44 protein-coding genes, 2 tRNA genes and 1 pseudogene (1 of these 47 running past the window's edge) are annotated in these 57,671 nt (G+C 71.8%); 12 read left to right on the top strand and 35 right to left on the bottom strand.

What is annotated here, in order from left to right; all coding sequences use genetic code 11:
* Positions 1–781, bottom strand: the 5' portion of a protein-coding gene (locus tag ACIRG9_RS28910; RefSeq protein ID WP_402862704.1) for a TIR domain-containing protein. Its footprint begins 1,895 nt before the window's first position; 781 of the gene's 2,676 nt are visible here — the first part of the coding sequence; it begins with the start codon at positions 779–781; its stop codon lies beyond the left edge, outside the window.
* A gap of 418 nt (positions 782–1,199) precedes the next feature.
* Between ACIRG9_RS28910 and ACIRG9_RS28905 the strand changes: the two genes are divergently transcribed.
* Entirely contained in the window at positions 1,200–1,580 is a 381-nt protein-coding gene (locus ACIRG9_RS28905) for a hypothetical protein (RefSeq protein ID WP_402862701.1), read from the top strand.
* A gap of 31 nt (positions 1,581–1,611) precedes the next feature.
* Here ACIRG9_RS28905 and ACIRG9_RS28900 read toward each other — a convergent pair.
* The 6 genes and pseudogenes from ACIRG9_RS28900 to ACIRG9_RS28875 all read right to left on the bottom strand — a co-directional run bounded on the left by ACIRG9_RS28900 (position 1,612) and on the right by ACIRG9_RS28875 (position 8,192).
* Positions 1,612–2,876: pseudogene (locus tag ACIRG9_RS28900) on the bottom strand (tyrosine-type recombinase/integrase).
* Between the two features lie 67 nt (positions 2,877–2,943).
* Positions 2,944–3,020 (bottom strand) — tRNA-Ile (locus ACIRG9_RS28895).
* Positions 3,021–3,182: 162 nt separating this feature from the next.
* Positions 3,183–4,727, bottom strand: coding sequence for an insulinase family protein (locus tag ACIRG9_RS28890; RefSeq protein WP_402862698.1), 1,545 nt, complete (start codon positions 4,725–4,727; stop codon positions 3,183–3,185).
* On the bottom strand, positions 4,724–5,683 hold the full coding sequence (locus ACIRG9_RS28885; RefSeq protein WP_402862695.1) for a hypothetical protein: 960 nt from the start codon (positions 5,681–5,683) through the stop codon (positions 4,724–4,726). The genes ACIRG9_RS28890 and ACIRG9_RS28885 overlap by 4 nt, the downstream gene beginning before the upstream one ends.
* A gap of 118 nt (positions 5,684–5,801) precedes the next feature.
* A complete protein-coding gene (locus ACIRG9_RS28880) occupies positions 5,802–7,940 on the bottom strand; it encodes an MMPL family transporter (protein WP_402862692.1) in 2,139 nt (712 codons plus the stop codon).
* Positions 7,941–8,119: 179 nt separating this feature from the next.
* Positions 8,120–8,192 (bottom strand) — tRNA-Asn (locus ACIRG9_RS28875).
* Between the two features lie 295 nt (positions 8,193–8,487).
* On the opposite strand from ACIRG9_RS28875, the gene ACIRG9_RS28870 reads away from it, so the two are divergent.
* From ACIRG9_RS28870 to ACIRG9_RS28850, 5 genes are all read left to right on the top strand, one after another.
* Complete coding sequence (locus ACIRG9_RS28870) at positions 8,488–8,874, top strand: hypothetical protein (protein ID WP_402862689.1); 387 nt, start codon at positions 8,488–8,490, stop codon at positions 8,872–8,874.
* Positions 8,875–9,133: 259 nt separating this feature from the next.
* On the top strand, positions 9,134–12,469 hold the full coding sequence (locus ACIRG9_RS28865; RefSeq protein ID WP_402862687.1) for a ThuA domain-containing protein: 3,336 nt from the start codon (positions 9,134–9,136) through the stop codon (positions 12,467–12,469).
* A gap of 92 nt (positions 12,470–12,561) precedes the next feature.
* On the top strand, positions 12,562–13,635 hold the full coding sequence (locus ACIRG9_RS28860; protein ID WP_402862684.1) for a sugar phosphate isomerase/epimerase family protein: 1,074 nt from the start codon (positions 12,562–12,564) through the stop codon (positions 13,633–13,635).
* 104 nt (positions 13,636–13,739) lie between these two features.
* Positions 13,740–14,924 carry an ROK family transcriptional regulator gene (locus ACIRG9_RS28855; RefSeq protein WP_402862681.1) on the top strand — a complete coding sequence of 395 codons (1,185 nt, stop codon included), beginning with the start codon at positions 13,740–13,742 and terminating at the stop codon, positions 14,922–14,924.
* Between the two features lie 153 nt (positions 14,925–15,077).
* Positions 15,078–16,601, top strand: a complete 1,524-nt coding sequence (locus ACIRG9_RS28850; protein ID WP_402862678.1) for a M28 family metallopeptidase — start codon at positions 15,078–15,080, stop codon at positions 16,599–16,601.
* Between the two features lie 76 nt (positions 16,602–16,677).
* Here the strand turns inward: ACIRG9_RS28850 and ACIRG9_RS28845 are convergent, their stop codons facing one another.
* The 19 genes from ACIRG9_RS28845 to ACIRG9_RS28755 all read right to left on the bottom strand — a co-directional run bounded on the left by ACIRG9_RS28845 (position 16,678) and on the right by ACIRG9_RS28755 (position 38,410).
* On the bottom strand, positions 16,678–17,688 hold the full coding sequence (locus ACIRG9_RS28845; RefSeq protein ID WP_402862675.1) for a sugar phosphate isomerase/epimerase family protein: 1,011 nt from the start codon (positions 17,686–17,688) through the stop codon (positions 16,678–16,680).
* Between the two features lie 300 nt (positions 17,689–17,988).
* Complete coding sequence (locus tag ACIRG9_RS28840; RefSeq protein WP_402862672.1) at positions 17,989–19,053, bottom strand: polyprenyl synthetase family protein; 1,065 nt, start codon at positions 19,051–19,053, stop codon at positions 17,989–17,991.
* Positions 19,050–20,444: an alkaline phosphatase family protein gene (locus tag ACIRG9_RS28835; RefSeq protein ID WP_402862669.1), complete on the bottom strand. Its 1,395-nt coding sequence runs from the start codon at positions 20,442–20,444 to the stop codon at positions 19,050–19,052. Before ACIRG9_RS28835 ends, ACIRG9_RS28840 begins: the two co-directional genes overlap by 4 nt.
* Before the next feature lie 76 nt (positions 20,445–20,520).
* On the bottom strand, positions 20,521–21,708 hold the full coding sequence (eboE, locus tag ACIRG9_RS28830; protein WP_402862665.1) for a metabolite traffic protein EboE: 1,188 nt from the start codon (positions 21,706–21,708) through the stop codon (positions 20,521–20,523).
* Positions 21,708–22,559: a TatD family hydrolase gene (locus ACIRG9_RS28825; protein WP_402862662.1), complete on the bottom strand. Its 852-nt coding sequence runs from the start codon at positions 22,557–22,559 to the stop codon at positions 21,708–21,710. The genes eboE and ACIRG9_RS28825 overlap by 1 nt, the downstream gene beginning before the upstream one ends.
* Positions 22,559–23,179 (bottom strand): EboA domain-containing protein, encoded by a 621-nt coding sequence (locus ACIRG9_RS28820; RefSeq protein WP_402862659.1) that lies wholly within the window; start codon positions 23,177–23,179, stop codon positions 22,559–22,561. The genes ACIRG9_RS28825 and ACIRG9_RS28820 overlap by 1 nt, the downstream gene beginning before the upstream one ends.
* A 24-nt stretch (positions 23,180–23,203) precedes the next feature.
* On the bottom strand, positions 23,204–24,202 hold the full coding sequence (locus ACIRG9_RS28815; protein WP_402862656.1) for a sugar phosphate isomerase/epimerase family protein: 999 nt from the start codon (positions 24,200–24,202) through the stop codon (positions 23,204–23,206).
* On the bottom strand, positions 24,199–25,104 hold the full coding sequence (locus ACIRG9_RS28810) for an SCO3242 family prenyltransferase (RefSeq protein ID WP_402862653.1): 906 nt from the start codon (positions 25,102–25,104) through the stop codon (positions 24,199–24,201). The genes ACIRG9_RS28815 and ACIRG9_RS28810 overlap by 4 nt, the downstream gene beginning before the upstream one ends.
* On the bottom strand, positions 25,101–26,249 hold the full coding sequence (locus tag ACIRG9_RS28805; RefSeq protein ID WP_402862650.1) for an inositol-3-phosphate synthase: 1,149 nt from the start codon (positions 26,247–26,249) through the stop codon (positions 25,101–25,103). Before ACIRG9_RS28805 ends, ACIRG9_RS28810 begins: the two co-directional genes overlap by 4 nt.
* A 232-nt stretch (positions 26,250–26,481) precedes the next feature.
* A complete protein-coding gene (locus tag ACIRG9_RS28800; RefSeq protein WP_402862816.1) occupies positions 26,482–27,654 on the bottom strand; it encodes a Gfo/Idh/MocA family protein in 1,173 nt (390 codons plus the stop codon).
* A 55-nt stretch (positions 27,655–27,709) separates the two neighbouring features.
* Positions 27,710–28,762: a substrate-binding domain-containing protein gene (locus tag ACIRG9_RS28795; RefSeq protein ID WP_402862647.1), complete on the bottom strand. Its 1,053-nt coding sequence runs from the start codon at positions 28,760–28,762 to the stop codon at positions 27,710–27,712.
* 90 nt (positions 28,763–28,852) lie between these two features.
* Positions 28,853–29,938, bottom strand: a complete 1,086-nt coding sequence (locus tag ACIRG9_RS28790; protein WP_402862644.1) for an ABC transporter permease — start codon at positions 29,936–29,938, stop codon at positions 28,853–28,855.
* Positions 29,939–30,085: 147 nt separating this feature from the next.
* Positions 30,086–31,648 carry a sugar ABC transporter ATP-binding protein gene (locus tag ACIRG9_RS28785; RefSeq protein ID WP_402862641.1) on the bottom strand — a complete coding sequence of 521 codons (1,563 nt, stop codon included), beginning with the start codon at positions 31,646–31,648 and terminating at the stop codon, positions 30,086–30,088.
* Positions 31,645–32,823, bottom strand: coding sequence for an ROK family transcriptional regulator (locus tag ACIRG9_RS28780; protein WP_402862639.1), 1,179 nt, complete (start codon positions 32,821–32,823; stop codon positions 31,645–31,647). The genes ACIRG9_RS28785 and ACIRG9_RS28780 overlap by 4 nt, the downstream gene beginning before the upstream one ends.
* A 275-nt stretch (positions 32,824–33,098) precedes the next feature.
* Positions 33,099–34,106: a YihY/virulence factor BrkB family protein gene (locus ACIRG9_RS28775; protein WP_402862636.1), complete on the bottom strand. Its 1,008-nt coding sequence runs from the start codon at positions 34,104–34,106 to the stop codon at positions 33,099–33,101.
* Between the two features lie 59 nt (positions 34,107–34,165).
* Complete coding sequence (locus tag ACIRG9_RS28770; protein ID WP_402862633.1) at positions 34,166–34,975, bottom strand: ABC transporter permease; 810 nt, start codon at positions 34,973–34,975, stop codon at positions 34,166–34,168.
* Between the two features lie 11 nt (positions 34,976–34,986).
* Positions 34,987–35,781, bottom strand: a complete 795-nt coding sequence (locus ACIRG9_RS28765; RefSeq protein WP_402862813.1) for an ABC transporter permease — start codon at positions 35,779–35,781, stop codon at positions 34,987–34,989.
* A gap of 661 nt (positions 35,782–36,442) precedes the next feature.
* Entirely contained in the window at positions 36,443–37,246 is an 804-nt protein-coding gene (locus ACIRG9_RS28760) for a DUF6528 family protein (protein WP_402862630.1), read from the bottom strand.
* A gap of 231 nt (positions 37,247–37,477) precedes the next feature.
* On the bottom strand, positions 37,478–38,410 hold the full coding sequence (locus ACIRG9_RS28755) for an ABC transporter ATP-binding protein (protein WP_402862627.1): 933 nt from the start codon (positions 38,408–38,410) through the stop codon (positions 37,478–37,480).
* A 496-nt stretch (positions 38,411–38,906) separates the two neighbouring features.
* On the opposite strand from ACIRG9_RS28755, the gene ACIRG9_RS28750 reads away from it, so the two are divergent.
* Genes ACIRG9_RS28750 through ACIRG9_RS28740 form a run of 3 tightly spaced genes read left to right on the top strand, consistent with a single transcriptional unit; the run spans position 38,907 to position 42,753 of the window.
* Complete coding sequence (locus ACIRG9_RS28750; protein ID WP_402862624.1) at positions 38,907–41,399, top strand: nitrate- and nitrite sensing domain-containing protein; 2,493 nt, start codon at positions 38,907–38,909, stop codon at positions 41,397–41,399.
* A complete protein-coding gene (locus ACIRG9_RS28745; RefSeq protein WP_402862621.1) occupies positions 41,396–41,788 on the top strand; it encodes a roadblock/LC7 domain-containing protein in 393 nt (130 codons plus the stop codon). Before ACIRG9_RS28750 ends, ACIRG9_RS28745 begins: the two co-directional genes overlap by 4 nt.
* Positions 41,785–42,753 (top strand): TAXI family TRAP transporter solute-binding subunit, encoded by a 969-nt coding sequence (locus tag ACIRG9_RS28740; protein WP_402862618.1) that lies wholly within the window; start codon positions 41,785–41,787, stop codon positions 42,751–42,753. The genes ACIRG9_RS28745 and ACIRG9_RS28740 overlap by 4 nt, the downstream gene beginning before the upstream one ends.
* A gap of 3 nt (positions 42,754–42,756) precedes the next feature.
* Here ACIRG9_RS28740 and ACIRG9_RS28735 read toward each other — a convergent pair whose 3' ends face one another.
* Entirely contained in the window at positions 42,757–43,293 is a 537-nt protein-coding gene (locus ACIRG9_RS28735) for a hypothetical protein (RefSeq protein ID WP_402862615.1), read from the bottom strand.
* Positions 43,293–45,185, bottom strand: a complete 1,893-nt coding sequence (gene dnaG, locus ACIRG9_RS28730) for a DNA primase (RefSeq protein WP_402862612.1) — start codon at positions 45,183–45,185, stop codon at positions 43,293–43,295. The genes ACIRG9_RS28735 and dnaG overlap by 1 nt, the downstream gene beginning before the upstream one ends.
* A 114-nt stretch (positions 45,186–45,299) precedes the next feature.
* Here dnaG and ACIRG9_RS28725 point away from each other — a divergent pair, with 114 nt between their 5' ends.
* The gene (locus tag ACIRG9_RS28725; protein ID WP_402862609.1) at positions 45,300–46,496 is read left to right on the top strand and encodes a low temperature requirement protein A; all 1,197 of its coding nucleotides are present in this window, start codon (positions 45,300–45,302) and stop codon (positions 46,494–46,496) included.
* A gap of 15 nt (positions 46,497–46,511) precedes the next feature.
* Here ACIRG9_RS28725 and ACIRG9_RS28720 read toward each other — a convergent pair whose 3' ends face one another.
* Genes ACIRG9_RS28720 through ACIRG9_RS28710 form a run of 3 tightly spaced genes read right to left on the bottom strand, consistent with a single transcriptional unit; the run spans position 46,512 to position 48,635 of the window.
* A complete protein-coding gene (locus ACIRG9_RS28720; RefSeq protein WP_402862607.1) occupies positions 46,512–46,760 on the bottom strand; it encodes a helix-turn-helix transcriptional regulator in 249 nt (82 codons plus the stop codon).
* Between the two features lie 10 nt (positions 46,761–46,770).
* A complete protein-coding gene (locus ACIRG9_RS28715) occupies positions 46,771–47,622 on the bottom strand; it encodes an ABC transporter permease (RefSeq protein ID WP_402862605.1) in 852 nt (283 codons plus the stop codon).
* A 38-nt stretch (positions 47,623–47,660) separates the two neighbouring features.
* Positions 47,661–48,635 (bottom strand): ABC transporter ATP-binding protein, encoded by a 975-nt coding sequence (locus tag ACIRG9_RS28710; RefSeq protein WP_402862602.1) that lies wholly within the window; start codon positions 48,633–48,635, stop codon positions 47,661–47,663.
* 125 nt (positions 48,636–48,760) lie between these two features.
* On the opposite strand from ACIRG9_RS28710, the gene ACIRG9_RS28705 reads away from it, so the two are divergent.
* On the top strand, positions 48,761–49,438 hold the full coding sequence (locus ACIRG9_RS28705) for a hypothetical protein (protein WP_402862599.1): 678 nt from the start codon (positions 48,761–48,763) through the stop codon (positions 49,436–49,438).
* Positions 49,439–49,514: 76 nt separating this feature from the next.
* Here the strand turns inward: ACIRG9_RS28705 and ACIRG9_RS28700 are convergent, their stop codons facing one another.
* The 4 genes from ACIRG9_RS28700 to ppdK all read right to left on the bottom strand — a co-directional run bounded on the left by ACIRG9_RS28700 (position 49,515) and on the right by ppdK (position 54,879).
* Complete coding sequence (locus tag ACIRG9_RS28700) at positions 49,515–50,351, bottom strand: siderophore-interacting protein (RefSeq protein ID WP_402862597.1); 837 nt, start codon at positions 50,349–50,351, stop codon at positions 49,515–49,517.
* Positions 50,352–50,410: 59 nt separating this feature from the next.
* Positions 50,411–51,649, bottom strand: coding sequence for a deoxyguanosinetriphosphate triphosphohydrolase (locus tag ACIRG9_RS28695; protein ID WP_402862810.1), 1,239 nt, complete (start codon positions 51,647–51,649; stop codon positions 50,411–50,413).
* A 10-nt stretch (positions 51,650–51,659) separates the two neighbouring features.
* Entirely contained in the window at positions 51,660–52,010 is a 351-nt protein-coding gene (locus ACIRG9_RS28690; protein WP_402862595.1) for a VOC family protein, read from the bottom strand.
* A 160-nt stretch (positions 52,011–52,170) separates the two neighbouring features.
* On the bottom strand, positions 52,171–54,879 hold the full coding sequence (ppdK, locus tag ACIRG9_RS28685; protein ID WP_402862592.1) for a pyruvate, phosphate dikinase: 2,709 nt from the start codon (positions 54,877–54,879) through the stop codon (positions 52,171–52,173).
* Between the two features lie 311 nt (positions 54,880–55,190).
* Between ppdK and ACIRG9_RS28680 the strand changes: the two genes are divergently transcribed.
* Positions 55,191–56,933, top strand: a complete 1,743-nt coding sequence (locus ACIRG9_RS28680; protein ID WP_402862589.1) for a beta-N-acetylhexosaminidase — start codon at positions 55,191–55,193, stop codon at positions 56,931–56,933.
* The last annotated feature ends 738 nt before the right edge of the window (positions 56,934–57,671 follow it).

Genomic DNA, 57,671 nt, shown 5'->3' with positions numbered 1-57,671 from the left:
CATGCGTCGATTCTGTCGGCTCAAACTCTCTGCCCGACAGAGGAAAGGCCAACCCGGATTTTCCGACTCCGCTATCACCGACGAGGACCACCTTGGCGTTTCGGTACTGCGAGCTAGACGAATTCGTCGCACCAGCCACGAGCTGCTCGGCAGTCCACGTTAGGGCCCGCTTCCGATTAGAAGAGATCGTAGCAAATCTCGTCATATCGGGCGAAAAACCGGCTAAGTTGGATCCACAGCTTGCGTCAATGTCCACTATGAGACTCCTGGCAAGCCTCATTTCATTCTGAGAGAAGACGTGCAAGCTTTCAATCTCATCCGGCGCAACTAGGTATTGTTGCCCCTTATGGATGTATGCGGATACCGACTCGAATCCGAAACCCTTAGGAGATTCGAAGACATTTAACGACTCTAGCTTGGAACCCCATATTTGCAGCGTTCCATCTGAGCCGCTGGTGACAAATCCCTCACTGAGCAGATCTATTCCAGTAACCCGGCCACCTTTATGCCCAATAGCGGAGTGAGCAACCCTTTCTAGATATGAATCAGATACGTCCCAGGCTGCAACGCCACCCTCGTGATATGAGGTTAGCAGCGTCTCCTTGTCGAGCCAGGCGATGACAATTTCCTCATTCGACTCAATTACCGCCGAGCTGAGGGGAGACAGGGACTCGCCGTCCAATATTTCAAGCCCGCCGTCAGAAAGCGAGACAGCGATCCGGTCTCCGTCGGGGCACCACTCTGCAAAAACGATCCTATCGGGAAAATCGGTCTCATTCACGAGAGAATATGTTAAGCCGGACCAAACCCAGAGGCGATAATAGTCGTACGTGAAGAGCTTGTTCGACTTCGTGGAGAACCGGACTGAATGACCAGATAGCTGTTCGACGCGGCGTCCGGAAGGACGCACCATCACTAGCGAACCGTGCATGTTCATCGCCGCGAGGGTCTTCGATCCGAAACCCCAGGTCAGAGACGTTATGTTGCCGTCAACTAGCCGCTGCGAGGTCACCGTCGTCTTGCTACCGCCGGCTCTCGCCGAGAAGGAGCTACCCATTTAGACCGCCCGTCTGTCCTATGTCGCCCGGCCAGCAGCAGACTACTAGTTGCCGATGCGGGTGTGGTGCATGGCCCGCGTCGATATCGAATCAGGGTGGCCCCGACGGTCCCCGCTTGAACCGGCATGCCATCATCACGCCATGCCTTCCGACCAGCATCTTCAGATGATTCAGTCCGTTATCACGAGGATGGCCAATCAGTCAAGCACCATCAAGGGGTGGATGATTACCATCGTCGCTGCACTACTGAGTTTCGGAGCAGCCTCCAAGCGCGCTGGAGTAATCGCTCTTGCATTCTACGTCGTGGCTGCCATGGGCCTCCTAGACTCGTATTACCTCGCTATCGAGCGGAAGTACAGGGCGCTCTACCGTCGGGCGGCAACTGGCCAGACAGAACACTGGATTATGGACATCGAGAATCCCGGACTAAAAGATATAGCGTCGGCCATTAAAAGTCCGGCGACTTGCATCCTTTATAGCGCAACCTTTATTCTCATATTTGGCGCCCTCTACCTAGTCTAGGTAAAATCGGTGTGCGATTTCCTCAATTGCATTAACGGTGCGGCCGAGGAGGCATGCGGGCACTAAGAGCGCTAGCGGCCCGCTGATCCGACTCTGACAACCACGCGGCATAAACGCGCAAGGTCGTCGCTCCGCCCCCACCGTGTCCAAGCCGGCCGGCGACGGTCCGGACATCCACGCCGGCAGCAATCAGTTCGGTTGCCGAATAGTGTCGTAATGCATGCAGGTTCGTGGCAATGCCAATTCGGGCGGCCATCCGGCTGAATCGTTGGGTGGCCGTGTCCGGCACGAGCGGCGTACCGCCGTCCGGGTCCGGCGAGAACACGTAGCCGTCAGAGGCCAGCGCCCACCCCAGGACCGACGCGCGCTCCTTGCAGCGCGCCAGCTGGTCGCGCAACACCTCGACCGTCTCCGCGTCCAGGGCCACACGCCGTTGCTGGTGTGTCTTGGTGTCCTTCTCCCCCGTAGCTCCCCCGCGTCGTCTACGTACAGGGCACTCCTCACGGTCAGCGAGGCGGTGTCCAGGTCGACGGCGGACCAGCGCAGGGCGCACAGTTCGCTCCGACGGGCGCCGGTCGTCATAGCCACCCACACGAACGCTCCCCAGTCAGGGTCCTGCCACGCCTGGGTGACCAGTCGGGCCGCTTCCAACGCCGTTGGTGGGTGCGGATTGGGCTGAGGCATCCCGGGCTTCTCTGCCTGATCTGCCGGGTTGACCGCGATCCAACGCCACCGGACGGCACGGTTCAGCGCGCCGGACAGAATCCAGTGGATCTGGCGGATCGAGGCGGGGGCGAGCGGCTTGCACTCGTGCGGTCGGCACTTGTCGGTGCAGTCGTGCGGCCCGGCCTTCCGGTGCTCGATGGCCTTGCGACTGCCCCCACAGTGGTCGCGGCACTTTCGCAATACGGCGTAGAACGACTCCAGCGTTTCGGCGTCCAGCCGCCCCACCGGGAGCTTCCCCAGCAACGGCCGTACGTGCTTGTTGAGCTTCTTGACGTAGCCCTGTCGGGTCGATGTCTCGACGTCGAGCACTTCGAGCCACCGATCTAGCAGCTGGTCGACCGTGGCGCGGGTACGCGGGTTGCGCCGGTCGTCCACCTGAGCTAGGAACCGCGTACGGGCCTTCTCGGCATCCTTCCGCGCCGTCGGGCCGGCCGGGATCGTCTCCGTCAGGTAGTGCCGCTTCTTCGTGATGGGGTCGACGCCCGCGTAGACCTTCACCCTGAGTGAACCGCTGGGCAGTTCCTCGATCTCGCCGCGCTGGCGCTTCGCGCGCCCGTTCGCTGTCGCCATGGGGCGACCGTAGCGCGCTCGCACCACGAGTAGCACCACGGAAAGATCCATGATCTAGCATTTGCGCTGGTGGGGCGGGCGGGACTCGAACCCGCGACCGAGGGATTATGAGTCCCCTGCTCTAACCTGCTGAGCTACCGCCCCGCTGCCGCGCCGGATCCTATCCCGCCCGACCGATCACCGACCACCACCTGAACGGGGTTGGGCCCAAGATCCACCCTGCACGATGGGCAACGCGAGAATAACAGCGCGCAGCCGAGCGTCGCTGCCCCGGCCGCCCACCGCGCCGACCACCGACAGACACCCTCAGCGCACCGGATCGAAGAGCCTGGTGGACAACCAGGCGGTGGCGGTGTTCGTGGCCTCCCGGATCGAGCGGACCAGCCGCGTGAAGCGCCCGACCACCGGTGGCGGGGATGGGATCAGCTCGCTGTGCCGGGCCGGCATGGTGACGTGCCGGTCCCGGGGCACCGCGTCGTCGACGGCGGCGAGGTCCGGCACCGGCTCGAACAGGTTCGGTTCGACGTGCACGCTGATGCCGTCGTCGCCGATGAGCCGGCGGGCGCCGTCGGGCCAGGCGAGCAGGGCGGCGCACCGGTCGTAGGAGACGGTGGCCACCGTCTCGCCGTAGATCCCGGTGACCCCGTCCGTCCCCACGGTCAATTCGGCCTCGCCGTCGCTGGCCCGGTGGACAGCCCCCTCGACCACCTCGTCGGATGTCGTGGGCGCCGCGTCGAAGCCGGCCCAGTCGGCGCGTAGCCCCTCCGGCACCAGCAGCAGCGCGGAGGCGGCCGCCTCGCGGGCCACCTTCCGCAGGTCGTCCACGGTGACGGCGTCGAGGTCAGCGTGCAGCTCGTCGAGGTCGGGCACGGGTTCTCCGGTCAGCAGGTCCCGCGCGCATCCCGGCAGCCGGCTCGCGTCCGCCTCCGGGAAGGACAGCAGCTCACGGCAGTTGGCCACCACCGCGTCCCGGTCGGCCGGCAGGATCCGGCCCACCCGAAGGGTGGCCAACACGTCGATGACACCGCCGAGCATCGCGTCCTGCTTGTCGGGCAGCGAGTCGGCCACGGCCCGCAGTTTCGCGTAGCCGTCGTAGCGGGGCGCACAGCCGGCGGCGACCTGGTAGGACAGCCCGTCCTCCTGCCGCACGGACCGGTACAGCTCCCGCTCCAGCACCCCGGCGAAGACGTTCGCGGCGGCCTGTCGCCGGACCACCGCGTCGACGGCGACCAGCCCGGCGCCCGCCGCGAAGTACGCCGGCGTGTGCGGCAGCGCCGACGACGGGGTGGGCACCGGCTGCCGCGCCCCGTCGGGCAGGGGCAGTCGCAGTCCGGCGGGCACCTCGGCTCCGGCGATGAAGAGAACCGCGTTCTGCCGGGTGAACCAGTGCGCGGCCCACTCTCGCAGGTCGTCCTCCGTGAGGCCGGCCAGGCCGTACTCAGGAAAGCTGACCAGCCCGTGGTCGCGGGCACCGTATCGCCAGAGGGCTATCTGGTCCATCCCGCCGCCGCCCCGGCCGTTCTCCTCCACGCGCAGGATCTCCCGCTCCAGGGCGAGCCGGCCGGCGGGCGGCTCGCGCAGGTGACGGCAGACCGTCGTCAGGAAGGTGCTGACCTCTGCCGGGTCACCCTGTACGACGAAGCTGGTGAACAGCGCCTCGGTCGTGCCGTTGGCACCATGGTCGAGGGGCCCGAACGGGGCGAGCACCAGGTGCTCCAGCAGGTGGGTGACGCCACGCCGCGGCAGGGTCTCGTCGGCCATGCCGACCCGGAACACCAGCCCGGCTCGCACCGGCCCGGCGGCGGGCGCCAGCAGGGTGGGCACCCCGTCGACCTCCAGCCGCCGGATCACCGGGCCCTGCCCTTCGCGTACGCCTCGTCACGGGCCTGCACGAAGCGGTCCGCCGGGTGGCCGAGGTAGCCGAAGAAGAAGGGATCCCCGTGCGGGCCGAGCGCGTCGAACTGCTCCCGGGCCGCAGTGTGCTCTCCCATCACGTGGAAGACCAGGGCGAAGGTGCTCCGCACGCTCACCCAGCCGATGGTGTGCTGGAAGTCGGGGTGCCGCACGGACCGGTCGGCTGCGGCCTGGATCTCCTGGGCGACGTCGGGTGATCGCAGGTAGACGCGGAAGGCGCGCCGGTCGGCGTACTCGATGATCCGCTCGATGTGGGCCTGCGCCACGAGCACTCCGTGCGGGGCGCCGGGCGGCGTCGCCTCGACGCAGCTGCGGGCGAATGCGTCCACCTCCGCCCAGTCGCCGCCCCATTTCGGGCAGAGCTGCTGCAGCAGTCCCAGCTGCGCGGGGAGATGGTGCGGCCGGTGCCGGGCGAGTCGGTCGTACCGCCGGCGGGTCTCCGCCTGCCCGAGTTGGAGCCCCCGGGCGGTGGTGATCCGCTGGGTCCGGGCCGCCACATCGTCCGGCCATCGGGCCGTCACGTCGATCAGGAGCTGTTCGGCGCGGCGCAGGTGGTCGTGGAACCGCGCGAACCGGTCCGCGCTAACCTGGTCGGCCATCGCCCCGGTCCGGATGCGCCAGCCGATGCGCAGGTGGGTCGCGCCGAGCAGGGTCTGGGCGAGCTGGTCCTGCGGCTCGTCCCGCAGCCGAAGCCGCAGGAAGCTGTCCAATCCGCCCCACTGCGCGGCGGCCTCGACCAGGTGGGTGGCGGTCGCGGCATCCGCGTCCGCGAAGACCGCCCGCAGCCCCCGGCCAGTCGTGGTCGCGCAGCGCCAGGCGCAGCACCGCGACCTCGGGGTACGCGGCGTGCGCGTCGATGCTGGCGGGTCGGGTGAGAGCCACGGCGGGATCATAGATGATCACCATCCTGCGGATCGGTCCGCTCAGTCCTCGCCGTGCAGCGCCGCCTCGCTGGTGGTCTCCGGCGGGGCCGGTCCGGCCAGGCCGCGGCCGTCGATGACGACGTCGGTGTCACCGGGCACGATGTCGCCCGGTGCCGGTCCGGTCACCGTCGCGGACGACGCGGGACAGCCGGCTCGGCCACCACAGGGGCGGCCCGAGGTCGTACGCGAACGCGGGCACCAGCAGCGACCGGACGACGATGGTGTCGAGCAGCACCCCGATGGCGACCGCCACGCCCAGCTCGACCAGCGGCACCAGCGGCAGCACGGAGAGCGAGGAGAAGGTGGCGGCGAGGACGATGCCGGCAGAGGTGATCACGCCGCCGGTGACGGCGAGGCCGGCGAGTACCCCGGCCCGGGTGCCACGCCGGACCGATTCTTCCCGGACCCGGCTCATCAGGAAGATGTTGTAGTCGATGCCGAGGGCGACCAGGAAGACGAACGCGAAGAGCGGGAACGACTGGTCGACGCCGGGGTAGTCGAGGAGATACCGGAAGATCAGCGCACAGAGGCCGAGCGTGGCCAGGAACGACAGCACCACGGTGGCGATCAGCAGGATCGGGGCGACCAGGGCGCGCAGCAGCAGCGCCAGGACGATCGCGATGACCAGCAGCACCACCGGGATGATGACGTTGCGGTCCCGGGCGGAGGCGTCGGCGGTGTCCACATCGACCGCGGTGAAGCCACCCACCACGGCGCCGGCGCCGGGTACCTTGTGCACCGCCTCGCGCAGGTTGCGGATGGTCTGTTCGGCGGCGTGGCTGTCGGGCGGGTCGGCGAGGGTGGCGTCGAGCTGCACGCGCCCGTCGACCACCTTGGGTGGCGCGTTCGGCTCGGACGGCTCGCCCGATCCGGTCCCGGTGACCGGGCGGACGGACGACACCCCCGGAACGCCCTGGGCCACCTGAGCGACCTGCCCGGCCGTGTCCTGGCTGGTGAAGATCATGGCGGGGCTGCCGGTGCCGGCCGGGAAGTGCCGGTCGATCATCTCCTGCCCGGCGACCGAGTCGGTGCTCTTGGTGAACAGCTGTGACTGGCCGAGGGTGGTGACACCGAGCTGGGTGAGCCCCACCGTCAGTACGGCCAGCACCACGGCGGTGACCAGCCAGACGGCACGGGCCCGCCGGGCGACGAAGCCGGCGACCCGGCTCCAGATGCCGCCCTCGGGATGTGGATCGGCGTGGTCGAACCGGGGCCGCCGGGGCCAGAACGCCCACCGTCCGCCGAGCAGCAGCAGCGCGGGGAGGAAGGTGAGCATCACCAGCAGGGTGGCGGCGATACCGACGGCGGCGACCGGGCCGAGTGCCCGGTTGGAGTTGAGGCTGGACAGCAGCAGGCAGAGCAGGCTGACGATGACGGTGACGCCGGAGGCGATGATCGCCGGGGCGGCTCCCTTCCAGGCCGCCTTCATCGCGTCCCAGCTGCGTTCGTGCCGGTGCAGTTCCTCGCGGTAGCGGGCGATCAGCAGCAGCGCGTAGTCGGTGCCGGCGCCGAAGACGAGCACGGTGAGGATGCCCTGCGCCTGCCCGTTCAGCTTGATGATGTCGTTGCTGGCCAGGTGGTAGACGAAGATCGAGGCCAGCAGGTAGGACATGCCCGCGGCGAGCAGCGGAAAGACCCAGAGCACCGGGCTGCGGTAGACGATCAGCAGGATCACCAGCACCACGACCAGGGTGACCAGCAGCAGTGGCCCGTCGATGGCGGTGAAGATCTCGATCAGGTCGCCGAGCAGGCCCGCCGGGCCGGCCACGGCCACGGTGAGGCCGTCCCGGTCCCCGCCGGCGATGTCGCGTAGCTGGGTGACGACATGCCGGATCTGTTCGCCCTCGGTGCTGGCGACCGGGACGATCACCTGCACGGCCTGACCGTCCTGGCTGACCATCGGCGGCGGGAGCGGACTGACCACGCCGGACACCTGGGCGAACCTGGCGGCGTCGGCCTGGACGCGCTGCTGGTCGGCCGGGGTGATGCCGGAGGCGCGCTGGTAGACGACGAGGGCCGGGGTGGTCTGCGTCGGCACGAAGCCGGCGGCGAGATCCTGCGCCCGGGTCGACTCGGCGTTCGGGGGGAGGAAGGCGGAGTTGTCGTTGGTGGCGACGTCTCCGAGTTTGCCCGCGTACGGGCCGGCGACCGCGCCGACGATCAGCCAGCCCAACGCGACCGCCACCGCGACCAGCGTCGCCGTCCGGCGGCTCGCTCCCCCGGCCATCTCCACCCATCCTTGGACCCGACGCACCCTCTCGACTCAGCGGGAGTTTCGAGTCGACACCACCATCCTGCCGGGCGAAACGGCATCAGGTGGAAGAAACCGGGCGCTAGGCCAGGAACGGGGGCGAAAGACGAGAAACGCCCGCCGGCCTGGGCCGACGGGCGCGCTGTGGAGTGGAGCTCCCCCGTTTGGACTCGAACCAAAAACCTGCCGGTTAACAGCCGGCTGCTCTGCCAATTGAGCTACGGGGGACCGTAGATCACCCGGCTGCGGATCTCTCCGCGCCGTGCGAACGGCACAAGAGTACAGGACATCGGGGGGTGGCGCGCCAGGGGGTTACCCAACGATCGGGGCGTCGCCGCCCGTCGGGCCGGGCGCCGTGACCGACCAGGCAATTCCGACAAATCGTCATCCCGGCCCAAGGAGGCATGAGCGGAGAGCAAGATGGGTAGTTAGCCGCGACAGAGGACGCAGGCGCGAGACGGTCGATCCCGCCGGGCAACTCCCGGCCGGGGACGGCGGCGCGTCAGGTACGGAAGGAGCCGCCATGCGCGGAAAGATCATGTTTCTTGGCGGGCTGGCTGCGGGATTCGTCCTGGGCGCCCGTGCCGGCCGGGAGAAGTACGAGGAGCTGATGGTCCGGGGCCGCAAGATGCTCGACCATCCGACCGTCCAGGAGGCGGCGGGGGTCGCGCAGGCCCAGGCGAACCGGCTCTACGCCGAGGGCAAGGACCGGCTGGGGCAGACCAAGTTCGGCGAGAAGCTCACCAGCGGCAACGGCCGGCACGGGCTGACCGAGGCCGACAAGCCGTTCGCCGGCGCGCCGGCCACCGCCGGCACCAGGTCCGGCTCGGGCTCGACCGGCGGTTCGGCCTCGTCGGCCGGCGGATCGAGCAGCAAGTCGTCCGGCACGGGCGGCAGCGGCAAGGCCTGACACACCCGAGCAGCGGGCCGGTCCCCCAATGGGGGACCGGCCCGCTGCCGTCTGTCCGAACAGCACCGGTCACCCCTTTTGCTGATTCTGAACGAAAGTGCAGGCGATTCGTCGAAAACTTTTGGTGTCAACCTCTTCTCTTTAGTCACGCACACAAATATCGTCACGCATAGACCTGGCCAGGCTCTCGTCCAACCCAGCGACCTCCTCAGCCTCGTCCCGGCGCTGAGGCGGACCCGCCCGACCAGAGCGAGGTTCGATGCGCAGACCGTTCGGCCGCAGGGCCGTCACCCATCTCAGCCTGCTCACCCTCGTCGGCGCGACGCTCGTCGCGACGGCGCAGCAGACTCCGACTCCGGCGCAGGCCGCGCCGGCGCTCACCGCACCCGCACCCAACAGCAACGGCATCCAGTACAAGGTGCTCGTCTTCACCCGCTCGGCCGGCGGCGACACCGCCGCCACCGCCGCCGGTGTGCAGGCCATCCAGCAACTCGGGCGGGACCGGCGCTTCACCGTCGAGGTCACCGACGACGCCCGCAAGTTCGACGCACCGCACCTGAAGCAGTTCCGCGTCGTGGTGTTCCTCAACACCGCCGGCAACGTGCTCAACGACGCCCAGCGGACGGCCTTCGAGAAGTACTACCGCGACGGTGGCGGCTTTGTCGGCGTCCACTCGGCCATCGAGGCCGAACCCGACTGGTCCTTCCTCACCGACGTGCTCGGCACCCGGGCCACCGGCGCACCCTCGGCCACCAGCAAGGCGACGGTCACCGTCGCCGACCGGGTCCACCCGGCGTCCGAGACGCTGCCGCAGCGCTGGAGCACCACCGACCGGTGGTACAACTTCAAGGCCAACGTCCGGGGCGTCTCGCACGTGCTGGCCACGGTGGACGAGAAGAGCTACTCCGGTGGCGCCATGGGCCACGACCACCCGATCACCTGGTGCAAGGACTACCAGGGCGGCCGGTCGTTCTACACCGGACTCGGCGCCACCCCGGAGAGCTACGGCAGCCGGGACCTGCGCGCCCACCTTGGCGGCGCGATCCAGTGGGCGGCCGGCGTGACCGACGGCGACTGCGGCGCGACGGTGCTGGCCAACTACCAGATGACCGTCGTCGGGGCGCAGCCCAACGTCAGCGAGCCGATCGGCTTCGACGTGCTCCCCGACGGCCGGGTGATCCAGACCGACCGGCGCGGCGGCGTACGCCTGCACAACCCGGAGACGAACCAGACCACCGTCCTCGCCCAGATCCCGGTCTACACCAACAGCGAGGACGGGATGTACGGGCCGGCGATCGACCGCGACTTCGCCACCAACAAGTGGGTCTACCTGTACTACGCGCCGCCGCTGGACACCCCCGCCGGCAGCGCGCCGACCACCAGCACCGACCCGCACGCCTGGGACGTGTGGAAGGGCTACTTCCAGCTCTCCCGGTTCAAGTTCGTCGACGGGGAGAACCCGTCGCTGGACCTGGGCACCGAGCAGAAGATCCTCCAGGTGCCGGTGGACCGGGGCGCCTGCTGCCACGTGGCCGGCGACATCGCGTTCGACTCGAAGAACAACCTCTGGCTGGTCACCGGGGACGACACCCCGGCCGGTGGCGGCGGCTCGGGCGGTTTCTCGCCGCACAACGACTCGGTCAGCGCCAGCGGCGTCTACCAGGCGCCCTTCGTGGACGCCCGGCGCAGTTCGGCCAACACCGACGACCTGCGCGGCAAGATCCTGCGGATCACCGTCCAGGCCGACGGCTCGTACACGGTGCCGCCGGGCAACCTGTACCCCGACGGCACCGCGAAGACCCGGCCGGAGGTCTACGCGATGGGCTTCCGGAACCCGTTCCGGATCACCCTCGACAAGGACGACGTCGCCTACATCACCGACTACTCCCCCGACTCCTCGGTCCCGCAGGTCGGGCGGGGGCCGGCCGGCACCGGCCGGATGATGGTGGTCGACAAGCCGGCGAACTACGGCTGGCCGATGTGCGTGCAGCCGAACCTGCCGTACATCGAGATGGACTGGACCACCAACCCGATCTCGCCGGTCACGCCCTTCGACTGCGCCGCGCCGAAGAACACCTCGCGGCACAACACCGGCCTGACCGACCTGCTCCCGGTGCAGAAGTCGGAGCTGTGGTACTCGTTCCAGGCGCCGACGCCGTGCCCGGAGTCCTACCTGTCCACGCCCACCCAGACCTGCCCGGTGCTCTTCCCCGAGCTGGGCACGGGCGGCGTCGGCCCGCACGGCGCGGCGAAGTACGACTACGACCCGGAGCTGAGGTCGGAGACGAAGTTCCCCGCGTACTACGACGGCGCCATCTTCTTCGGGGAGTTCACCCGGGACTACCTCAAGGAGATCCGGCTGGACGACCAGGGCGAGATCCTGAAGATCAACGACCTGCTCAACTGCGGCGAAGCGCCGACCACCCCCGCCAAGCCGTTCCTGTGCGACAACCCGATGGACATGAAGTTCGGTCCGGACGGCAACTTCTACCTGCTGACGTACGGCGACGGGTTCTTCAACATCAACCCCGACGCCGCGATGCTGAAGTTCAGCTACGTCAAGGGGCTACGGGCACCGACCGCCACGCTGTCGGCCACCCCGACCAACGGCCGGGCGCCGCTGACCGTCAAGTTCTCCAGCGAGGGCTCCAAGGACCCCGATCCCGGTGACTCCATCACGTTCGCCTGGGACTTCGACGGCAACGGCACGGTCGACTCGATCGACCCGAACCCGACGTACACCTACACCACCAACGGGGTCTACACCGCAAGGCTGACGGTGACCGACTCCAGCGGCAAGACCGCGTCGGCGAACACCACCATCACGGTGGGCAACACCGCGCCGACGGTCACCGTGAACACCCCGGTGGAAGGCGGCTTCTTCACCTGGGGCGACGACATCCCCTGGTCGGTGACGGTCACCGACCCCGAGGACGGGCCGATCGACTGCAGCCGGGTCGAGGTGACCTTCGTCCTCGGGCATGACGAGCACGGCCACGGCGAGGCCAACCAGTTCGGCTGCTCGGGCGTGCTGCCCACCGAGGCCGACGACGCCTCGCACGGCGGCTACATCTACGGAGTCGTCAGCGCGTCCTACACGGACAAGGGCGCGAACGGGCAACCGCCGCTGACCACCGTGGCCCAGCAGATCGTGCAGGACAAGCGGCAACAGGTGGAGTTCGCCCGGGAGGAGTCCGGCACGACCGTCGGCACCACCGCCGACACCGGTGGCGGCCAGCAGCGTGGCGGCCTGGATCGGGGCGACTGGATCGCCGTCAACAACAAGGTCAACCTGGTCAACATGTCGTCGGTGACGTTCCGTACCTCGGGTGGGAGCGCCGCCACGGCCGGGCAGCCCCGGTTCGCGATCGAGTTGCGGCTCGACCGGCCCGACGGACCGCTGCTGACCACCGCGACCATCGCGGCGACCACCGGCAACAACGACTTCACCAGCACCACCGTGCCGATCACCGACCCTGGCGGCACGCACAAGCTCTACCTGGTCTTCACCACCGTCGCCGGTGGCCCGGCCAGCGGCTTCGGCAACCTCAACTGGGTCGACTTCAACGGCCAGGGCATCGGCGTCACCCCGTGACGCCCGGTCGGGGCCGCCCTCCGGGGTGGCCCCGACCGGCCCGCGCCCGCCCTCCCACACCACCTGTCACCGGAGAGAAAGGCAACACCGCGATGAACGACAGCACACCTGGAATGAGCCGCCGCCGGATGCTCGGCACCATCGCCGGGGCGGCGGGCGCCGTCGCCGCCGGCGCCGCCGGACTCGCGCCGTCGGCCGCCTTCGCGGGCAACGGCGTACTCGTCCCCACCGGCAAGCGGGGCATCATCCTCTACAGCGTCCGCGACCGGATCAGCGCCGCCCCGGACGCCACCGGCGTGCCGTACGGGTTCGAGCGGGTGCTGGCCCGGCTCGCCGAGATCGGCTACAAGGAGGTCGAGTTCGCCGGCTACACCCAGCACACCTCGATCCTCGGCCGGCAGATCAGCCCGGCGGAGATCCGCAAGGTCCTCGACGACAACGGGCTGCGCGCCAACGGCTCGCACGCCTCTGTCCCGAGCACGGTGAACCCGACCACCATCGCCGAGTTCGAGCAGACGCTGGACACCGCCGAGATCCTCGGCATGACCCACATCGGCACCGGCAACGACCCGACCGGCAGCAACTACAAGGCCGACTGGGACGCCGCGGCGGACCGGTGGAACACCTTCGGCGAGATGGCCGCCGCCCGCGGCCTGAAGCTCTACACCCACAACCACGACGCGGCGTACAGCTTCCTGCTCGACAGCGGGCCGTTGGACGGGCAGGGCCGGCCGACCCGATCGTCCGGCGTCCGGAAGCTGGAGTACTTCTTCGGGCTGACCAACCCCGAGTGGGTCTGGTTCGAGATGGACATCTACTGGGCGCACGTGGCGCAGCACCGGTACCGCAGCTACACCGACCCGGACGGCGTGGCGCAGACCAACATCTTCGACCCGCTGGCCACGGTCGCGGTCCGGACCAAGCGCTTCCCGCTGTTCCACGCCAAGGACGGCACGTACAACCCGGCCACCACGAACGGGTACGACATGGTGCCGCTCGGCGAGGGCGTCATCGACTACGGCAACTTCTTCGCCAACATGGGCGCGAAGGGCTACCACAACCCGATGTGGGAGCAGGACAACGCCCCGGGCGGCGCCACCGACCCGGGCCGGTCGCTGCGCTACGCGGAGATCAGCTACCGGCACATGTCGGGTCTGCGGGGCTGACAGACCCGAACGACCGCAGGGGCCGCTCCCGGTTGCCGGGGGCGGCCCCTCGCGTCACATGCTTGTGACGGCCGTATGGCACATTTCGAAGGGAGGTGATCGCGATGACGATGATCGGACCGGAGAACGCGGACCAGGCGCGGCTGCTGCGCCTGCTGCGCGACGACGGCCCCCGTTCGCGGGTGGAACTGACCGACGCCCTGGGCCTGCCGCGGGCCCGGTTCGGCGCGGAGGTGGACCGGCTCGCCGCGCAGGGCCTGGTGGAGACGGCGGGGCCCGCCGCGTCCCGGGGCGGCCGCCGCTCCTCGCTGCTCCGGATCGCCGACCAGGTCCGGTTCGGCGCGGTGACCGTCGGCGATGGGCGGCTCGACGTCGCGCTCACCGACGGGGAGCTGACCGTCCTCGCCCGGCAGGGGGAGCCGGTCGACGTACGCCTCGGGCCGGAGGCGGTGGTCGACCGCGTGGTCGAACTGCTCGCCAAGCTCCGGGCCGAGGCCGGGCTGACCCGGTTGACCGGGGTCGGCGTGGCCCTGCCCGCGCCGGTCGCGGTCCGCGAGGGTGCCCCGATCTCCCCGCCCGCGCTGCCCGGCTGGCACCAGTTCCCGCTCCGCGACGCGATCGCCGCCGAGCTCGGCTGCCCGGTGCAGGTCGACAACGACGCCAACGTGATGGCTCTCGGCGAGCAACACGCCGGCACCGGCCGGGCGTTCGACGACTTCCTCTACGTCAAGTTGGGCAACGCGGTCAGCTGCGGGCTGATGCTCGGCGGGGCGCTGTACCGGGGTGCGACCAGCGGGGCCGGCGACATCGGGCACCTCCAGCTGGCCGAGGACGGGCCGCTGTGCGCCTGCGGCAACATCGGCTGTGTCGAGGCGTACTGCGGGGATTCCGCCCTGGTGCGGCAGGCGGTGGCCGCCGCGCGGGCCGGGCGCTCGGCGGCGCTGGTCGACCGGCTGGCCACGGCCGGCACCCTGACCATCGCCGACGTGGCCGGGGCCGCGACCGCCGGCGACCCGACCGCGCAGACGCTGGTCCGCGACGCCGCCCGCCGGCTCGGCCAGGTGCTGGTCGACCTGGTCAGCTTCGTCAACCCGGCCATCGTGATCATCGGCGGTGCGGCGCCCGGCATCGGCCCGGTCCTGCTCGCCGAGATCCGCGGCCTGGTCTACCGGCGCTCGACGCCGCTGGCCACCGGAAGCATGCCCATCGTCCTGTCCGACCTGGACGACCGGGCCGCCCTGATCGGCGGTGCCCGGCTGGTCAGCGACCAGGTCTTCGCGGCCTGCTGAGCACCGCCCAGACGGTCGACCACCTGGGCGGCGGGCACATTCACACGCCCCAGGGGGTGCGGAAGATCACGTCCGTGACTATGCTCACCGGACTTCCCAGGACTCGCCGGGTCGATCCATCCGGTGAGCCTGATCGGCCGATAGGAGGACATTGTGGTCTCCCGCAAATCCTGGCAGCGCGGCGCGGTGGCAACCGCAACCGCGGCGCTGGTCGGCGTCGCCGCCGCGGCACCCGCAGCGCACGCCGAACCCAACAACAACAACTCACGGAAGTTGCGGGCGGCGGTCACCGCCGACGGCATCATCAAACACCTCACCGCCCTGCAGCGGATCGCCGACCAGAACGGTGGCACGCGGGTGGCCGGCTCGGCCGGCTACGACCGCTCGGTCGACTACGCCGAGGGTGTGCTCCGCGCGGCCGGCTTCCACGTGAGCCGGCAGCCGTTCCAGTACCAGACGTTCATCTCGCACGGTCCCGGCCTGCTCCAGCGGGTGTCCCCGGCACCGGCCGCCGACCTGCCGAACGTGCTGATGAGCTACTCGGGCAGCGCCGACGTGACCGCGCGGGCATCCGTGCCGACCGGCTCCGCCTTCGGCTGCACGCCGGCGGACTTCGGCCCCGCCAACGTCGGCACCATCGTCGTCATCAGCCGGGGCGACTGCCCCTTCGGGGACAAGGCGACCAACGCCCACCACGCGGGGGCGGCAGCCGTGGTCATCTACAACAACACCACCGGTGACCTGAACGGGACGCTGGGCGACACGTTCGCGCTGGACTTCGCGGCCGCGGGGGTCACCCAGGCGCTCGGCCAGCAACTGGTGGGGCAGGTCCCCAGTGGCCTGACGCTGCGGATCAAGGCCGACACCTACCGGGGTACGGCCACCGCCGAGAACATCATCGCCGAGTCGGACTCGGGTGACCCGAACAACGTGGTGATGGCCGGTGCCCACCTGGACTCGGTCTCCGCCGGCCCGGGCATCAACGACAACGGCTCGGGCAGTGGCGCCCTGCTGGAGATCGCCACGCAGATGCGCAAGGTCAAGCCGAAGAACAAGGTCCGCTTCGCCCTGTGGGCCGCCGAGGAGTCCGGCCTGATCGGGTCGGAGTACTACGTCGACAACCTGTCGGCGGCAGAGCGTAAGAAGATCGCGCTCTACCTGAACTTCGACATGGTCGCCTCGCCCAACTACGTGCGGTTCGTCTACGACGGCGACAACTCGGCGTTCCCGGTCGGCACCGGGTCCGCTCCGGGGCCGGTCGGCTCGGGCGCCATCGAGCAGCTCTTCCACGACTACTTCGCCTCGCAGGGGCTGGCGTCGCGGGAGACGCCGTTCTCCGGGCGTAGCGACTACGGGCCGTTCATCGCCGAGGGCGTGGGCATCCCCTCCGGTGGCCTGTTCACCGGTGCCGAGGGGATCAAGACCGCGGACGAGGCGGCGGTCTTCGGTGGCACCGCGGATGCGCCGTACGACTCGTGCTACCACCAGGCCTGCGACACGATCAACAACATCAACAAGCAGGCGCTCGAGGAGATGTCGGACGCGATCGCGCACGCCGTGATCACGTACGCCTTCGACACCAGCAGCCTGGGCGCGCCGGTCCACGGCAAGGGACCGGGTGCCGGCGACGGCGGGGGCGGCGGCCTGCACGACCACGACCACGAGGTCACGCAGTAACCGTCCGGTCAACCAACACCTGAACAGGCGGGAGGCGACCCAGGTCGCCTCCCGCCTGTTCGTGACGGCCGGCGGGTCAGTCCCGGCTGCTGCTGAAGGCCGCGTCGAAGGCGGCGGCCGGAGCGTCGAAGGCGAGCCGACGCACGAACCGCACCGCCTCGGGCGCGCCGACCAGGCGGTCCATGCCGGCGTCCTCCCACTCGATCGAGATCGGGCCGTCGTAGCCGATCGCGTTCAACGCGCGGAAGCAGTCCTCCCACGGCACGTCGCCGTGCCCGGTGGAGACGAAGTCCCAGCCGCGACGCAGGTCCGCCCAGGGCAGGTGGGAGGAGAGCCGGCCGCGCCGGCCGTCGCCGGTACGCACCTTCGCGTCCTTGCAGTCGACGTGGTAGATCCGGTCGGCGAAGTCGAAGATGAAGTTCACCGGGTCCAGGTCCTGCCAGACGAAGTGCGACGGGTCCCAGTTCAGCCCGAACGCCGGCCGGTGCCCGATCGCCTCCAGCGCCCGCTTGGTGGTCCAGTAGTCGTACGCGATCTCGCTGGGGTGCACCTCGTGGGCGAAGCGCACGCCCACCTCGTCGAACACGTCGAGGATCGGGTTCCACCGGTCGGCGAAGTCCTGGTAGCCGCGTTCGATCATGGCCGGCGGGACGGGCGGGAACATCGCCAGGGTGTGCCAGATCGACGAGCCGGTGAAGCCGACCACCGTCTTCACCCCGAGCTTCGCCGCCGCCCGCGCGGTGTCCTTCATCTCCTCGGCGGCCCGCCGGCGTACGCCCTCCGGCTCGCCGTCGCCCCAGATCCGCGCGGGCAGGATGTCCTGGTGCCGCTCGTCGATCGGGTGGTCGCAGACCGCCTGCCCGACCAGGTGGTTGGAGATGGCGAAGACCTGGAGGTTGTGCTTGGCGAGGGTGGCCCGCTTCCGGTCCACGTACGACTCGTCCGCGAGCGCCTTGTCGACCTCGAAGTGGTCACCCCAGCAGGCGATCTCGAGGCCGTCGTACCCCCACTCGGCGGCGAGCCGGCAGACCTCGTCGAACGGAAGATCGGCCCACTGGCCGGTGAAGAGCGTGATGGGTCGCGCCATTGTCCTTCTCCCCTGTCGTGATGGGGGGATTCCGTAGCGGACCGGGGCGAGGGCGACCGGGTGCGGGGCGACCCCGACGGGCACCGGTGGGCGCGGTCGCGCCTGGGCCCGACGGGTTGCGCCTCCCGTCGGGTCACCGGCCACCTTGCGGTCGCCGCCCCCACTCTATTTCCGCCGCGCCGCTCGCGGAAGGCCCCGACAGCGCGCGCCCGCACCCACCCCGCCTCCACCCGCGCTGTCGGTGTCAAGAAGGGGCCCTTTCACCACGCCAGGCGTCAAGAAGGTGCCCTTCCTTGCGCTTCAGCGGTGCCGGTGTGCCGCGCGGGTGGTGAGGTCGGCCAGCGCCGACCGGGCGGCCTCGGCCACCGAGATCCGGTCCAGCGCGGCGCGGGCCTGGTCGACGCCGGCCCGGATCATCCGTTCGACCCGTTCCCGCGCGCCGGTGGCCTCGATGATCGCCCGCACCTCGGCCGCGCCGCCCTGGTCCAGCCGGGGGTCGCCGACCAGCGTACGCAGCCGCGCCGCCTGGGTCGGGACGGCCGCCTCCCGGGTCAGTGCCAGCAGCACCGTCGGCTTGCCCTCGCGCAGGTCGTCCAGGTTGGACTTGCCGGTCACCGCCGGGTCGCCGAAGACGCCGAGCAGGTCGTCGCGGAGTTGGAAGGCGTCCCCGAGCGGGTCGCCGAAATCGGCCAGCGCCGCCACCGTGTCGGGGTCGGCCCCGGCCAGGGCGGCGCCGATCTGCACCGGTCGGGTCACCGTGTAGCGGGCGGTCTTCATCCGGACCACCGTGAGCGCGCTCGCCAGCGAGCCGTCGCCTGCGGCGGCGACCACGTCCAGGTACTCCCCCGCGATCACCTCGGCCCGCATCCGGGCGAAGACGGCCAGACCGCGCCGGATCCGGGCCGGCTCCAGCCCGCAACCGTGGAACATCTCCGCCGACCAGGCAGCGCAGAGGTCGCCGCAGAGCAGGGCGGCGTCCCGGCCGTACGCGTCCGGGTCGCCGCGCCAGGCGGAGCGGGCGTGCAGATCGGCGAAGATGCGGTGCATCGACGGCTGGCCGCGCCGGCGGTCGCTGCCGTCGATGATGTCGTCGTGGATCAGGGTGAAGGCGTGGAACAGCTCCAGCGCCGCCGCGGCGACCACGATCGGGCCGCCGTCGGGGCCACCGAACCCCCGCCAGCCCCAGTAACAGAAGAGCGGCCGCAGCCGCTTGCCATCGGCGAGGACGAACCGGTGCAGCACGGGGTGAACCACCCGCATACCGTCGTCCGAACGACCCGGCCGGTTCCGCAGGAAGGCGGCGAGCGCGGCATCGAAGCGGTCCCGCAGCAGGGCCGGGTCGATCGGAGCGACGGTTACGGTCATGGTCCCTCCCGGGCCAGTCCGGCGAGCTGGAGCAGCAGGGCCTTCACGTCGGTGGCGGCGACCCGGTCCCGGGCCGCCGACGGGTCGGAGCAGAGCAGGACCGGCCCGTCGGCCGGATCGGCGGGCAGCCGGCCGTGCGAGCCGCGGACCGCCCGCGCCCCGGCGTCCAGCCCCACCACGCTCATCAGGTAGCGCAGGCCGAGCTTCTTGCGGGCCAGCGCCACCGCCGCCCGCCGCTTCGCGCCACCCGGCGACACCGGGTCGAAGAACAACTCGGCCGGGTCGTAACCCGGCTTCCGATGAATTTCCACCAGGCGGGCGAAGTCGGGCGCGCGGGCGTCGTCGAGCCAGTAGTAGTAGGTGAACCAGGCATCCGGCTCGGCCACCAGCACCAGTTCGCCGGAGCGTTCGTGCTCCAGCCCGTAGCCGGCCTGCCCGGCGGCGTCCAGCACCTCGGCCACCCCGGGCAGCCCGGCGCAGAGTTTGGCCACCGCCGGCACGTCGGCCGGATCCTTCACGTACACGTGCGCGACCTGGTGGTCGGCGACCGCGAAGGCCCGCGACGTCCACGGATCCAGGTACTCCATCCCGGCCTGCGTATAGACCCGGAGCAGCCCCTCCGCGCGCAGCAGCCGGTTGACGTCCACCGGGCGGGAGACGTCGGTGATGCCGTACTCGGAGAGCACGACAACGGTGGCGTCCCGCTCCCCGGCGGCGTCGAGCAGCGGGGCGAGCACGGCGTCCAGCTCCGCCGCCGCGGCGGCGGCCCGCGGCGAGGACGGGCCGAAGCGTTGCAGGTCGTAGTCGAGGTGCGGGACGTAGACCAGGGTCAGGTCCGGCGCGTGGTCGGCGAGGATCCGCTCGGCCGCCCGGCAGATCCACCGGGACGACGGCAGGCCGGCCCCCGGCCCCCAGTAGGTGAACAGCGGGAAGGTGCCGAGCGCCTCGGTGAGCACGTCGTGCAGCTCGGGCGGGTCGGTCCAGCAGTCCGGCTCCTTGCGCCCGTCGGCGTGGTAGACCGGGCGCGGGGTGACCGTCCAGTTCACGTCGGCGCCCATCGCGTACCACCAGCAGACGTTGGCGACCCGGTAGCCGGGCTCCACCCGGCGGGCCGCCTGCCACAGCTTCTCCCCGCCGACCAGGGCGTTGTGCTGCCGCCAGAGCAGCACCTCGCCGAGGTCCCGGAAGTACCAGCCGTTGCCGACGATCCCGTGGCCGGCGGGCGGCTGGCCGGTGAGGAACGTGGACTGCACCGAGCAGGTGACCGCCGGCAGTACCGTGCCCAGCTCGGCGGAGAAGCCGGCCTCGGCGACCGCGCGCAGCCGGGGCATGTGCGCCAGCAGGCGAGGGGTCAACCCCACCACGTCCAGCACCACCAACCGCTTGCTCATGCCGGCACCTCGCTTCGCTCGGCGCCGTCACGAGACACCACGGCACTGCGCCAATGATTCGCTCGCGGACACTCGCTCATCGACTCACCCCCGCGAGGGTGGTCAGGCCGAGGCCGAGCAGCTCGTCGCGGGCGAAGGCCAGCTCGGCGGCGATCCCGCCGGCCAGCTCCGCGTCGGTGCGCGGCCGCCGTGCCGCCGGCAACACCCCCCAGGTGTACGTCTCGACGTCGAGGTGGTCGCAGCCGGCGGCCGGACCGGCGTACAGCGCGGCGAGGGCGGCCCGCAGGACCGGCACGGTGGACCGCAACGGCGGCTCGGGTGGCGCGTGCAGCGGCACGTGGTAGTGCACCCGCCACGGCCCCGGCAGGCGCGCGTCGAGGGCGGCGTCCAGGTCGTCGGCGGCGTACGCCGGGTCGGCCGGGTCGGTGGCGTCGGCGCAGCCGCCAGCCCGCGTCTGGTGTAGGAAACGCGGCTCGACCCAGCGGCGCAGCGCCTCGGCCGAGCCGTCCGGATCGCCCGCCTCGACGGCCGCGGAGACCTGCACCTTGACCACCGGCAGCCCGGCGGACCGTAGCCGCCCCAGCGCCGCGACCGGCTCTTCCCAGGCGCACGCGAGGTGGGCCAGGTCGAGGCAGATCCCGATCCGGTCCATATCCACGCCTAAAAATATCTTACTGGCCTGCCCGGTGGACTCCACCAGACAGCCGGGTTCCGGCTCGAAGCCGACCCGGACGGTCCGGCCGGTCGTCCGCTCCACCTCGGCCAGCCCGGCGGCCAGCTCGTCGAGGCGGCGCCGGGCGACGTCGGCCCGGTCGGCGTCCCACGGCGTACGCCAGGCCAGCGGCAGGGTGGAGATCGAGCCCCGGGCCGCGTCCTCGGGCAGCAGGTCGGCCAGCACCCGGGCCAGGTCCAGGGTGTACCCGAGCCGCTCCGGGGTGGTCCAGTCCGGGTGGTACACCGCGCCCTTGACCACCGGCGCCTGGAAGGCCGCGTACGGGAAGCCGTTGAGCGTGACCACCTCCAGCCCGCGTACGGCCAGCTCGTGCCGGAGCCGGCGGCGGGCGGCCGGGTCGGCGGCGAGTGCGGCGGCCACCGGGGCGGCCAGCCACAGTCCCAGCCCCAGCAGGTCCGCGTCGAGCGCCCGCCGGACCGGCACCGCGTACGTGTCGAGCTGGGCGAGGATCCCGGCCAGGTCCTCGGCCGGATGCACGTTGGTGCAGTAGCCGAGGTGGACGATGCTGCCGTCGGCGTGCCGCAGGCGCATCACTCACCCCCACGCAGGATGGAGTTGCCGGCGAAGGTCGGCTCCGGCGCGTCCAGGTCGGTCAGGTCCAGCCGTCCGGACTGTCCGTAGAACTCCACCGGGTTGCGCCACAGCACGCGGTCCACGTCGTCCTCGTCGAATCCGGCGAGCAGCATCGCCTCGCCGGTGGCCCGGGTGAGGAGCGGGTCGGAGTGCCCCCAGTCGGCGGCCGAGTTGACCAGCATCCGCTCCGTCCCGTACGTCTTCAACAGCTCGACCATCCGCGGCGGTGACATCTTGGTCTCGGGATAGATGGAGAAGCCCAGCCAGCAACCGGTGTCCCGGACCAGCCCTACGGTGATCTCGTTGAGGTGGTCGACCAGCACGCGTCCCGGCTCGATGCCGGACTCGGCGACCACCGCGAGGGTACGTTCGACGCCGCGCGCCTTGTCCCGGTGCGGCGTGTGCACCAGCGCGGGCAGGTCGTGCCCGACGGCCAGGGCGAGCTGCCCGGCGAGGGCGGCGTCCTCGGCCGGGGTCATCGAGTCGTAGCCGATCTCGCCGACCGCCACCACACCGTCCTTGTCGAGATAGCGCGGAAGCAGGTCGAGCACCGGGCGGCAGCGCGGGTCGTTGGCCTCCTTCGGGTTCAGCGCGACGGTGGCGTGGTGCCGGACGCCGAACTGCCCGGCCCGGAACGGCTCCCAGCCGATCAGGGAGTCGAAGTAGTCGACGAACGAGGCGACGCTGGTGCGCGGCTGGCCGAGCCAGAACGCCGGCTCGACCACCGCCCGGATCCCCGCGGCGGCCATTCGCTCGTAGTCGTCGGTGGTGCGTGAGGTCATGTGGATGTGCGGGTCGAAGATGCGCATCACGCCTCCCGGGCGGTGGTCGGGTGGGAGCCGGCGCCGAGCCGGCGCAGCAGGTCGGTGGCGTCGGCGGGCATGGTCCGGCCGGCCGCGTGCCGTTCGGCGGCGAGCGCGGCGAGCATCCCGCCCAGCTCGCCGTCGGCCCGGCCGGGCAGGTCGTCGACGACCGCCAGCGGTACGCCGGTGAAGACGCACTTGAGCACGGCCTGCCGCCAGGCCGGCTGTTCCAGGTGCCGGGCGTACGGGCCGAGCGCGGCGGCGATCAGCCGGGTGTCGTTGGTGCGGATCGCGTCGTGCAGCAGCGGGACGCAGGCCGCCCCGATCGGCAGCAGCGGCAGGGCGCGCAGCACGGCTCGCTTCTCGGCGGCGTCGCCCTGCCGGTAGAGGGAGTCGGCCGCCACCGCGTGGTCGGCGGGCAGCGCGGTGAGCAGCAGCGCCCGGGCGGCCTCGTCGACCGTCCAGCCGGACGGATCGGCCAGCGGCTCCCGACCGCACCGCCGGGCGGCGGTGGCGAAGAGGCGTGGGATCGCCGCGGGCTCGGTCGCCACGCGGCGCAGGGCCGCGTCCAGCCACTGCGGATCGGGTGCGCCCCGCAGCGCGGCGCGCAGTCGGTCGGGTGTCATGCGGTCCCCTCTCGTGGACGTTGCTCAGCCACCGCCTTCGGGTCGCCGTGGGGGTGGCGGCAGCGGTGCCCGGGCCGGCGTGGTGGCCGCCCGGACGGCGGTGCGCAGGAAGTCGAGCGAGTGGGTGGCGACGGCGGGCGCGGCGTGCGAGTGCCGGGGCAGTTCCACGGCCACCAGGCCGCGGTAGCCGGCGTCGGCGAGGGCGCGCAGCACCGGCGGGAAGTCGATCTCGCCGGTGCCGAACTCCAGGTGCTCGTGCACGCCCTGGCGCATGTCGTCGATCTGCACGTTGACCAGGTGCTCGGCGACCGCCGTCACGCATTCGGGCACCGGCCGGGGCTCCAGGCAGCGACAGTGTCCGATGTCGAGGGTGATGCCGAACACGGGCGGCCCGCCGAGCGCGTCCCGCAGCCGGTGCCAGCCGGCGATGTCCTCGACCAGCATGCCCGGCTCGGGTTCGAACCCGAGCGGCACGCCGGCCGCCGCGGCCTCGGCGCAGACGGTGGCGCAGCCGGCGACGAGCCGGTCCCAGGCGACGGCCTCGGGCACCCCCGGCGGGCGTACGCCGGCCCAGCAGGAGACCGCCTCCGCGCCCAGGTCCGCGCCGATCCGCACGGCCCGGCGGAGGAACTCGATCCGCGGCGCCGGCTCGTCGTGCAGCAGCGTCGGGGCGTGCTTGTGCCACGGGTCGAGCAGGTAGCGGGCGCCGGTCTCGACCACCACGGCGAGGCCGAGCGCGTCGAGCCGGCGGTGCACCGCGGCCACCCGGCGGGCCAGCCCCGGCCCGAACGGGTCCAGGTGGTCGTGGTCCAGGGTGAGCGCCACCCCCTGGTAGCCGAGGTCGGCGAGCACGCCGAGCGCGTCGTCGAGGCGGTGGTTGGCGAAGCCGTTGGTCCCGTACCCGAAGCGGAGTCCGGCCGGGTCCAGCGGGCCGGCCGGCGCGGCCCCGGCGTCCGCCGCCGTCCGCGGGCTGCCGTGCGGTACGGACGGGGGTGGGGGGCTGGGCGCCGGCCGGCCGGTCATGTCGGCGAGATGAGTCGGGCCAGGCGGCGGCCGAGCGGGGCGGCGGCCGCGACGGCGAGACCGAGTATCCGGGCACCGGCCCGGGCGGTGAGCGCGCCCTGCAGGGCGGGCAGACCGGTGATGCCCGCCCCGACGGCGGCGCGTACCCGGGCCGGCGACGGGTCGCCGAGCACCCGGGCCTGCGCCGACCCGTAGCGGGTGGCGTAGCCGGCGGCAAGCGCGGCGGGCACCGGGTCGGTACGGCTCAGCGCGCTGGCGGCGACCAGGGCGGTGCCGGCGAGGGTGGCCCGGGGCAGCCGCCGGTCGGCTCCGGAGACCTCGCGCCGGGACAGGGCGGTGACGGTCCAGGTGTGCGCGGCCACGGTCAGCGCCGCCGGCAACGCCCGCACCAGCCCACGCCCGGCCGAGGGGCCCCGGACGGCACCGCGGCCGGCATCGCGCGTCCCGCGCCGGCCGGCGCCGGGGCTCGCGCCGAGCAGCACGTCCAGGCCCCGGCAGGCGGCCATCACGGCGGGGCCGGCGGCGGTGTTCTTGGCGAGCAGGTCGTATCCCCAGATCGCGGCGGCGAGCGGGACCGCGACGGCGGTGGCCCGGCGGCCCCCGGCGGCGCCGGCGACGGCGAGCCCGGCGGCGGTCAGCCCGGCGGCGGCGCCGAACGCGGCGACCGGGTGGATCCGGCCGGACGGGATCGGCCGCTCGGGCCGTTCGACGGCGTCGAGCCGGCGGTCGGCCCAGTCGTTGGCGGCCATGCCGGCCCAGTAGAGCAGCACCGACGCCCCGGCCAGCGCGGGCGTACGCCGGTCCAGCGCGCCGGCCGCCGCCGCGCCGGCCAGCACGTCTCCCGGTACGGAGAGCGCGGCGGGCGCCCGGACCAGCTCGGCGAGGTCGGCCAGCCGGCTCATCGCCCGGCTCCGGCGTGCAGCCCGGTGACGAAGTCCCGCAGCAGCGCCCACTGCTCGGCCAGCGCGTGGGTGGGCGCGTCGAGCGGGTCCTTGAAGAAGAAGGCCAGTTCGGCGAGGGGGCCGCGGCGGCCGGCGGCGTGCGCGGCGGCGGTCAGCCGGGCCAGGTCGAGCACGAGCGGGGCGGCCAGCGCGGAGTCGCAGCCGTGCCAGGTGAACTCCAACCGCATCCCGGTGCCGAGGAAACCGGCGAAGGTGACCAGGTCCCAGGCGGTCTTGAAGTCGCCGAGCTCCGCCACGTACTCGATCCGGGTGCCGCCCTGCGGCAGGTAGCCGAGGGTCTCGCCGAGCACCCGCTGCTTGCTGCTCACCTTGGCGGCGTTGGCGGCCGGCTCGGCGAGCGTGGCGCCGTCCCCGCCACCGAGCAGGTTCACCCCGGACCAGGAGCGCACCGCCAGGTTCCGCATCGCGAACATCGGCGCGAGCACCGACTTGACCAGGGTCTCCCCGGTCTTGCCGTCGTGCCCGGCGTACGGCAGGCCCCGCTCCTGGGCCAGCTCCGCCAGGGCCGGCAGCCGGGCCCCGGTCGACGGCGTGAAGTCCACGTACGGGCAGCCCGCGGTGAACGCCGCGTACGCGTACAGCGAGCTGGTCGGCAGCACTTCGCCGGGGCCGGCCAGCGCGTCCCGCAGCAGGGCGAGTTCGTGGTGGGCCGGATGCGCGGCGGCAGCCGGTTCGGTGGCCGAGACGTTGACCACCACCACCCGGTCCAGCGCGTGCCGGCTGCGGAAGTCGGTCAGGTCGTGGGCCACGGCGGCGGCGCGCTCGGCCTGGGTGCCGCCGGTCGGGGCGACCCGCAGCGCCGCCTCGACGTCGACAAGTTCGCCGGCCAGGGCGTCCACCAGCGGCCCCGGCAGCACCCCGGCGGCGGCGAGCGCCTCGGCCCGTTTGGTGAGCGGGGTGGTCACCACGTCGTGGCCACCGAGGATGAGATCGGCGAAGGCCGGCAGGGCGGGCCCGCGCAGGTCAGGCAGTTCGGTGACGCAGCCGGTCGGCCCGGCGAGCCCGGCCCGCAGGGCCAGCGCCCCGACGATGCTGGTGGTCGCGACCGAGCCACGCGCTCCCACCAGCCAGACACCCGTACGCATCGTGCCCCCTCCCCGTTCGTTGTCGGGTCGGCTGTCCGGTGCGGCCGGGGAATCCCGGTCCGGCCGCACCGGACAGCCGTGCTGGTCGTGCCACCCGGAAGGCTCGGACGGCACACTCCACGGATTCGACCTCATCTATGCCACGGGGCGCAACCGTGGCGGATCCTCGCCGATCGAATTCCGGGAAGCCTTGTCAGGCCGGCGCCCGGCGGGCGCCGCGCCACGGTCAGGGTCAGGCGGCCAGTTCGGCCAGCACGGGCTCCACCTCCGTCCAGGCGGCCAGCTCGGCCGAGCGGGTCACCGCGTCGAGCACGAGCTGGACCTGCAACGCGTCGGTGAACGACGGCGCCGGGTCGGTGCCGGTGGCGACCGCCTCGACGAAGTCGCGCATCTGGTGGGTGAAGGAATGCTCGTAGCCGATGATGTGGCCGGGCGGCCACCAGGCCGACATGTACGGGTGCTCCCCCTCGGTCACCAGGATCCGGGTGAAACCCTGCTCGGCGGTGGGCCGTGCCGCGTCGTAGAACTCCAGCTCGTTGAGACGTTCCAGGTCGAAGACCAGGGTGCCGAGCGAGCCGTTGATCTCCACCCGGAGGGCGTTCTTGCGGCCGGTGGCGAACCGGCTCGCCTCGTACGTGGCCAGCGCCCCGCCGTCGAGCCGGGCCACGAAGACCGCCGCGTCGTCGACGGTGACCGGGCCCGTCTTCCGGCCGTTGCCGTCGGCCTGTGCGGCCAGGCCGCTCGACTCGGCCGGCAACGGCCGTTCCTTGACGAAGGTCTCGGTCAGCGCGCTGACCCCGGTGATCCGCTGCCCGGTGACGTACTGGGTGAGATCGATGATGTGCGCGCCGATGTCGCCGAGCGCACCGGAGCCCGCCTTGTCCTTCTGCAACCGCCAGACCAGCGGGAACTGCGGGTCGATGATCCAGTCCTGGAGATAGACCGCGCGCACGTGGCGGATCTCGCCGAGCCGCCCGTCGGCGACGAACTGCCGCATCATGGTCACCGCGGGCACCCGGCGGTAGTTGAACCCGCACATGGCGCGTGTCCCGTCGGCGCGGGCCCGGGCGGCGGCGGTCGCCATCAGCCGGGCCTCCTCGACGGTGTTGGCCAGCGGCTTCTCGCACAACACGTGCTTGCCGGCGGCCAGTGCGGCGACCGCGATCTCACAGTGGCTGTCTCCCGGTGTGCAGATATCGACCACGTCGATCTCGTCGGACTCGACGAGTCGCCGCCAGTCTGTGGTGTGCCCGTCCCAGCCGAGCCGGTCGGCGGCGGCGGCCACCTTCGGCTCGTCCCGGCCGCAGATGAGCGCCATCCGCACCCGCGCCGGCAGGTCGTACACCCGATTCACGGTGCGCCACGCCTGAGAGTGCGCGGCGCCCATGAACGCGTAGCCGACCATGCCGACCCGCAGGACGCTGTCGTGATTGGACAAGGTGGGTCTCCCCCCGTGTGTGTCAGAACCCGAGCTTCAGGTAGTCGCTCGCGTTCTCCTTGGTGATCGTCTCGGAGGCGAGCACAATCTCCTTCGGAACCTGGAGCTCCACCAGGTCGGACATGCCCCGGCTCTGGCCGATCAGGCGGGCCAGCGAGATGGCCGAGGAGGCCATCGACGGGCTGTAGGTGACGGTGGCCTTCAGGACGGTGTTGTCGGCCTTGATGTCCTCCATGGCCTTCTTCGATCCGGCGCCACCGACCATGAAGAACTCCTTGCGGTTGGCCTGGTTGACGGCGGCGAGGACACCGATGCCCTGGTCGTCGTCGTGGTTCCAGACCGCATCGATCTTCGGCAGGGCCTGGAAGAGGCCGGTGGCGGCCTGCTGCCCGGAGTCGGCGGTGAACTCGGCCGGGCGGCGGTTGGCCACCTTCAGGCCGTACGACGCCAGGGTGTCGGCGAAGCCCTTGGAGCGTTCCTGGGTCAGCTCCAGCGAGTCGATGCCGGGGATCTCGCCGATGACCGGGTTGCTGGCGCCCTTGGCCTTGAGCTGCTCGGCGATGTAGGTGGCGGCGGCCACCCCCATGCCGTAGTTGTCGCCCTTGATCTGCAGCCGGTAGGCCCGCGCGTCGGGGAACGCCCGGTCAAGGTTGACCACCGGGATGCCGGCCTTCATCGCCTCCAGGCCGAACGCGTTGAGCTCCTTGCCGTCGTGCGGCAGCAGGACGATGACGTCCGGCTTCTGCGAGATCAGCGTGGACAGCGCGGCCCGCTGGGCGGCCGCGTCCGCGCCGGCCTCCACGCTCTTGAACTCCACGTCGGCGTACGCCCCGGCCTGGGCCTTGGCGTTGTTGGTGATCGCGGCGATCCAGCCATGGTCGGCGGCCGGCGCGGAGAAGCCGATGGTCACCTTCTTGCCGGGCTCGCTGTTGCCGCCGGTCTCGGCGCCCTTGGTCTGGGCGGCGGTGGGCGCGGTCTCGTTGCTGGTGCAGCCGGCGAGCACGACGCCGGCGGAGAGCGCGGCTCCACCGAAGAGCAGCCGGCGGCGCGACAGGTCGCGTCCCTGCGTTGTCATGACGGCCTCCTGGATGTGGTGGTGGGTGGAAGAGGGTGTGCTGAGCCCGGCCACCGTCGCTGTCGAGGTGGCCGCCGGTGTCGCGTGGGATCAGGTGGTGGTGGCCCGGTTACGCCGGAGGAACTGGGTGACGCTGCCGAACTGGACCTGCTGGACCAGGACGGCGGCGACGATGATGCCGCCCTTGACCATGTTCTGCGCCTCGGTGGAGAGGCCGTTGATGGCGAAGAGGTTGGTGATGGTGGAGAAGATGATCACGCCGAGCAGGGAGCCCACGATGGTGCCCCGCCCGCCGCTGAGCAGCGTGCCGCCGATGATCGCGGCGGCGATGGCGTCCAGCTCGTAGAGGTTGGCCATCGCCGCCTGGGCGGAGGTGGCCTGCGAGGTGAGCATGACCGCGGCGATGCCGCAGCAGAGGCCGGAGAGCGCGTAGAGCAGCAGGGTGTGCCGGCGGACGTTGATGCCGGCGAGCCGGGCCGCCTCCGGGTTGCCGCCGACGGCCACCGTACGGCGGCCGAAGGTGGTGCGGTTCAGCAGCACCCAGCCGGCCACCACCACCGCGGCGAGGATGTAGACCAGCAGCGGGATGCCGAGCACCTTCGTGCTGGCGATGCCGTTGATGAAGGTGTTGTTGGAGACCTGGGTCTGCTTGCCGGAGATCTCGGCGGCCAGCCCTCGGGCGGCGACCATCATCGCGAGGGTGGCGATGAACGGCACCAGCCGCCCGTACGAGATGAGCAGCCCGTTGACCAGGCCGACGCCCAACCCGACGGTGAGCGCAGTGAAGATCATCCCGCCGGCGCCGTAGCTCTGGGTGGCGACCGTGGTGGACCAGACCCCGGCGACCGCGACGATCGCGCCGACCGACAGGTCGATGCCGCCGCCGATGATCACGAAGGTCATCCCGACGGTGACCACGCCGACCACCGAGGCCAACTTGAGGATGGTGAGGGTGTTGCCCCACACCCAGCTCGCGTCGCCGTAGAGGTCTGGCCGGGTGAGGATGCCGATGACCACCAGCACCAGCAGGGTGGCCAGCAGGCCGAGATTGCGCCGGGCACCCTCGCCCCCGTCACCGCGCCACCAGGAGAGGCGCGGCGCGTCGGACTTCGTGGACCCCGCCGGCTCGACCGGCGGCGACTGGGCCGGCGCCGCACTGGTTGTCGCCTCGCTCATGCCGCCACCTCACTTCGCTCGGCACCGGCACGGGCGCTGCTCTGATGATCCGCTCGCTGACATTCGCTCATGCCGTCACCTCCCTGCAGTCGGCGACGCCATGAGGCACCGACGCACTGAACTGGCCGATTCGCTCGCTCCGCTCGCTCATGCCGCCGGACCTTCCATGAGGGACCCCGCCATGACGAGGTCGAGCACGGTGTTCTCGTCGATTTCGGCGGCCGGCGCCTCGCGGACCACCCGGCCCTCCCGCATCACCAGCACCCGGTCGGCCAGGCCGAGCACCTCGGGCACCTCGCTGGAGACCAGCAGCACCCCGACGCCGCGCGCGGCGAGGGCGCGGATGACCTGGTACAGCTCGGCCCGCGCGCCCACGTCCACGCCCCGGGTCGGCTCGTCGAGCAGCAGCAGCCGGGTGTCCCCGAGCAGCCAGCGGCCGACCACCACCTTCTGCTGGTTGCCGCCGGAGAGGGTGCGCACCGGCCGGCGTACGTCGCGGGGCCGCAGCTCCAGGGACTCGGCGATCCGGTCCGCCTCGGCCCGTTCCCGCCCGGCATCGGTGAAGCCGAGGCGGGCGTACCGGCCGAAGGTCGCCAGGGTGACATTGCGATAGATCGGCTCGCCGAGCAGCAGCGCCTGGCTCTTGCGCTCCTCCGGGGCCATGCCCAGGCCGGCCCGTACCGCCGCGCCGACACTGCCCGGCCGCAGCGCGCGACCGCCCACCCGCACCGATCCGGCGTGCCCGCGCCGGGCCCCGTAGATCGTCTCCAGCAGCTCTGAGCGGCCGGAGCCGACCAGCCCGGCGATCCCGACGATCTCGCCGGCCCGCACGGTCAACGACACGTCCGCGAACTCGCCGGTCCGGGTCAGCCCGTCGACCCGCAGCAGTTCCGCGCCGGCGGTCTCGCCGGACGGGCGCTCCGGGAAGACGTACTCGATGGTCCGCCCGGTCATCCGGGCGACCAGGTCGCGGGTCGGGGTGTCGCGGGCCGGCAGGTTCGCCGCGGTGGTCCGCCCGTCCTTGAGTACGGTGACCCGGTCGCCGATCTCGCGGATCTCCTCCAGCCGGTGCGAGATGTAGATGACCGCGATGCCCTGCGCGGTGAGTTCCCGGATGATCCGGAACAGGTTGCCCACCTCGTCGTGGGCGAGCACGGCGCTCGGCTCGTCCATGATGATCAGTCGGGCCTCGTGGGAGAGCGCGCGGGCCATGCTGACGATCTGCTTGCCGGCGGCGGGCAGCTGCCGGACCAGCCGACCGGGCGGGATCTCCGGGTGGCCGAGCCGGGCCAGGATCTGGCGGGTACGCCGGGCCATCTGGCCGCGGCGGACGAAGCCGAGCCGGCGCGGCTCGTGGCCGAGGAAGGCGTTCTCCGCCACCGACAGGTCCTCGACCAGATCGAGTTCCTGGTAGATGGTGGCGATCCCGGCCCGCATCGCGCTCTGCGGGCTGGCGAAGCTCGCCGGCTCGCCGCGCCACTCGACCTCGCCGGAGTCCGGCCGGTGCACCCCGGCGAGCACCTTGATCAGCGTCGACTTGCCGGCGCCGTTCTGCCCGAGCAGGCAGTGCACCTCACCGGCGCGGACCTCCAACTGCACACCGTCGAGCGCGCGTACCCCGGGGAAGGTCTTGACCACATCGGTGAGGCGCAGGACCACCTCGCCCGCGACGGCGTCGGCGGGGGCTTCCACCAGCGGCCCGGACGTCATGACGCCTCCCCGAAGGCGAGGTCGCTGGCGAGCACCGCCGCCCCGGCCACCCCGGCGCGGGGACCGAGCTCGGAGAGGACGACCGGCAGGTTGCCGGTGGCCAGCGGCAGTGAGCGGCGGTAGACCACGCTGCGGATCTCGGCGAGCAGGATGTGGCCGAGCTGGGCGAGCCCGCCGCCGATCACGATCATCGACGGGTTGGTGAAGCTCACCAGCCCGGCCAACACGCTGCCGACCCGCCGGCCACCGTCGCGAATGAGCTGGATGCAGGTGACGTCCCCCTCGGCCGCCCCCTGCGCCACGTCCAGCGCGGTCACCGCCCCTCGGGCGGCCAGTCGCTCGGCGAGTGCCGGCGAGACCATCGCCCGGGCCGCCGTGGTGGCCTCCCGGGCCAGCGCCGCGCCGCTGAAGACGGCCTCCAGGCAGCCCAGGTTGCCGCACGAGCACATCGGACCGTTCGGGTCGACCTGGATGTGGCCGATGTCGCCGGCACACCCGTCGGTGCCCCGGTAGACCTCGCCGTTGAGGTAGATGCCGCAGCCGATGCCGGTGCCGATCTTGATGAGCAGGAAGTTGTCCACCGAGTGCGCGACGCCGCCGTGCCGCTCGCCGATCGCCATGATGTTGACGTCGTTGTCGACCACGGCCGGGCAGCCGTGTTCCCGGGTCAGCAGCTCACGCACCGGAAAGCGGTCCCAGCCCGGCATGATCGGCGGCGAGACGGGCACCCCGTCCCGGAAACTCACCGGCCCGGGCACACCGACGCCGACCGCGTCCAGCCGCTCGTACGCCCCGTCCACCTTGGCCTTCTGCAGCAGCTCGTTGACCCGCTGGAGGGTCACCTTCGGTCCGGTACGGATGTCGGCGGACTCGGCGTACGCGGCCACCGGTTCGAGCCGGCCGTTGACCACCTCGACGTCGATCGAGCTGGCACCCAGGTCGACGGCGGCGAAGCGCAGGTGCGGGCTCAGCTCGACCAGCGTGGAGCGGCGACCACCCCGGGAGGCGGCCAGCCCCGCCTCGGCCACGTAGCCGAGGCCGACCAGCCGCTCCAGTTCGGCGAGGAGGCGCGGACGGGGCATCTGCAATCGGTCGCCGAGTTCGGCCCGGGACACCGCCCCCTCGTCCCGGAGCAGTCGTAGGAGCTGTACGTGCAGGGGGTCCACCGTCCGCACCGGGACTCACCTCCGCATCGGAGTCGTTCGCATCGACACGACAGCAATGTGTCGTGTCCGACACAGTAGGAGCCTTCCGGGTCACGTGTCCATAGCTTCAAGCGGTCTGATCAAAACTTTTGTCAATCCGAACAAAAGACCGGCGACGGCCCGCTGAAAGCGATCTTGCCGCTTAGGTGATCCACTCCAGATGCGGCAAGTGGGTGCATCCAGCCTCCAGGAGGCCACAACCTGCCGCGTCCCGCGCCGCACCTACCGGCCGGGCCAAGCTCAGCTCAGCCGTCGTCGCGCTTCTTCCGGAGCTTGCGGTCATCGCGCAGCGCCACATACGGCTCCGTCTCGGGCGGGTGCCCGGCAGCGATGGCGCGGCCGCGCTCCAACTCGGCGTTGAACTCCGCGCCGAACAGGACGGCCATGTTGGTCAGCCAGAGCCAGACCAGGAAGATGATCACGCCGGCCAGCGCCCCGTACGTCTTGTTGTACGAGCCGAAGTTGCCGACGTAGACCGCGAAGAGCACCGATCCGACCAGCCAGATCACCACCGCCAGCAGCCCACCCGGGCTGACCCAGCGGAAGCCGCCGTGCCGGGCGTTCGGCGCGGCCCAGTAGAGGATCGCGAGAATCAGGCTGACCAGCACCAGCAGCACCGGCCACTTGACGACGTTCCACACCGTCACGCCGGTCGAGCCGAGCCCGAGCGCGCGGCCCGTCTGCTCGGCCAGGGCGCCGGTGAAGACCACGATCACGGCGCCGGCCAGCAGCATCGCGCCGATCACGGCGGTGAGGCCGAGGCGAATCGGCAGCGTCTTCCAGATCGGCCGCCCCTCCGGCACGTCATAGATCCGGTTGGCGGCACGCATGAACGCCGAGATGTATCTGGAGGCTGCCCAGAAGGCGCCGACCAGACTGAGGATCGCGGCGAGGCTGACCAGGCCGCTGGAGCGGTGCGCCTCGTCGATCGCGGTGTCGATGATCTGCTGGGTGTTCTGCTCCGGCACCGCCTGGTCGACGGTGGTCCTGACCCGCTGGACGGCCCCGGCGCCGAGCAGGCCGAGCACCGAGACGAGCAACAGGACGCCAGGGAAGATCGACAGTACGGCGTAGTAGGTCAGCGCCGCGGCCTCGTCGGTCAGGTCGTCCCGCTCGAACTCCCGGACCGTACGCTTCAACGTCGCCACCCAGTCGCGGCGCGGCAGCGCCCTCGGGCTCGCCGGCCGCTCGCCCGGCGCGACCGGCCGGCTCCGCTCGCGCCCGTCTCGGGCGGAAGACTCGTCGCCGGCCATCGCCCCTCCCTGTCGTCGGCGTGGTTCCCGACATGCCCGTGGAGGAGCCGGCTAACCACCTACTTGTAGAGCAACCTGCCCATCCGCCGGGACGCCAGCGTGAGCATGACGGCGGCCAGCAACACCAGGTACGCCAGGTCCAGCAGCCACGACCAGCCGGCGGAACCGAGGCAGATCGCCCGGATCAGGTGCACGGACCGGTAGAGCGGGGTCAACTCGACCACCCAGCGCAGTACGACCGGATACGCCTCGGCCGGCACGAACGTGCCGGAGAAGAGGAAAAGGGTGAACTGGGCCGATCCCATCAGGTCGAAATCCTGCCAGCTGCGGATGAGCGTGGCGACGACCATGCCGAGCGCGCCGAACACGATGCCGACCAGCATCGCGGCCGGGAAGGCGGCGACCGCCCGGACCGCCGTGGTCAGGTCCAGCACCACCATGATCAGCAGAAACGCGGCGGAGTAGAGGCTGCCCCGGATCATCGCCCAGCCCAACTCGCCGAGGGCGATCTCGAACGGCTGCACCGGAGTCGCGATGACCCCGTCGTACAGCTTCATGAACTTCATCTTCCCGAAGAAGTTGAAGGTGGTCTCGGCGAGCGCGCCGTTCATCGCCGACGAGGCCAGCATCGCCGGGGCCACGAACGCCGCGTACGACACCACCTGCCCGCCGGGCAGGGTCAGGTCCCCGACCAGCGCACCCACCCCGACGCCGATCGAGAAGAGGTAGAGCACCGGCTCCAGGAAGCCGGAGAGCAGCACCAGCCAGTACGCACTCCGCAGCGCGGTGAGGTTACGCTCGGCGACCGAGGCGGACCGGCGGGACGCTCCCTCGAAGCTGACCAGCCGGGGCAGGACGAGACCGACCACGACACCCTCCCCTAGACGACCAGCGAACGGCGGAACGCGCCCCGGGCCAGCAGCCAGCCGGCGGCAGCCCAGGCGGCGAGGTAGAGCAGGTGACCGGCGACCGACCACTGCGGGGCGACGCCGAGGGTGGCGGCCCGGCACAGATCCACGCCGTGCCACAGCGGAGTCGCGTACGCCAGCCAGCGCAGCCCCTCCGGCAGCGACTCGACGGGGAAGAACACCCCGGCGAAGAGGGTCATCGGGATCACCGCGAACCGGAACAGCAGGGCCAGGTAGCTGTCGCTCGGCACCACCGCGCTGAACGCGAACGTCGGCGCGGCCACCGCCAGCCCGAGGAGCAGGACCACCGGCACCACGGCCACCGCCCATGGCGAGTGCAGCGCCCCGAACAGCGCCGTGACCAGCAGAAACGCGGCGGCACTGGTGACCACCCGGAACAGCACGAAGGCGAGGTGCCCGGCGAGGATGTCCCCGATCCGCAGCGGCGCCGCGACCTGGGCGTGGTAGGTCCGGATCCAGCGGAAGTTGCTGTGCACCGGCCAGGTCGACTCCGCCATGGCGACCTGGAGGGCGGTGGAGGCGATCAGGCCGGGCACCAGCCAGTCCAGGTAGGGCACCCCACCCACGCCCCGGTCCACGTACGCCCCGACGCCGATGCCGAAGCCGAGCACGGTGAGCACCGGCAGCAGGAACGACGAGAAGACGCCCGCCCGCCAGGTGCGCCGGTAGCCGACCAGGTGGTGTTCAAAGACAGTCAGCGCCGGCACCCGCGCCACGCCCGGCCCGGCCCACTCGGCCACACTCACCTCGACCACCCCCGCTCCAGGCCTTCCTACCCCTGGGGTGCGACAGGCCGTCGGCCACCCTACGACGGGCCGCGGAGGCTGTCGCGGGATTTGTCCCGCTGCCCGGGAACGCAGGGCGCATCGGCCTGCATACGATCAAGCTCCAGCGCGGGTGCCGGCATCAAACCGCAGCTCGCCGACTGCTCTTCGTCCCAGGTCTCAGCCACGTGGGCAGGCTACCGACGGTCAGCTTTCGCACCTGCCGCGAACCAGATCGACGCGGTTCCGAGCCAGGTGAAGACGACCTTCAAGCGTGCTCGGCCGAGCCGGTAGCGGACGCGCGCGAAGCGTCGGCCGGGCAATCGTTTCAGTCGCTCCAGAGTTGCCTCTTCGAGGCGATACCGCTCGGCGAGCAAGGTGGACGGGTCTGACAGAGGTGTCATGCGGGGCTCCCCGGTCGCGGCGTGTCACGCGCTCGGCAGTCCGCGTGTCGCGGCTACTCGGCCAATCAGTTCACCTGGATATGTCTCTCAGACATAAACATGCCTCAGAGACATATCCAAACTAAGGACATTGCCTTCCCGCCGGCCGGGCGGTAGCCCGCACGACGAACGCCCGCCAGGCATCCCGGGCCGAACGCCAACACCGCCCACCCGGGTCCCCGGCACATAGCGCGGCTCGGTTACCGGTAGCTCCACACCACCGGACGGGCCTTGTAGATGGCCGCACCGGGACGGTTGCGACTGCCGACGTACGAGCCGTTCAGCTTGTAGAGCCACACGTTGCCGTTGCCCCAGGTGCCGTCCGAGTTCTTGCCCGTCACCTTGGTGGTGACGACCAGGCCACCCGAATGGTTACCGACGCTCTTGATGTGCGCGTTGTCGATGGAACCGCTGGCCCGGCTCAGCGTCCCGCGGTTGATGTTGTAGGTGTAGACGTGACTGGTCGTGCTGAGCCACAGCTGCGCCGACGCGCCGTAGACCGGCGAGAGGTCGTGGCCGCCGGAGGGCGTGGTCCGGCAGGCCTTGCCGGTCAGGGTGGGGCTGGTGGCCGTGCCGCCGACCTTGAAGCTGCACAACTTGGTGCCACCGAGCACCCACAGTCGAGCCGTGCCCGGCTCCCAGAGCACGGCGTGCGCGCTCGGGAACGAGTAGGTGCGGCCGCTGGTCTTCCCCTTGCCGTACGCCGTGAGTTTGCCGGAGGAGGAGGCGACCACGACCGCGCCGTTGGGCAGCAGTTCAATCGCGTGCGGGTTGCCGCCGGGGCTCGCCGACCACGTCACCTTCTTCTTCGAGTAGTCGATGATCCCGGCCCGGCCGCCGGACGCGGTGACCAGGACGACCTTGCGGCCGCCGTACGTCCGGAACTTAACGTCCGACAGGTTCGACCAGGCGGAAGTCCGTGCCGGGCTCCAGGACCAGGCTGGGCTGCCCTTCCAGCTGCTGGAGCCGAGGTTGAATATCTTCACGCCGCTTCGCTGGTCCACGATGGCAGCCTGCCCGGCCGCCGCCTGAGCCGGCGCTGACACGACGACCGCACCGCCGGCCCCGACTGCGCACGACAGCGCCACGAGGCCCACCATCCGTAGCCGCCTGAGCCAATTCCCCGCATTTCTCATGACCCGGAACCGTAGCTTCGGAGGCTCCTGCCCGGAACGGCTCTGCCCAATTTACGACCCATCTGTCGGGCAACCATGTCCCTCGAGGACAGCAGGAGGTCAGTCCACCAGGGTCCGGCCGGTGAGGTGGAGGAAGACGTCCTCCAGGCTGCTGCGCCGGACCAGGACACTGGCCGGGACGAGGCCGCGAGCGGTCACCTCGGCCACCGCCGCGTCGCCGTCGGCCACGTAGAGCAGGATCCGGTCGGGCAGCACCTCCACCCGCTCCCCCAGCCCGCTCAGCTTGCCGGCGAACATCTCCTGCGACTCGGTGGCGAAGCGCAGCTCCACCACCTCACGGGTGGAGTGTTGCTCGATCAGGGCACGGGGCGAGCCCTCGGCCACGATCCGACCGCCGTCCATCACCACCAGCCGGTCGCAGAGCTGTTCCGCCTCGTCCATGTAGTGCGTGGTGAGCACCAGGGTCACGCCCTGCTGCTTGAGCCGGAACAGCCGCTCCCACACCAGGTGGCGGGCCTGCGGATCGAGCCCGGTGGTGGGCTCGTCGAGCAGGACGATCGCCGGGTTGTTGACCAGCGCGCGGGCGATGGTCAACCTGCGCTTCATGCCGCCGGAGAGGGGCTCCACCTTGCTCTCGGCCCGCTCGGCGAGCTGGACGAAGTCGAGCAGCTCGGCGGCCCGCTCGCGGGCCACCCGGCGCGGGATGCCGAAGTAGCGGGCGTAGCTGGTGAGGTTCTCCCGGACGGTGAGCTCCGGGTCGAGGCTGTCGAGCTGCGGGCAGACGCCCAGCCGGGCCCGGATCGCCGGCCCGTCGCGCACCGGGTCCAGGTCGAGGATGCGCAGTTCGCCGCCGGAGGGCGGGGAGACGCAGCCGATCATCCGCATGGTGGACGACTTGCCGGCGCCATTCGGCCCGAGGAAGCCGAACGCCTCGCCGGGACGCACGTCGACGTCGATGCCGTCGACGGCGGTGAAGTCGCCGAACCGCTTCACCAGCCCCCGCGCCTGGATGAGTGATCGAGCAGTGGTCACCAGCCGAACCTAACCGCCCGGTCCGACAACCTCGACCGGTTAACGCCGCGCACCCACCCGGACAGCCGATGCGGCGTCAACTACGGCGAGTCACGGCCGAAAGATCGACGACCACGTACGCCGCCACGACTTTTGCCTACCATTCTGGACAGATGACCCTTGACCGCTCCCGACCATTGGAATCGCAGCCTGGTCGCAGGATCCGACATTTGCGAAGGAGATTCCTAATAGGCACCGCTTGTGAGTGACCGTCACCTCGACTCCGTCACTCAATGCAATCACCGTCGGCAATGTTCCCCCCGATACGCGATTCGCGTATCGTGCCTGCTCGTGTTGCCCGTTCGCCCCTTCGACGGCTGTCCCCCGAGCCGCACCGTCCCGTTGCCGCAACACCGGGACGCGGACGAGGCACCCGAGGAACTCGGCGCGAGCTGAGCCGACAAGGCCGGCCGGACCAACCGTCCGGGCCCGGCACCCGACTCGACCGGGAGACCCCGTGCCGCTCCCCGCCCCCGCCCGCGTACGCGTACGCAGGCACCGGTCCGCAGACCGCACCGGCCAGCTCCGGTCGGTGCGCACCCAGCTGCTGGCGCCGATCCTGGTGGCGACGGTCGGTCTGGTGGTGCTCGGCGCCACCCAGACCAACGCCGCGCTCGCCGCCTCGACCGACGCCGACCGGGCCCGGGTGCTCGCCGGGACCGCCACCGCGACGGTACGGCTGGTGCACGAGCTGGAACGCGAACTCGGCGAGACGGCGGCCCTGCGGCAGCGAGGCGGCTCGGCCGGCCGGCCGCTGGTCGACGCCCAGCGGCGGCGGGTGGACGCCGCGGTCGAGCGTTACCGGTCGGCCAGCGACGCGGCCCGCCGGGCGGCACCGGACCTGACCCCGGTGCTCAACGACGCGGACGGCCAACTCGGCCAGCTCGATCCGACCCGCCGGTTGGCGGTGAGCGGCAACAGCGGCGACCCGGCGTACGGGACGTTGGTCGAGTCGCTGCTCGCGGTCGCCGACGCGCTGCCGGCCCAGTTGCACGACACCGACCTGGCCAACGGGGCACGGGAGGTGGCCGCCGTGGCGGCCCAGGAGCACCTGGCGTCCCTGGAACGCGACCTGCTGCGCGGGGTCTTCGTCCGGGCTGCCCTGGCCCCCGGTGAGCTGGCCCGGCTCGGCCAGCTACGCGGCGCGGGGGAACAGCGCCAGGCCGAGTTCCTCCGGATCGCCACCGGCCCGGCGACCACCGCCTGGTACCGCCTGATCGACGGCACCGACATCGCGACCTCCCGCCGGATGCGGAACGACGTGCTGGAGACCGACGGTGGGCCGGAGGCGCTGAAGACCGACGCAGACGCCTGGTACGTGGCGCAGAGCGGCGCCATCCGCCGCTACAACCTGCTCGGCCGGGAACTCTCCGAGGACCTCGACCGGGACGCCGCCGCGCTGGCCCACACCGCCGGGCAGCGGGCCCTGCTCACCGGTGGGGCAACCAGCACCGTCGCGCTCGCCTCGCTGATCACCGCCGTGCTGCTGGCGGTGCGGACCAGCCGCCGGCTACGCCGGCTGCGGGTCGCCGCACTCACCATGGCGAACCGGGAGCTGCCGGAACGGATGACAGCGATCGCCGCGGGCAGGCCCTGCCCGGGCGACGGCGCGGCGAGCCGGCTGACCGAGGGCGTCCGGCGCGGCCGCGACGAGGTGGCCCAGGTGGCCGAGGCGTTCGACACGGTGAACCGGGCCGCGCTGCGGCTCGCCGGCGAGCAGGCCGAGCTGCGGTTGGACGTGACCCGGATGGCCGAGGCACTGGCCCGGCGGATCCGCACGCTGATCACCCGCCAGCTACGCCTGCTCGACGAGTTCGAACACGAGGAGACCGACCCGGAGGCGCTGGCCAGGTTCTTCGCGCTGGACCACCTCGCCGCCCGCCTGCGCCGCAACGGGGAGAACCTGCTGGTCCTCGCTGGCGGCGAGCCGGGCCGGGGGCAGGAGGCCGTCCTGCTCCTCGACGACGTGGTCCGGTCGGCGGCCGCCGAGATCGAGGACTATTCCCGGGTGCAGGTCGACGTGCCGACCGCGGCGGTGCACGGCGCGGCGGCCGGCAACGTGGTGCACCTCCTGGCCGAGCTGCTGGAGAACGCCGCCGTGAACTCGCCGCCGCACACGTCGGTGCTGGTGGACGGGCGGCGTACCGTCGACGGGGTCACGCTGCGGGTGCACGACCAGGGCATCGGGATCAGCGAGACCCGGCTGGCCGCCATCAACGAGCGGCTCGCCGCGCCGGCCACGCTCTTCAGCGCCGCCGCCGGCAGCATGGGCCTGCATGTGGTGGCCCACCTGGCCGCCCGGCACGGGATCCGGGTCCAGCTGCACCGCACCACCACCGGCACGGTCGCCCAGGTGGAGGTGCCCGAGACCGCGCTGACCCGGGTCGAGGCGGCCACTCGGCCCCCCGCCGCCGAGCGTCGTGCCCTGGCCGGCGGCGACACGCCCTGGTTCCAGTCGCGCGCCGCCGGCACACCCGAACAGCCGGTCACCGACGCGCCGCCGGACCAGGCGGTCGCCGGCAGGTCGCCGTACCGGGCAGTCGCCGGCACGCCGTCGGACCAGGCGGTCGCCGGCGCGGGAGCCGAGGGCGGGGCCGGGTCGGCCGTCCTGCTCCACGCTCCGGCCGGGCCGGTGGCCGGGGCGTCCCCGGCGGCCGGCGTCTTCCGGGGCGTGGCCGCCGTACGCCCGCCCGGCATCTCCCTGCTGCCGCCCGGCGCCACCCGGATCCGAGCCTCCGGTACCCGGCCGACCACCGGCACCGGGCTGCCCCGCCGGACCCGGGGCGGCCACCTCCCCGTCACCCCGACCATCACCGCCCCACCGCCCCGACCCGCACAGGACCTGCTCGACCCCGAGGTGGTCCGGGCCCGCCTGTCCGCCCTCGCCGAGGGCGTGGCCAGCGCGATGCGCCGCAATCCGCAATCCACACCCACCGGGAGAACCCAATGACCCCACCCGTGACCGACGGACTCGACTGGCTGCTGGCCAACTTCGCCCAGCGGGTGCCGGACGTGTCGCACGCCCTCGCGGTGTCCGAGGACGGGCTGCGGCTGGCTTCCTCCCCGGACCTCTCGCCGGACCAGGTGGACCAGCTCTCCGCCGTGATCAGCGGGCTGTCGAGCCTGACCGTGGGCGCCGCCCGGCTGATGGCCGCGGGCCGGGTACGCCAGCAGATCGTCGACATGGACGGCGGGGTGATGCTCATCATGGCCGTCGGCGAGCGGGCCATGGTCGGCGTGCTCGCCGCGCCCGGCTGCGACCTGGGCCAGATCGGCTTCGAGACGGCGACGCTGGTCCAGCGGGTGGCCGAGGCCCTGGAGCCGGCGGTCCGGGCGTGACCGGGCGCCCGCTGCGACTGGTGGCCACGCTGCTGCTGGCCGTCCTGGTGGCGGGCTGCGGCAAGGCGGACGCCGGGCCGCAGCCGTGGCACGGCGGGCGCATCTTCCTGGCCACCGGCAACACCACCGGCGTCTACTACCAGCTCGGCGGCGGTTACGCCGACCTGATCAGCCAACACCTGCCCGGCTACGAGGCGCGGGCCGAGCCGACCGGCGCCTCGGTGGAGAACGTCAATCGGTTGGGCAGCGGCGACATGGAGATCGCGTTCAGCCTGGCCGACACCGCGGCGGACGCGGTCACCGGGCGCGGCGCGTTCGACGGGCGGCCGCAGCAGGTCCGCGCGCTGGCCCGGATCTACCGCAACTACACGCACCTGATCGTCCGGGCCGACCGGAAGATCAACACCTTCGCCGACCTGCGTGGCAGGCGGATCTCCACCGGGTCGCCGAAGTCCGGCACGGACATCATCGCGGGGCGGCTGCTCACCGCCGCCGGGATCAACCCGGACCGGGACATCCAGCGGCTCAACCTGTCACTGCCGGAGACGGTGCAGGAGATGCGGGCGGGCAGCCTCGACGCGATGTTCTTCTCCGGCGGCCTGCCCACCCCGGGCATCAAGGACCTGCTCACCAGCGCACCGGGGGCGTTCCGGCTGCTTCCCCTCGACGATCTGATCGAACCGCTCACCGCCCAGTACGGCTCGGTCTACACCACCGCAACGCTGCCCATGGAGGTTTACGGCAGCGCCGTGCCCACCCCGACCATCACGGTGGCGAACGTGATCCTGGTCCGGGCGGACATGCCCGACCAACTCGCGTACGACCTGACCCGGGTGCTGTTCGCGCACCAGAGCGAGTTGGTCCCGGTGCACCCCGAGGCGGCCAACTTCACCCGCGAGAGCGCGGCCGGCACGGACCCGATCCCGCTGCACCCGGGTGCGGCACGGTATTACCGGAACGGCTGACGTTCAGAGATTCGCCGGGGCGGTGGCGGCCCGGGCCGCGGCGACCAGCCGTCCGGTCTCGGCAGTCACCGCCTCGTCGTCGACGGGCGTGCCCGGGTCGTAGCGGACCGTCCAGGTCAGACCGTCCATCCCGGGCACCCGGCGGGCGACGATCCGGCCGGCTCCGCCGGGCACCGGGTGGTGCTCGGTGTGCGCGACGGAGCGGGTGACCCGGGTCCGCACCTGGTGCGGCAGGTCACCCGGGTCGAGCAGCAGGTAGGTCTCGGCCGGGCAGTCGGCGACGACCAGGTAGCCGTCCCGGTCGGCGACCCGCTCGGCCGGGGTGACGGTGAGTTCCCGGCCGGACCACACCGCCTTGAGGATGTCGTGCCAGCCGATCCGGTGCCCCCGGCCGGGCAGCCAGAGCCCGAGGTTGCTCGCGACCAGCACGCCGTCGCCCTCGCCGTTGCCGGCGGCGGCCCAGGCGAGCACCCGTTCCTCGACGGCCAGCGGCGGCCGGGCACCGGGCGGCAGCTTCGGCTTGCGGTTGAAGAAGCCCATCACAGTCCTCCGGCGGCCTGCTCGCGCAGCGCCCGCGCGTGTTGCTCCAGCGAGAGCAGTTCCCCGAAGAGGGCGAAGTACTCGTCCTTGTTGCTCACCGGGTTGATCCGCTGGATCTTCGACTTGAGGTCCTTGATCCGGCCGGTGACCGAACCCCACTGGAGCTGGGCCAGGGTGACCGAGACGTAGCGGGGGTCGGGCTCGCCGTCGATGCGCAGCGGCTCGACGGCCAGCTCCCCGACGAGCGCCTGGCCGGCCAGGTCGGCGCAGGCGTCACGGACCTGCTCGATCCAGACCGCGCCGCCGGTGGCCGCCACCACCCCGCCGGCCGCGGCGATCGCCGCCCGGACCGCCTCGTGCACCGGGTGCCGGTAGGCGCTGGCCTCCACCGCGTCGAACATCGGGCCGGCCAGCACCGGCTCCTGGACGGCGAGCTTGAGCGCCTCCCGTTCGACCAGCGACTGCGGGCTGTCCACGGTCGGCGCGACCGGTCCGCCCCGCGCCGGGGCGGGCGCACCGCCGGCCGGCTGCCCGGACGCGGCGGCCAGCACCGCGCGCTGCACCGGCTCGATCTCCATGCCGAGGTCGCCGGCGAGCTTGCGGACGTACTCGGGGCGCTTCTCCCGGTCTTTGATCTTGGCGACCAGCGGCGCGGCCCGGCGCATCGCCTCCACCCGGCCGTCGACGGTGTCCAGGTCGTACCGGTTGATCGCGTGGCGGAGCGCGAAGTCGACCAGCGGCTCGCGGCGGGCGACCAGGTCGCGGACGGCGAGGTCGCCCTTGGCCAGGCGCAGCTCGCAGGGATCCATGTTGTCCGGACCGACCGCGATGAAGGTACGCCCGACGAAGCGCTGGTCGTCCTCGAAGGCACGCAACGCGGCCTTCTGCCCGGCAGCGTCCCCGTCGAAGGTGAAGATGATCTCGCCAGCTCGTTCGTCGCTGTCGAAGAGCACCCGACGCAGGACCGAGATGTGATCGCCGCCGAACGCCGTGCCGCACGTGGCCACGGCGGTCGGCACCCCGGCCAGGTGGCAGGCCATCACGTCGGTGTAGCCCTCGACCACGACCACCTTGCCCTGCTTGGCGATCTCCCGCTTGGCCTGGTCGATGCCGTAGAGGATGTGGGACTTCTTGTAGAGCGGCGTCTCGGGGGTGTTCAGGTACTTCGGGCCGTCGTCATCGTCGAACAGCTTGCGCGCGCCGAAGCCGATGACGTCGCCGGTGAGGTCGCGGATCGGCCAGAGCAGCCGCCGGCGGAACCGGTCGATCAGGGTGCCCGAGCGGGACGGCCGGGACAGCCCGGCGGTGACCAGCTCGTCGTGGGTGAAGCCCTGCTGACGCAGGTGCTTGGTGAGCAGGTCCCAGGCGTCCGGGGCGAAGCCGCACCCGTACCGCTCGGCGGCGGCCCGGTCGAAGCCGCGCCGCGCCAGGAACTCCCGGGCCGGACGGGCGCCGGCCGCGCCGAGTTGCGCGCGGTAGAACTCCACGGCGGCGGCGTGCGCGGCCACCAGCCGCTGCCGCTGCCCCTGCTGCGGCCGGGTACGCGGGGCCGAGCGGTCGTCCTCGACATACCTGAGCTGGAGGCCGGCGCGCGCGGCCAGCCGCTCGACGGACTCGACGAAGCTCAGGTGCTCGGCGTCCATCAGGAACTTGATCGCGTCGCCGCCGGCCCCGCAGCCGAAGCAGTACCAGACATTGCGGGCGGGCGAGACGTTGAACGACGGGCTCTTCTCGTCGTGGAACGGGCACAGGCCCTTCAGGTTGCCGGCGCCGGCCGACTTCAGCGTGACCGTGTCGGAGATGACCTCGGCGATCGAGGTGCGCTCGCGGACCAGCGCGATGTCCTCGTCCCGGATCCGCCCCGCCATCTCCGCCACCCCCTCGGCGTACATCCTGCCCTGCCGGTCCGACCATCGGGCGGCCGGGGGACGGCCGGTGTGGCGAATCCCGCGTGGACTCGGCGGTTGCGCCCCGCGGGCCGCTCGGCGTCCGCGACCATGGAAGACGTGCGACGGGTACGCGCCGACGGTGCGCCCTGGCCAGGGCGACTGGCCGCCCGGTTCGCCCTCCGGCCCTCCCGCCGCCTGGCGGACGAAGCCGGCCAGCGACACGCGACCTGGCTCGAACTCTTCTTCGACCTGGTCTTCGTCCTGGCGCTGGGCGCCGTGGTCGGCCGGTTCGGTCACGGCCTGGTGCCGACCCGCTGGGACCTGCTGGCCGCCGGAGGACTCTCGGTGGTGGTGCAGTGGGCCTGGGCCGGCCAGGTCTTCTACGACACCCGGTACGACCCGGACGACCCCCCGCACCGGCTGCTGGTGCTGGTGGCGGTGGCCGGCGCCGGGGCGCTCACCCTGGGCGTGGGCGGAGCGCCGCGGTCCGCCCTGCTGCCGATCGGCTACCTCGTGGTCCGCGGCGTCCTGCTGCTGCTCTATCTCCGGGTCCGGCCGACGGATCACGCGACCCGCGAGGTGACCAGCATCTACCTCACCGGATTCGGCGTGGGCTGGCTGATCTGGCTCGCCTCGCTGGCCGTACCCGCCGCCACCCGGCCGGTGCTCTGGACGGCCGCGATGATCATCGAGCTGGCAACGCCCTGGCTGGGGATGCGCCGGCTCAACCGGTCACCGGCCGACGTCGTGCACCTTCCCGAACGGCTCGGCCAGTTCACCATCATCGTGCTCGGCAGCGCGCTGGCGAGCGTACTCGCCGCGGTCCCGATCCACCCGGAGCCGCGGGTGGCCGTCGCCGCGGCGGCCGCGTTCGCCCTGCCGGCGTCCGTGTGGTGGGTCTACACCACCTTCGTCGAGTCCGGACTGGCGCTGGCCCGGCTGGGCGGCGGACAGCGGTACGCCTACCTGCACATCCTGATGAACAGCGCGCTGCTGCTGCTCGGCTGGTCCCTCGGGGACGTGGTCCGGCAGGTCGACGCCGACGCGCCGGCGGCCCCGCTGGGCCTGCGGCTGCTCCTGGCCGCCTCGCTGGTGACGTGGATGCTGTGCGGCCTCGGCCTGAACCGGGTGTCGGAGCAGCCTCCGGGTGCCCGCCGGTACGTGCTGAGCAGCGGCGGGATCGCCTCGGTCACCGCGGCGACCGTGGCCGTCGACCGCCCGCTGCCCATGCTGCTGCTGGTCGCCGCGACGCTCGTCGGTTACGCGGTGCTGGTCACCCGGCACCTCGCGAGCATGGCGGCGAAGGCGGCGTGACCGGGCCGGCGCGGGTCAGGCCGACTGGCCCGCCCCCACGCCGTCCCCGATCCGCGGGAACGGCTCGATGGAGAACACCACCTCGACCGGCACCTCGAAGTGCGCCGCGATCCGCAACGCCAGATGCAGGCTGGGCCGGAACTCGCCCCGTTCCAGGTAGCCGACCGTCTGGTAGTGCACGCCCAAGGCGTCGGCGAGCTGCCGGCGGGAGATGCCCCGCTCGGCGCGCAGCACCGCGATCCGGTTGTGCACGGTCTCGCTCATCGACGCCCTCTCACACCGCCCGCTGCATGGCCCGCTCCCGGCGTGCGGCCACCCGCGAACCGGACTCCCGGCGGGCCATCCGGCGCAGCACCGCCGGGGCGATCAGCAGCCCGGCCACCGCCCAGAGCCCCAGCACGCCGAGCGTCTCCAGGTGCCGCCAGGAGCCGCCCAGCTCGACCGCGGCCATGCTGTCGGGCAGCAGCGCCGAGCGCATGCCCAACCCTAGCCAGTAGATCGGGAAGCTCTGCGCGACGGCCTGCAGCCATCCCGGGAAGCCGTTGATCGGGTAGAAGATGCCGGAGAGCGCGATGAGACCGAAGGTCGGCAGCACCACCAGGCCCATGTTGCGGGGATTCTCGATCAGCGAGCCGATCACCGCGCCCAGCGGCAGCGTCGCCACCAGCCCGAGCGGCACCACCCAGGCGATCGTGAGCCAGGCGCCGCCGTCGGTGAGCCGGATCCCGTCCAGGAAGAACAGCGCGGGGCTGAGCTGGAGGGCGAACCCGATCAGCGACACCGCCGAGAGCATGACGATCTTGCCGATCAGGTAGCCGAGCATCCCGTTCGGCGTCGCCTTGGCCCGCAGCAGCGTGCCGTCCTCCCGGTCGACGATGAGCTGCTGGGCCAGGCCGAGCAGGCCGCCGAAGGCCAGCCCCATGCCGAGCGCGCTGGGCAGCGTACGCGCGCCGAGGGAGAAGGAGGTGCCGGGCACCGTGGCGCCACGCATGAAGAACATGGTGACCAGCAGGATGACGGTCGGGAAGAAGTAGTTCCACAGATCCTGGCCGTTGGTGAAGGTGTTGCGCAGCTCGATCCCACCACGCCGGATGCCGGCCCGGACGGCCGCCGTGGTCGCGCTCATGCCGACGCCGTGCTGACGATTCGCTCGCTGCCCCTCGCTCATCGCGAGCCCCCCTGCTGCCACGCCCGGACGGCGGCGCCGGTCCGGACTCCGGTTTCCTCTTCGTAGACCAGCGCCATGTACGCGTCCTCCAGGCTGGCCCGGCGGACCTCCAACTCCTGCACGTCGTCGCCGTGCTGCCGGAGCAGGTCCCGGACGAAGCCGGTGGCGTCGGCGGCGGAGTGCACGAACCGCTCCCCGGCCCGGGTCCACCGGATCTCGGCGTCCCCGGCGACCCGCCGGGCCAGTTCGTCGGGCGATCCGTCGGCGATGATCCGGCCACCGGACAGGATGAGGATCCGGTCGGCGAGCTTCTCCGCCTCGTCCAGGTCGTGCGTGGTGAGCAGGATGGTGGTCTCGTCCAGGTCGGCGAGCCGGTGCACCAGATCGTGGAACTCGCGCCGGGCGGCCGGGTCGAACCCGACCGTCGGCTCGTCCAGGAAGAGCAGTTCCGGACGGCCCACGATGCCGACCGCCACGTCGAGCCGGCGGCGCTGACCACCGGAGAGCCGCTGCACCCGCTTGCCGGCGTGCGGGGTGAGGCCCACGGTCTCCAGCAGATCGTCGATCGGCCAGGGCCGAAGGATCCGGTCGGTGGAGTACGGGGCGTAGAAGTCGGCGAGGTGGCTCAGCACGTCCCGGACCCGCCACTTGCCGTGGTCGCGCCAGGACTGGAGCACCACCCCCATACGGGCGCGCCAGCGCTCGTCGCCCCGCCCGGGGTCGACGCCGAGGACGCGGACGTCGCCCGCCGAGCGCATCCGGAAGCCCTCCAGGACCTCGATCGTGGTGGTCTTGCCGGCGCCGTTGGGCCCGAGCAGGGCGAGCACCTCGCCGCGCCGGGCGGTGAAGTCGACCCCGTGCAGCACGTCGACGCTGCCGTATCGCATGCGCAGGTCGCGGACGTCGAGGACCAGGTCCCCGTCGGGCGGGTGCGGAGTCTCGGCGACTCCCGGTATCTCCACCGTAGTCATACCGCGGAATGTAGCACCTCTACTACATATCGAGGGGCACCCGCTCTCGGTCGGGAGCACGACAGGGCCCCGTCCCTTGCCGATCTTGACTACGGTGGGATCCGCCACCGGGGAGGGGACGCCAGATGGCCGACGACACCGAACTGACCATCGCGCTCGCCGAGTACGAGCACCTGCGCGAGCTGAGCCGTACGGTGCACGACCAGTCCACCGCCCGGCTGACCTTCTTCCTGGCGGTGGCGTCCGGCGCGACCGCCGTCTCGGCCGGGTTGATCACCACGGGCGGGCCCGGCGGGCGGCTCGCCCCGGCCATGGCTGCCGGGCTCGGGCTGCTGGTCCTGCTGCTCGGAGTCTTCGTGTTCGCCCGTCAGATCGAGCTGAACGACCGGGGCCGCCGGTACGCGGTCGCCGCCACCGTGCTCCGCACCTACCTGGCCCGCCGCGCGCCCGCCCTGAGTCCGTTCATCGTCATGCCGACGCTGGACGACCCGGGACCGTTCGCACCCGAGCCGTTCCACCGGCACTGGTTCCGTGACCTGGTCAGCCAGGCCGGCATGATCGCGCTGGTGAACAGCGCACTGCTCGGCCTGGCCGCCACGCTGGGCATGCTGCTCGCCGGCCCGGCCTGGCTGGCGGCGCTGGTCGCGGCGGTGGTCGCCACCACCTCGGTCGCCGTGCACCTCCGGGTGATCCGCCGCCGCGTAGCCCGCTCCGCCGCCCTGGTAGGCACCGTCCTGACCACCCGCCCTCTCACCCCCGCTCCCTCCCACACCCCACCCGCACCCTCGCCCCGGGTCGGTTGATCATGACGTTGTCGCCTTCTGGCTTCGGCGCGTCGCGCCACAACCTCATGATCAGACGGAGGGAGGTGGGTGGGGGTCAGGTGGGGAGCGGGGTGGATTCGTCGGCTTCGGCCTGAGCGGTCCAGGCAGGCTTGGTGGAGCGCCAGCCCTCGTCGTCCATGCCTCGGCGCCAGTAGCCGGAGATGGAGAGGGCGTCCCGGGGCACGCCGCGCTCGACGCGCAGCAGTCGGCGCAACTCCTTGACGAAGGTGGCCTCGCCGTGGACGAAGGCGTGCACCCGCCCGGACGGGAAGTCCAGTGCCCGGACCGCCTCGACCAGCGCGTCGCCCACCGGGCGGCCGGCCCGGTGCAGCCAGCGCAGCTCGACCGCGCCCGGGCTGGTCAGCGGCAACTCGTCGGCCGGGCCGTCGACCTCGACGAAGACCACGGCCCGCGCGCCGGCCCGCAGCCGCTCCACGGCGGCGGAGATCGCCGGCAGGGCGCTCTCGTCGCCGGCCAGCAGGTGCCAGTCCGCCGTCGGGTCCGGCGCGTACGCCCCGCCGGGGCCGGTGAAGAGCACCCCGTCGCCGGGGCGCAGCCCGGCCGCCCACGGCCCGGCCAACCCCTCGTCGCCGTGGTGCACCACGTCGATGGTCAGCTCACCCGCCGTCGCGTCCCAGGCCCGCACCGTGTACGCCCGCAGCCGCGGCCACTGCTCGGCCGGGAACTCGCGCTTGATGGTGGCCAGGTCGGTGGGGTGCGGGTAGACCACTCCGGCCGGCGGGAAGAGAACCTTGACGTAGTGGTCGGTGTACGCGCCCACCGGCAGGCCGGCCAGTTCCTCGCCGCCGAGCACCAGCCGGATCAGATGTGCGGTGGGCCGCTCGGTCCGCACGACCGTGGCGGCGGTGACCTTCTTCGGGCGCTCCGTCATGCCACTTAGGCTAGCCTAAGTCGCCCCGGCATCCCCAGCGCGGTCGGGCGGCGGGCAGGTCAGGGGTTGCGGACCAGGCGGATGTGCCAGGCCAGGGCGGCCGGGTCGGTGAGCGAGGCCACCTGGTCGATCACCACTCGCAGTCGCGCGGCGTCGTCGGGCGCGTCCCGCCACAGCGGCGCGAAGACCGGGTCGAGCGCGTCCGGCGCCCGGTCCGCCAGTACGGCGACCAGTTCGGCGAGGATCTCCTGCTGCTGCGCGTACCGGGTGACGGCACCGGGGCGGCGCATGACGTAGCGCAGCGCGATGCCCTTGAGCAGCGCGCACTGCGCCCGGATCCGGCGGGGCACCACCAGGTCGGCGGCGTAGCGGCGGTGCGGCCCGGGGCCGTGCCGCTCGTCGGTGGCGGCCACCACGGCCGCGACGAACCGGCCGGTGAGCACACTGGTGGTCGCCTTGAGCGCGGCCAGGGCGCGGTGGCTGCCGTCGTACGCGGCGAGCGGGGCGAGCACCGGCTCGGCCAGCAGTTCGACCAGCACCTCGTGCAGGTCCTCGGGAGCCTCCCCGGAGTACGCCGCCGCCACGTCGACGCAGAGCGCCCGCCGTTCGTCGGCGTCGGCCAGCAGCGGGCGCAGGCTGACGTACCCGCCGTGGATGCCGTCCTCCACGTCGTGCACCGAGTACGCCACGTCGTCGGCCCAGTCCATCACCTGCGCCTCCAGGCAGCGCCGGCCACCGGGCGGGGAACCGGCGCGCAGCCAGTCGAAGACCGGCCGGTCGTCGGCGTACACGCCGAACTTGCGCCGACCGGGACGGCGCTCCCACGGGTACTTGCTGACCGCGTCGAGCGAGGCCCGGGTCAGGTTGAGCCCGACCGAGCGGCCGTCCGGGGCGAGCACCTTGGCCTCCAGCCGGGTCAGCACCCGCAAGGTCTGGGCGTTGCCCTCGAAGCCGCCGCAGTCGCCGGCGAGGGTGTCCAGGGCGTCCTCGCCGTTGTGCCCGAACGGCGGGTGGCCGAGGTCGTGCGCCAGCCCGGCGGTGTCCACCACGTCCGGGTCGCAGCCGAGCCGGGCCCCCATCTCCCGGGCGACCTGCGCCACCTCCAACGAATGGGTCAGCCGGGTACGCAGGAAGTCGTCGGTGCCGGCGGTGTGCACCTGGGTCTTGGCGGCGAGCCTGCGGAACGCCGCCGAGTGCAGCACCCGCGCCCGGTCCCGCTCGTACGGCGACCGCCCGTACCCGGTGTCCTTGGGTGCCTCGACGACCAGCCGGGCCGCGTCGTCAGTGCCGGCACGCACGTTCAAGCGGTCAGCTCCGCTCCCGGAGCACGCAGAACTCGTTGCCCTCCGGGTCGGCCAGCACCGTCCACCCGACACCACCCTGGCCGATGTCCACGTGCCGGGCGCCCATGTCGACCAGCCGCTCGACCTCCGCCTCCCGGTCCTCCGGGCGCAGGTCGATGTGCAGCCGGTTCTTGGTTTCCTTGGCCTGGGTGACCGGGACGAAGACGATGCCGGGAAGCTGGTCCGGCGCACGGCGGATCTCCACCTCGTCCGGCTTCTCACTGACCACCCGGTAGCCGAGCGCCTCGGCCCACCAGTGGGCGAGCCGCGCCGGGTCCTGGGCGTCCACGGTCAGGTTCTCCCAGACGCTGGTCATGCGACCACCCTTCCCTGCTGATCGACACGAGCGAGCCCAGGTTACGCCCGAAGGCACGGTTCGGCGCGCTCAGCGACCCGGTACGGGTCGACACGGGTCGATCATGAGGTTGGCGGTGACCGGCACGGCCGCCAACCTCATGATCGTCGAGGTCGGGTGGTCAGCGGGAGTCGGAGCCGCTGGTCACCACCGCGGCGCGGCCGGCCTCCAGGCGGGCCACCGGGACGCGGAAGGGGGAACAGGAGACGTAGTCGAGGCCGACCTCGTGGAAGAAGTGCACCGAGTCGGGATCCCCGCCGTGCTCGCCGCAGACGCCGAGCTTCAGCCCGGGCCGGGCGGCCCGGCCCTCCTCGGCGGCGATCCGGACCAGCCGGCCGACGCCGTCCCGGTCGATCGACTCGAACGGCGAGATGCCGAAGATACCCAGCTCCAGATAGCGCCAGAAGAAGGCGCCCTCGACGTCGTCGCGGGAGAAACCCCAGGCCATCTGGGTCAGGTCGTTGGTGCCGAAGGAGAAGAACTGGGCCGCCTCGGCGATCTGGCCGGCGGTCAGCGCCGCCCGGGGCACCTCGATCATCGTGCCGATCAGCACCTCGACGCCGCTGTCCCCGACCACCTCCGCGATGATCTTCTCGGCCTCGGCGCGTACCGTCTCCAGCTCCTGCACCGCGCCGACCAGCGGGACCATGATCTCCGGGCAGGCCGACCCGCCGGCCCGGACGACCTCGACGGCAGCCTCGGTGATCGCACGGACCTGCATGGCGAAGAGGCCGGGGATGACCAGACCGAGCCGGACGCCACGCAGGCCGAGCATCGGGTTCTCCTCGTGCATCCGCCGGACGGCGGCGAGCAGCGCCTGCTCCTTGGCCACGTCCTCGCCGCGCTCCTGCGCGACCGCCACGTTGACCGCGAGCTGCTCCAGCGGGGGCAGGAACTCGTGCAGCGGCGGGTCGATCAGCCGTACGGTGACCGGCAGGCCGTCCATCGCGCGGAAGATCTCGATGAAGTCGGCCCGCTGCAACGGCAGCAGCGCGGCGAGCGAGTCCTCCCGTTCCCGGTCGGTGCCGGCGAGGATGAGCCGCTCGACCAGCTCCCGCCGGTCGCCGAGGAACATGTGCTCGGTGCGGCACAGGCCGATGCCCTCGGCGCCGAAGCGCCGCGCCCGCGCCGCGTCCGGGCCGGTGTCGGCGTTCGTCCGGACCAGCAGCCGCCGCGTGCCGTCGGCGTGCGTCATGATCCGGTGTACGGCCCGAACCAGCTGATCGTCGGTCCGCTCCGGATCGAGGTTGCCCTCGAAGTACTGCACCACCTCGGACGGCATGACCGGCACCTCGCTGAGGTAGACGTTGCCGGTGGTGCCGTCGATGGACACGACGTCGCCCTCGTTAACGGTCTGCCCGGCGACGGTGAACTTCTTCGCCGGGACGTTGACGTCGAGTTCGTCCGCGCCGGAGACGCAGGTCTTGCCCATGCCCCGGGCCACCACCGCGGCGTGGCTGGTCTTGCCGCCCCGCGAGGTGAGGATGCCCCGGCTGGCGATCATGCCGTTCAGGTCGTCCGGGTTGGTCTCCCGACGGACCAGGATCACCGGCTCCCCCTCGGCGGCCAGCTCGACCGCCCGGTCCGAGCTGAAGACCACCTTGCCGACGGCCGCGCCCGGCGACGCGCCGATGCCCCTGGCCACCGGCTCGAACTCGTGGTCCAGCCGGAACCGGGGGAACATCAGCTGGGCGAGCTGCGCCCCGTTGACCCGGTGCAGCGCCTCGTCCAGGTCGATCAGCCCCTCGTCGACGAGCTGCCCGGCGATGACGAACGCGGCGGCGGCGGTCCGCTTGCCGACCCGGGTCTGGAGCATCCAGAGCTTGCCGCGTTCGATGGTGAACTCGATGTCGCAGAGGTCCTTGTAGTGCCCCTCCAGCCGGGCCATGTAGCCGAGCAGCTCGTCGTAGGACGTCTTGTCGATCCGCTCCAGCTCCTGCAACGGCACGGTGTTGCGGATGCCGGCGACGACGTCCTCACCCTGAGCGTTGGCGAGATAGTCGCCGTAGATGCCCTGCGCGCCGCTGGCCGGGTCGCGGGTGAAGGCCACGCCGGTGCCGGAGTCCGGACCGAGGTTGCCGAAGACCATGGCCACCACGTTGACCGCCGTGCCCAGGTCGGCCGGGATGCGCTCCTGCCGGCGGTAGACCACCGCACGCTCGGCGTTCCACGACTCGAAGACCGCGCGGATGGCCAGGTCGAGCTGCTCCCGCGGCTCCTGCGGGAACTCCCGCCCGGTGTGCTTGGCGAAGATCTTCTTGTACGTGTCGACCAGCCCGCGCAGGTCGTCCGCGTCCAGGTCCAGGTCGTTGTGCGTATCCTTGGCCCGCTTGGCCTCGTCGATGGCGTGCTCGAACTCCTCGCCCGGCACCTCGCACACGGTCTTGCCGAACATCTGGATCAGCCGGCGGTACGAGTCCCAGGCGAACCGTTCGTTGCCGCCGGCCTGTGCGGCGAGCCCGACGACGCTGCGGTCGTTGAGGCCGACGTTGAGGACGGTCTCCATCATGCCGGGCATCGAGAACTTGGCCCCGGAGCGGACCGACACCAGCAGCGGGTCCTCGGGGTCACCCAGCTTGCGGGCCATGCCGCGCTCCAGCGACTCCAGGTGCGCCTCGATCTGCTCGGCGAGCCCGTCCGGCTCCCGGCCGGTCGCCAGGTACGCCTTGCACGCCTCGGTGGTGATCGTGAAGCCGGGCGGGACCGGCAGGCCGAGGTTGGTCATCTCGGCGAGGTTGGCTCCCTTGCCGCCGAGCAGATCCTTGAGATCCTTGTTGCCCTCGGCGAAGTCGTAGACGTACTTGTTGTCCACCGTCTGTTGCGCTGCCACCAGAGCCTCCCACACGCGCCGGAAGTGACACTTAACGAAGGTTCAGTTCGGACCTACCCCGAGACCGACCACCGGCAATCCGGTGCTGTCTGCATTCGGTGGGCGAAGGCTAAGCGAACATCGAGTGGCCTGGGACCGTTCGGTGACAATTGGCACAGCCGTCACCACTATCCGCGTTCGTACCAGTTTTTGGGAACGTTTCCACGCGCACTATCACGCAATTCCGGATCCCCTCGTACTCTTGACGGCACTGGTTCTGTTGAACTTGACTTTTGCCATATTCGACGCAAATACACCCCGGAGCCGTCGCCGTGCCGACCACCCCCGCCGCTTCGCCCGAGACCGGTCCCGAACCGCGCGACCAGGTCGATGTCGTCACCCGAGCGCCGGCCGCCGCCGAGCTGGCCCGAGCCGCCACCCAGGCGGCCGGTGAACTGCTCGCCCCGCCCGCGCCGGTGCGGCTGGCCGACGTGGTGCCCGCCCCCGAGCGGGTCGCGCCCGACGGCACGGCCGACTTCACGCTGCCCGAGGACGCGGTGATCCGGGTCGACGCCGACCAGGCCGCCCGGGACGTCGCCGGGCAACTCGCCGAGCTGCTGCGACCGGCGACCGGCTACCCGCTCCCGGTCACCGGCACCGCCGCCGCCCGGCAGGACGGCCTGCTCGTGCTCGCCCTGTCCGGCGTGACGGGTGCCGAGCCGACGGACGCCGCCACGATCGGCGCGGAAACCCTGGGCGACGAGGGCTACCGGCTCGACGTGACCGGCACCGAGGTGCGGATCACCGCCGTCACCGCGGCCGGCCTCTTCCACGGGGTGCAGACGCTGCGGCAGCTCCTGCCGGCGACGGTGGAGAGCGCCACACCGGTCGCCGAGCGCTGGGTGGTGCCGGGCGGCACGATCGTCGACCGCCCCCGTTTCGCGTACCGGGGGGCGATGCTCGACGTGGTCCGGCACTTCTTCCCCGTCGAGGACGTGCTGCGGGTGATCGACCACCTGGCCCGGTACAAGCTCAACCACCTGCACCTGCACCTCACCGACGACCAGGGCTGGCGGATCGCGGTCGACTCCTGGCCGAAGCTCACCGAGGTCGGCGGCGCCACCGAGGTGGGCGGCGGACCGGGCGGCTGGTACACCAGGGACGACTACCGCCGGATCGTCCGGTACGCCGCCCGCCAGCACGTCACCGTCGTGCCGGAGATCGACCTGCCGGGCCACACCAACGCGGCGCTGGTCGCGTACCCGCAGCTGGCACCCGGCAAGACCGCGCCGCCGCCGTACACCGGCACCGAGGTCGGGTTCAGCTACGTCGACCCCGCCGACGAGCGGACGTACGAGTTCGTCGCCGACGTGCTGCGTGAGGTGGCCGCGCTCACCCCCGGTCCCTGGCTGCACATCGGCGGCGACGAGGCGTTCAAGGTCAAGGGCGACGCGTACACCGGCTTCGTCGAGCGGGCGCAGCGGATCGTCGCCACGACCGGGAAGACCGTGGTCGGCTGGCACCAGCTCGCCCCGGCCGCCCACGCCGAGGGCCGGCTGCTGCAGTGGTGGGGCACCAACGGCGACGACCCGGTCACGGCCGACGCGGTACGCCGGGGCGCCCAGCTGATCCTCTCCCCCGCCAACCACGCCTACCTGGACATGAAGTACGCCCCGGACACCCCGATCGGGCACGACTGGGCCGGCCTCATCGACGTTCGAAGGGCTTACGACTGGGATCCGGCGACGCACCTGGCCGGCGTACCGGCCGAGGCCGTGCTCGGGGTGGAGGCACCGCTCTGGACCGAGAGCGTCACCACGCTGGCCGAGGTGGAGTTCATGCTCTTCCCGCGCCTGCCTGCCGTCGCCGAACTGTGCTGGTCGCCCCGGTCGACACACGACTGGGCCACCTTCCGGGAACGGCTGGCCGGACACGGCCCACGCTGGGCCACTGCCGGGATCACCTTCCATCCGTCGCCGGAGGTCCCCTGGCCGACGGACGACCGCACACGCCCCACAGGCCGTATCCCGGCGCAACGGACCGATCCAAACGCCGCGGACACACCCGCACACTGACCGGGTGCCCGCGGGCACGCCCTCCCACCCGACCCGGTCCCGCGCGTTCTCACCCCACCCGCGCCGCACCCGCATGATCCACTCCAGGTGCGGCATGTGGCGGTCTCCAGCCGCCGGGAGACCACCACATGCCGCATCCCGGGTCACCCCCTCCGGGCAGTGCGCGCCGCCTGCGCCGAATGTCCGGATTGCGAGGGTACCGCTTCCACAGGTGGGCGGGGGTGGGTGGTTTGACGCGGGGTGTGCCGTGGCCGGGGCCACCCGCGAGGCGGAATCATGCCGGGGGCCGGGGCGTTGAACATGGCAGACCGCGTGCAAAGCTGACCGAGCCGCGCGGGAATCACCGCCCCGCCCCGACCGTTACACCCGGGGCCCGAGCCGGGCTGGAATGACCGGCCAGCCGCCGTCGTTACATCCCCCGGGCCACCCGAGCAGGCCACGCCGCCGGGCCGGGCCGGAATGACCGGCCACCGGCCGTCGTTACACCCCGGGCCACCACCCGAGCAGGCCACGCCGCCGGGCCGGAATGACCGGCCAGCCGCCGTCGTTACACCCCCCGGGTCACCCGAGCAGGCCACGCCGCCGGGCCCACACCCCCAAAGACTTTCCCCCTTCACGCGACACCCGCACCCCCCATCGCGGGCCTGTCGCGTAACCCCCGAACGAAAGGCTCTGATCATCATGCGTAAGAACACCATGCTGCGTAACACCGTCCTGACCGCTGCCGGCATCACCGCC

Source organism: Micromonospora sp. NPDC093277 (assembly GCF_044765245.1).
GTDB lineage: Bacteria > Actinomycetota > Actinomycetes > Mycobacteriales > Micromonosporaceae > Micromonospora.
Note: the sequence above shows the minus strand (reverse complement) of the source record. Positions and strands in the feature narration are given on the sequence as shown.

Coding starts and splice junctions, on each gene's coding strand:
- ACIRG9_RS28905 (WP_402862701.1), top strand. CDS start 1,200: ATGCCTTCCGACCAGCATCTTCAGATGATTCAGTCCGTTATCACGAGG.
- ACIRG9_RS28885 (WP_402862695.1), bottom strand. CDS start 5,683: ATGATCCCGCCGTGGCTCTCACCCGACCCGCCAGCATCGACGCGCACG.
- ACIRG9_RS28880 (WP_402862692.1), bottom strand. CDS start 7,940: ATGGCCGGGGGAGCGAGCCGCCGGACGGCGACGCTGGTCGCGGTGGCG.
- ACIRG9_RS28870 (WP_402862689.1), top strand. CDS start 8,488: ATGCGCGGAAAGATCATGTTTCTTGGCGGGCTGGCTGCGGGATTCGTC.
- ACIRG9_RS28865 (WP_402862687.1), top strand. CDS start 9,134: ATGCGCAGACCGTTCGGCCGCAGGGCCGTCACCCATCTCAGCCTGCTC.
- ACIRG9_RS28860 (WP_402862684.1), top strand. CDS start 12,562: ATGAACGACAGCACACCTGGAATGAGCCGCCGCCGGATGCTCGGCACC.
- ACIRG9_RS28855 (WP_402862681.1), top strand. CDS start 13,740: ATGACGATGATCGGACCGGAGAACGCGGACCAGGCGCGGCTGCTGCGC.
- ACIRG9_RS28845 (WP_402862675.1), bottom strand. CDS start 17,688: ATGGCGCGACCCATCACGCTCTTCACCGGCCAGTGGGCCGATCTTCCG.
- ACIRG9_RS28840 (WP_402862672.1), bottom strand. CDS start 19,053: ATGACCGTAACCGTCGCTCCGATCGACCCGGCCCTGCTGCGGGACCGC.
- ACIRG9_RS28835 (WP_402862669.1), bottom strand. CDS start 20,444: ATGAGCAAGCGGTTGGTGGTGCTGGACGTGGTGGGGTTGACCCCTCGC.
- eboE (WP_402862665.1), bottom strand. CDS start 21,708: ATGCGCCTGCGGCACGCCGACGGCAGCATCGTCCACCTCGGCTACTGC.
- ACIRG9_RS28825 (WP_402862662.1), bottom strand. CDS start 22,559: ATGCGCATCTTCGACCCGCACATCCACATGACCTCACGCACCACCGAC.
- ACIRG9_RS28820 (WP_402862659.1), bottom strand. CDS start 23,179: ATGACACCCGACCGACTGCGCGCCGCGCTGCGGGGCGCACCCGATCCG.
- ACIRG9_RS28815 (WP_402862656.1), bottom strand. CDS start 24,202: ATGACCGGCCGGCCGGCGCCCAGCCCCCCACCCCCGTCCGTACCGCAC.
- ACIRG9_RS28810 (WP_402862653.1), bottom strand. CDS start 25,104: ATGAGCCGGCTGGCCGACCTCGCCGAGCTGGTCCGGGCGCCCGCCGCG.
- ACIRG9_RS28805 (WP_402862650.1), bottom strand. CDS start 26,249: ATGCGTACGGGTGTCTGGCTGGTGGGAGCGCGTGGCTCGGTCGCGACC.
- ACIRG9_RS28800 (WP_402862816.1), bottom strand. CDS start 27,654: ATGGTCGGCTACGCGTTCATGGGCGCCGCGCACTCTCAGGCGTGGCGC.
- ACIRG9_RS28795 (WP_402862647.1), bottom strand. CDS start 28,762: ATGACAACGCAGGGACGCGACCTGTCGCGCCGCCGGCTGCTCTTCGGT.
- ACIRG9_RS28790 (WP_402862644.1), bottom strand. CDS start 29,938: ATGAGCGAGGCGACAACCAGTGCGGCGCCGGCCCAGTCGCCGCCGGTC.
- ACIRG9_RS28785 (WP_402862641.1), bottom strand. CDS start 31,648: ATGACGTCCGGGCCGCTGGTGGAAGCCCCCGCCGACGCCGTCGCGGGC.
- ACIRG9_RS28775 (WP_402862636.1), bottom strand. CDS start 34,106: ATGGCCGGCGACGAGTCTTCCGCCCGAGACGGGCGCGAGCGGAGCCGG.
- ACIRG9_RS28745 (WP_402862621.1), top strand. CDS start 41,396: ATGACCCCACCCGTGACCGACGGACTCGACTGGCTGCTGGCCAACTTC.
- ACIRG9_RS28735 (WP_402862615.1), bottom strand. CDS start 43,293: ATGGGCTTCTTCAACCGCAAGCCGAAGCTGCCGCCCGGTGCCCGGCCG.
- dnaG (WP_402862612.1), bottom strand. CDS start 45,185: ATGTACGCCGAGGGGGTGGCGGAGATGGCGGGGCGGATCCGGGACGAG.
- ACIRG9_RS28720 (WP_402862607.1), bottom strand. CDS start 46,760: ATGAGCGAGACCGTGCACAACCGGATCGCGGTGCTGCGCGCCGAGCGG.
- ACIRG9_RS28715 (WP_402862605.1), bottom strand. CDS start 47,622: ATGAGCGCGACCACGGCGGCCGTCCGGGCCGGCATCCGGCGTGGTGGG.
- ACIRG9_RS28710 (WP_402862602.1), bottom strand. CDS start 48,635: ATGACTACGGTGGAGATACCGGGAGTCGCCGAGACTCCGCACCCGCCC.
- ACIRG9_RS28705 (WP_402862599.1), top strand. CDS start 48,761: ATGGCCGACGACACCGAACTGACCATCGCGCTCGCCGAGTACGAGCAC.
- ACIRG9_RS28700 (WP_402862597.1), bottom strand. CDS start 50,351: ATGACGGAGCGCCCGAAGAAGGTCACCGCCGCCACGGTCGTGCGGACC.
- ACIRG9_RS28690 (WP_402862595.1), bottom strand. CDS start 52,010: ATGACCAGCGTCTGGGAGAACCTGACCGTGGACGCCCAGGACCCGGCG.